Origin of the sequence: Roseateles sp., assembly GCF_039929605.1 — a bacterium.
Lineage (GTDB): Bacteria > Pseudomonadota > Gammaproteobacteria > Burkholderiales > Burkholderiaceae_C > Pelomonas.
On the sequence record NZ_JBDSQX010000073.1, the window covers coordinates 1 to 52,664 of the forward strand.

At 66.5% G+C, this 52,664-nt stretch carries 17 protein-coding genes, 1 pseudogene and 2 riboswitches; of the genes and pseudogenes, 4 read left to right on the forward strand and 14 right to left on the reverse strand.

The window, feature by feature from the left end; genetic code table 11:
- Positions 1-139: 139 nt before the first annotated feature.
- Positions 140-742: pseudogene (locus ABIS05_RS09895) on the forward strand (cellulase family glycosylhydrolase); the annotation flags it as partial.
- A 13-nt stretch (positions 743-755) separates the two neighbouring features.
- On the opposite strand, the gene ABIS05_RS09900 reads toward ABIS05_RS09895, so the two are convergent.
- The 13 genes from ABIS05_RS09900 to ABIS05_RS09960 form a co-directional block, all read right to left on the reverse strand.
- Entirely contained in the window at positions 756-3,830 is a 3,075-nt protein-coding gene (locus ABIS05_RS09900) for a PAS domain-containing protein (RefSeq protein WP_348009138.1), read from the reverse strand.
- Between the two features lie 207 nt (positions 3,831-4,037).
- Complete coding sequence (locus tag ABIS05_RS09905; protein WP_348009139.1) at positions 4,038-4,844, reverse strand: NRDE family protein; 807 nt, start codon at positions 4,842-4,844, stop codon at positions 4,038-4,040.
- A 12-nt stretch (positions 4,845-4,856) separates the two neighbouring features.
- Positions 4,857-6,245, reverse strand: coding sequence for an L-serine ammonia-lyase (locus ABIS05_RS09910; protein WP_348009140.1), 1,389 nt, complete (start codon positions 6,243-6,245; stop codon positions 4,857-4,859).
- A 2-nt stretch (positions 6,246-6,247) separates the two neighbouring features.
- Positions 6,248-6,634 (reverse strand): type II toxin-antitoxin system VapC family toxin, encoded by a 387-nt coding sequence (locus tag ABIS05_RS09915; protein WP_348009141.1) that lies wholly within the window; start codon positions 6,632-6,634, stop codon positions 6,248-6,250.
- 6 nt (positions 6,635-6,640) lie between these two features.
- Positions 6,641-6,886: an AbrB/MazE/SpoVT family DNA-binding domain-containing protein gene (locus ABIS05_RS09920; protein ID WP_348009142.1), complete on the reverse strand. Its 246-nt coding sequence runs from the start codon at positions 6,884-6,886 to the stop codon at positions 6,641-6,643.
- 58 nt (positions 6,887-6,944) lie between these two features.
- Positions 6,945-9,833, reverse strand: coding sequence for an aminomethyl-transferring glycine dehydrogenase (gene gcvP, locus ABIS05_RS09925; protein WP_348009143.1), 2,889 nt, complete (start codon positions 9,831-9,833; stop codon positions 6,945-6,947).
- 21 nt (positions 9,834-9,854) lie between these two features.
- Positions 9,855-10,229 carry a glycine cleavage system protein GcvH gene (gcvH, locus tag ABIS05_RS09930; protein WP_348009144.1) on the reverse strand — a complete coding sequence of 125 codons (375 nt, stop codon included), beginning with the start codon at positions 10,227-10,229 and terminating at the stop codon, positions 9,855-9,857.
- A gap of 5 nt (positions 10,230-10,234) precedes the next feature.
- Entirely contained in the window at positions 10,235-11,359 is a 1,125-nt protein-coding gene (gcvT, locus tag ABIS05_RS09935; RefSeq protein WP_348009145.1) for a glycine cleavage system aminomethyltransferase GcvT, read from the reverse strand.
- Positions 11,360-11,385: 26 nt separating this feature from the next.
- Positions 11,386-11,499, reverse strand: a riboswitch (glycine riboswitch).
- A 20-nt stretch (positions 11,500-11,519) separates the two neighbouring features.
- A riboswitch (glycine riboswitch) is annotated at positions 11,520-11,617 on the reverse strand.
- Positions 11,618-11,632: 15 nt separating this feature from the next.
- Entirely contained in the window at positions 11,633-12,010 is a 378-nt protein-coding gene (locus ABIS05_RS09940; protein ID WP_348009146.1) for a PIN domain-containing protein, read from the reverse strand.
- A complete protein-coding gene (locus tag ABIS05_RS09945; RefSeq protein ID WP_348009147.1) occupies positions 12,007-12,213 on the reverse strand; it encodes a type II toxin-antitoxin system VapB family antitoxin in 207 nt (68 codons plus the stop codon). The genes ABIS05_RS09940 and ABIS05_RS09945 overlap by 4 nt, the downstream gene beginning before the upstream one ends.
- A 64-nt stretch (positions 12,214-12,277) precedes the next feature.
- Positions 12,278-13,744 carry an amidohydrolase family protein gene (locus ABIS05_RS09950; protein ID WP_348009148.1) on the reverse strand — a complete coding sequence of 489 codons (1,467 nt, stop codon included), beginning with the start codon at positions 13,742-13,744 and terminating at the stop codon, positions 12,278-12,280.
- On the reverse strand, positions 13,647-15,545 hold the full coding sequence (locus ABIS05_RS09955; RefSeq protein WP_348009149.1) for a hypothetical protein: 1,899 nt from the start codon (positions 15,543-15,545) through the stop codon (positions 13,647-13,649). The genes ABIS05_RS09950 and ABIS05_RS09955 overlap by 98 nt, the downstream gene beginning before the upstream one ends.
- An 82-nt stretch (positions 15,546-15,627) precedes the next feature.
- Positions 15,628-16,491, reverse strand: coding sequence for a lipid A biosynthesis acyltransferase (locus ABIS05_RS09960; protein ID WP_348009150.1), 864 nt, complete (start codon positions 16,489-16,491; stop codon positions 15,628-15,630).
- Between the two features lie 1,041 nt (positions 16,492-17,532).
- Between ABIS05_RS09960 and ABIS05_RS09970 the strand changes: the two genes are divergently transcribed.
- On the forward strand, positions 17,533-18,897 hold the full coding sequence (locus ABIS05_RS09970; RefSeq protein WP_348009151.1) for a hypothetical protein: 1,365 nt from the start codon (positions 17,533-17,535) through the stop codon (positions 18,895-18,897).
- A gap of 28 nt (positions 18,898-18,925) precedes the next feature.
- Here ABIS05_RS09970 and ABIS05_RS09975 read toward each other — a convergent pair whose 3' ends face one another.
- Positions 18,926-19,264: a hypothetical protein gene (locus ABIS05_RS09975; RefSeq protein ID WP_348063245.1), complete on the reverse strand. Its 339-nt coding sequence runs from the start codon at positions 19,262-19,264 to the stop codon at positions 18,926-18,928.
- Positions 19,265-19,578: 314 nt separating this feature from the next.
- On the opposite strand from ABIS05_RS09975, the gene ABIS05_RS09980 reads away from it, so the two are divergent.
- Both ABIS05_RS09980 and ABIS05_RS09985 read left to right on the forward strand, forming a co-directional pair.
- The gene (locus ABIS05_RS09980; protein WP_348009153.1) at positions 19,579-52,137 is read left to right on the forward strand and encodes a CARDB domain-containing protein; all 32,559 of its coding nucleotides are present in this window, start codon (positions 19,579-19,581) and stop codon (positions 52,135-52,137) included.
- A gap of 91 nt (positions 52,138-52,228) precedes the next feature.
- Positions 52,229-52,664: TolC family protein (locus ABIS05_RS09985; RefSeq protein ID WP_348009154.1), on the forward strand; the 436-nt coding region annotated here is incomplete at its 3' end.

A 52,664-nucleotide genomic window follows, 5' to 3' on the forward strand; every position in this document is an offset into this window, starting at 1 on the left:
TCCGGCACCATGACGGCATGCTTGCTACCTCCCAACCCGCGCCTTATGCGTCGACTGGCGGTTCAATCGGGCGCTTTAGATCCAGTGGGCTTAACGTACAGAATTTTCCGTTTCTTGAGGGCACCCCAAGTACGACCATCGCGTCGTCTTCGAGACGATGAACGAACCGCGCGTGTCGGTAGCCGGCGTGGACGACTGGTGGGGCAAGCCGGAGTACTACGACGTGCTGAACCGCTTGAACGCGGTGGCGCTGAATGCCATCCGTGCGACGGGCGGCAACAACCTGCGCCGCCTGGTGATGCTGCCCGGCTATGCGGCCACGGCCACCGCCGAGCAGACCAACGCCCTCGTGCTGCCCAAGGACAAGCACATCGCCGTCTCGGTGCACGCCTACTCGCCCTACGACTTCGCGCTCAACCAGAAGGGCGGCTCGGTCTTCAGCGGTCAGGCGGAGCTGGACGAGATGTTCACGCGGTTGAATACCAAGTTCATCCAGGCCGGCACACCGGTCGTCATGGGCGAGTGGGCGTCGACCGACAAGAACAACCTCGCCGAGCGCGTCAAGCACGCGGCCTACTTCGCGCGTGGTGCCCGCAAGGCCGGCATCCCGGCGTTCTGGTGGGACAACGGCAACATGACCTGGAGCGCGACGTCCACCGACATCATGGGCGTCATCGACCGGCGCACGCTGGGGGTCGCCAAGCCGGAGATCGTGGACGCCATTCAGTGCGCGACGCGCTGAAGCGGCGGCTAGCTCAGAAGATCGTCTGCGCCAAGGTGTCGCGCCCGGCGGCCTTCGCCCGGTAGAGGGCGCGGTCGGCACGGTCGAGGATGTCCTCCGCGCCTTCGCCGGTGCCGCCCCAGCAGGCCAGGCCGACGCTGGTGGTCACGCTGATCTCCGCGCCGCCGGGCAGGCGCATGGGCGCCCGGATCGCCTCGACGAGCTTGGCGGCGACGTGGCTGGCCTCGGCGTCGCCAGCCAGGCCTTCGAGGATGACGACGAACTCGTCGCCGGCCAGGCGTGCGGCGGTGTCTGTCTTGCGCACGGCTGCGCAAACGCGCACGGCGAACTCCTTCAACACCAGGTCGCCGGCGGCGTGGCCGTAGGTGTCGTTGATGTGCTTGAAGTGGTCCACGTCCATGAAGATCAGGCCAATGCCCTTGCCGTGGCGGCGGCTACGGGCCAGTGCCAGTGCCAGCCGGCTCTCGAACTCGCGGCGGTTGGGCAGGCCGGTCAGGGGGTCGTTGCGGGCCAGCTCCTGCAGGCGGCGCTCGGCGTCCTTCATCGCGGTCACGTCGGTGGACAGCGCGTAGATGCCGACGATGCGGTCGTCGGCCCGGCGGTCGGGGATGTAGACCGTCTGCAGCTCGCGCGTGATGCCCAAGGCCTGCGAGACGATTTCGAATTCGACGCGTTCGCCCGAGAGCGCCTGCTCGATCTGCTGGCGGCGCTGCTCGTACAGCGCCGGTCCCAGCAGGGCCTGGAGGTGATTGCCGACGGCGAGTTCGGGGTCGACGCCCATCCAGGTCTGGAAGGTCTTGTTGGCGAAGGTGAGGCGGTGCTGGCGGTCGATGTAGGAGATCAGGACCGGCAGGTTGTCCGCGATCGCCTTCAGCTTGGCCTGGGCGTCGTTGACGCGTTGTTCGGCCAGCTTGCGCTCGGTGATGTCGAAGGTGACCGCGAACACGCCGATGACCCGGCCATCGGTGTCGAACTCGGGCACATAGGTCTGCTGGTACTTGCGCGGCTCGCCGTTCCGCGGCCCGGTTTCTGATTCGAAGACGACGGTCTGCCCCGCCATGGCCTGCCGCAACCAGGGCTTGATCTGCTCCACATAGGCCCGGTCGCGGACCTCATCGATGCGGTGGCCGAGCAGTTGCTCGGGTTTGACGCCGAGCAGGGTTTCGAACTGGCGGTTGGCGAACAGATAGCGGCCTTCGGCATCGAGGTGCGAGATCAGCGCGGGCAGGTTGTCGGTGATGGACCTGAGCCTTCGTTCGCTGCGCTCCTGCTGCAGCTGGGCGCTGCGCAGCTCGGTGATGTCGAAGGTCATCAGGTAGACGCCGTTGACCGCATCGGTCAGCGGGTCGCGCATGGGCACGAGATGGATCTGGAAGTAGCCGGTGCCGCCGCGCCAGGGCAGGGAGCCTTCGAACGACTGGTGCTTGCCTTGCATCGCTGCGCGCACATGGGGCTGGTGCAGCGCGTAGCTTTTTTCGCCGAGGCCATCGCGCATGCTCATGCCAACGGCCTGGTGACGCCCGATGCCGTGGACCTTGAGCGCCAGGTCGTTGGCGAAGATGCAGCGCTCCTCGGCATCGAAGGCGCCGACGATGGCCGGGATGGCGTTCATGACGTCGCGCATGCGCTGCTCGCTGGCGGCCAGCTGTTTGAGCAGGGGCCGCACATGCTGCCTGAGCAGCCAGGTGCCGGCGAGCACGAGGATGCCCAGCAGCAGCGCGAGCCAGCTCAGGCGCTGGCGGATGGCGCTGAAGACCGCCTCGGTGTCTTCCTTGACGACCATGGCCAGGCCGGTGCGCGCAAGTGGCCCGAACGCGGCGACGACGCGGATGCCGCGCAGGTCGGAGGTCTGCGTGACGCCGGACTCGCCCAGCAGCGCGCGGTTGATGGGCAGGTTGACGCGGCCGTTGGCGTCGAACATCGGGATCGTGACGGTTTGGGGATAGAGCTTGGACGGCAGGCAGGAGGCGGCATCGGCGACGCGGGCGCAGATCAGCACATCCGACGAGCTTTCGGCATCGCGGATTCGTGCGACGAGGCGGTCCATCAGCGCAAGGTGTTGTTCGCTCTGGAAGCGGCCGATGACTTCGCCCTTGTCGGTGATGGGCAGGTCGGTCACCAGCAGGAAGCCACCGGCCCAGGCCAGGCGGCTGTTGGCGGCGTAGTCGCGCGCCAGGGTCAGCCCATGGGCGTTAGGTGATGTGGCGAAGGCACCGGCCTCGGCCAGCGTCGCGCCGGCCGGGTCGACGAAGCGCGCCGCCGTCACGCCGGCCGTCAGCAGGCTCTGGGTGATGGTGCGCAGGCGGTCCAGGTCGTCGGCATCCGTGCGCGCGGCGGCACTCGCGACCTGCGCCACGACGTTGGCCCGGGTTGCGGTGGTGGCTGCCAGCCAGACGCCGGTGTCCAGCGCACTGGTCAGCGCCTCGCCGGTGATGACTGCGGTGGACTGCACCTCCTCCTGGCGCGCGTGCTCCAGCTCCGGTTCGAGCGCCGCGAAGCCGCCGGCACCCGCAGCTATGGCAATGACGGCCAGCACGGCGAGCGAACGCCGCGTGATGCGTTGCTCGTGTTGGTCCATGCGCTGCTGCGCACCGCTCCAGCGCAGGTGCAGCTCCCACAGCGCGACGGCGAGCAGCACCAGGCCGATGGCCGTTGTCAGCGTCAGGCGGTTGAACGAGCCCCACCGGTAGAGCTGCTCCAGCCGCAGCAGATAGCCCAGGATGCCCAGGGAAGCGATCAGCACCGCGGTGGCGATGCAAGCCGCGGCCAGGTGCTGGACGGCGCGGCTGGGCTTGCAGGTGAGCAGGGCCAGGCTGGAGAACAACAGCAACAGCGCGCAGCAGGCATTCGGCGAGATACGGCCCGGGTAGGGGCTCAGCGCCGTCGGCAAGATGCCCGGGTGGGTGATGTCGATGCCCAGCGAATGGCCGCTAACCGCCTCGAAGAGCATCAGCACGGGTATCACCGCCAGCAGCAGCGCAAGGCCGCGCACCGCGCGCCGCGCTGTCTCGCTTGGAGCCTGCCCGTGCGGCCAGCCGGCCATCCACCAGACCATGGCACTGCCGGCAAACAGCAGTGTGGGCGACATGATGCCGGACTCCTGTGCGTCCGGCAGCAAGCTGCTAAGACCTAACTGGAAAGTCCAGCGTACGGCGGCAAGGCTGGCGACCAGCATGCAGGCCAGTGCGGTCCAGCGGACAGCAGACGAACGGCGTAGGTGCGTCAGGGGCATGGCAAAGACGGGGGGAAGCAAAGTTGCGACGGTAACGCAGCTTGTGCGTCGCGCCGCCTCCGGTCAAGGCCAGCAGGCCAAGCGGTGGGTGACCGGCGCGAGCCAGCGGCCCTCGGCCGTGATGCTTCGCTCGATGATCTGGGTGGCGCCGCTGCGGTCCCGGATCAGCACCGTGGCACAGCGTGTGCCGTAGATGGCGACGCCGGGGTTGGCCGGGTCGGGCATATGGACGAAGCGAGGCGACAGCAGGCGCTCGCGCGCCACGCCGATGCCGGTGTCCGGCAAGGCGGCGTCAGGCGCTGGGGTGGCGTCGGCGAGGGCGTCGATGAGCCGTGCGGCCAGTTGCTCGGCGTTGCCGGCATTGCCGGCATCGGCCAGCGCATCGGCCAGAGCCAACTTGATGCCCTGCGCCTTGGGCCAGGGTGTGTCCAGCGCCGCGTTGGACAGTGCATGAATACCCGCCTCGATGGCCACCGGCGTTGGCGCGCGGTTGCTGAGCCAGTGCCAGGTATTGCGGGCCACGTCGGCGGTGATCAGGTTGAAGCCGTTGTAGCCGGGCTCGAGCGCATCGGCGAAGGCAAGGGCGTCGACCCCGCTAGACAGCCAGTCGACGACGAGGTCGCCTCGCGAGGGCGCCTGGGCGTCCTGCCGGCCGGGTTCGCGCACATTGGTCAGCAGCGCGAGCCGCCCGGTGCGCGTGAGGCCGAACCAGGTGCCGCCGGCACTGAGGTCGCGGCCGGCGAGGATGTCGGGCCGGTCTGCCCACCAGGCCATCGGCGCTGCCGAGCGGGCGAAGAACTCATCGCGGTTGGCGGCGATGACGAGCGGGAAGCGCGGGTGGGCGTTCAGCGCGAACGCGGCGAGGCACATGGCTCAACGGCTTCAGCACTCGACGATGTTCACGGCCAGGCCGCCGCGCGCCGTTTCCTTGTACTTGGTCATCATGTCCGCGCCCGTGTCGCGCATCGTCTTGATGACCTTGTCCAGGCTGACGAAGTGCGTGCCGTCGCCGCGCAGCGCCATGCGCGCCGCGTTGATCGCCTTGACCGATGCAATCGCGTTGCGCTCGATGCACGGGATCTGCACCAGGCCGCCGACCGGGTCGCAGGTGAGGCCGAGGTGATGCTCCATGCCGATCTCGGCGGCGTTCTCGACCTGCTCCGGCGTGCCACCCATCACTTGGCAAAGCGCCGCAGCGGCCATCGAGCAGGCCACGCCCACCTCGCCCTGGCAGCCAACCTCGGCGCCGCTGATGGAGGCGTTTTCCTTGTAGAGGATGCCGATGGCAGCGGCGGTCAGCAGGAAGTCGACGACGCCCTTTTGCGTGCTGCCGTGGACGAAGCGTGTGTAGTAGTGCAGCACTGCGGGCACGATGCCCGCCGCGCCGTTGGTGGGCGCCGTGACGACGCGGCCGCCGGCGGCGTTCTCCTCGTTGACGGCCAGCGCGTACAGGTTCACCCAGTCCATCACCATCAACGGGTCACGCAGGGCTGCCTCGGGGTTGGCCGTCAGGTCGCGATGCAGCTGCGCCGCGCGGCGCTTCACCTTGAAGCCGCCGGGCAGCACGCCTTCCGTCTTGCAGCCGCGCACGACGCAGGCCTGCATGACGTCCCAGATTTTCATCAGGCCGGCGTCGATCTCGGCCTCGGTGCGCCAGTGGCATTCGTTGCGGCGCATCAGCTCGGCGATGGAGATGCCGTGGCGCTGCGTCAGCACCAGCAGCTCGTCACCTGACTTGAAGGGGTAGGGCAGCACGGTGGTGTCGGGCGCGATCACTTTCTGCTTGCTGCCATCGGCCGCCACTTCGTCGCTGACGACGAAGCCGCCGCCGACGGAGTAGTAGACGCGGTTGGCGACTTCGCTGCCGTCCGCGTCGAAGGCGATGCAGCGCATGCCGTTGGCGTGGAAGGGCAGCGTCTCGCGGCGCTTGAAGATCAGGTCCTTGGCTTCGTCGAACTTGACGGCATGCTGGCCGACGATATTCAGGTCGCCCGCGCGGATCGTGTCCATCAAGCCCGGGATGGCCTCGATGTCGACGCTGTCCGGCTCATGCCCGGCCAGGCCCAGCAGCACCGCCTTGTCGCTGCCGTGGCCCTTGCCGGTGGCGCCCAGACTGCCGTAGAGGATGACCTGCACACGGGCCGTCTTGTCGAGCAGGCCGTCGTGCTGCAGCCGCAACCCGAACAGCCGCGCCGCGCGCATCGGCCCGACGGTGTGCGAGCTGCTCGGGCCAATGCCGATTTTGAAGAGGTCGAAGACGGAAACGGCCATGGTTAGCGGATGAAACGGAAATTGAACCCGGGCACCTTGGCCCAGGCTTTGTCGGCAGTGACGACGGTAGCGTCTGCAAGGGACGCCGCCAATGCCAGGCAGCACCGGTCGCCGAGAGACAGCCCGAGTGTTCGGGTGGAGGGGCGCAGCAAGCCCGCTTGAAGTGCCAAACCTGCGGTCAGCGACACCACCTCTAGCCCGAATTGCTTCAGCTCGAACTCCACGCGGGCCTTCGGATAGCCCTGGTCGGCCAGCTTGGAAGCACACTCGGCCCAGTTAACTGCGCTCATCAAGCCGCCGTGGCCCACGGCGAGATCCACGACGGCATCGCCACCCGGTTCGCTGAACACCGAAGCCAGCAGCGCCGACGTGTCGTAGACGAACGGCATCGCCCGTTAATCCCGCGCGGCCTCGTCACGGCGCTCGCGTATCAATTCGTCCACGACGCTGGCACCGTCCTTGGGCTTGTACGGCGCCACACGCGCTTGCATCGCCTTGATGGCCTGCCGACGCGCCACGATGCGCAGTTCACCGTCCTCCACATACATGGACAGTGGTTCGTCCGGCCTCAGGTCGAGTGCCTTGCGCAATTCGGCCGGGATCAGGACCCGACCTTCCTTGGACATGCGAATGGCTTCCATACTTTTCTCCGATTGGCAGATTTCTTCGATTCTGACAACGAATCGAAAATCTGTCATTTCAAGCGTCTTCGTATTCGGTCAGGGGCACGCAGCTGCAGAACAGATTCCGATCACCCCACACGTTGTCCACACGCCCCACCGGCGACCAGTACTTCTGGCGGCGCAGCGAGGGCAGCGGGAAGGCGGCGGCTTCGCGGCTGTAGGCATGGGGCCAGTCCGTCGCGCTGACGACCATGGCCGTGTGCGGCGCGTTGACGAGCGGGTTGTCCTCGCGGCTGACCTTGCCGGCTTCGACATCGGCGATCTCCTGGCGGATCTGGATCATCGCGTCGATGAAGCGGTCCAGTTCGGCGCGGCTCTCGCTCTCGGTCGGCTCGACCATCAGCGTGCCGGCGACGGGGAAGCTCAGCGTCGGCGCGTGGAAGCCGTAGTCGATGAGGCGCTTGGCGACGTCTTCGGCGCTGATTCCGGAAGTCTCTTTCAGCGGGCGCAGGTCCAGGATGCACTCGTGGGCCACGCCGCCGCCCTTGACGCCGTCAATGCCGCCGCTGAAGTGGATGTCGTAGTAGTCCGACAGGCGGGCCGCGACGTAGTTGGCCGACAGGATGGCCACTTCGGTGGCCTTCTTCAAACCCTCCGCGCCCATCATGCGGATGTACATCCAAGAGATCGGCAGCACGGCCGCATTGCCCAATGGAGCCGCTGACACGGCGCCGATGTTGCTGGCCTTGCCGAGGCCCGCCGTGCGGTGCGCGGGCAGGAAGGGCACGAGGTCCTCCACCACGCAGACCGGACCGACGCCCGGGCCGCCGCCGCCGTGCGGGATGCAGAAGGTCTTGTGCAGGTTCAGGTGCGACACGTCGCCACCGAACTCGCCCGGTGCGGCGACGCCGACCAGCGCGTTCATGTTGGCGCCGTCCACGTAGACACGGCCGCCGTGGCTCTTCACCATCGCGCAGATCTCCTTCACGTGCGTGTCGAACACGCCGTACGTGGAGGGGTAGGTGATCATGATCGCGGCGAGCTTGGGGGCGTGTTGTTCGCACTTGGCCTTCAGGTCGACGAGGTCGATGTTGCCTTCCTTGTCGCACTTGGTGACGACGACCTGCATGCCGCACATCTGCGCCGAGGCCGGGTTGGTGCCGTGCGCGCTTTCAGGAATCAAGCAGACCGTGCGGCCCGCGTCGCCGCGTGACTCGTGCCAGGCCTTGATGGCCAGCAGGCCGGCGTACTCGCCCTGCGAACCGGCGTTGGGCTGCAGGCTGATGCCGGCGTAGCCGGTGCACTCGGTCAGCCAGTTCTGCAGCAGTTGGTCCAGCTCGGTGTAGCCGGCCAACTGGTCCTGCGGCGCGAACGGGTGGACGTTGGCGAACTCGGGCCAGGTGATGGGGATCATCTCGGCCGTGGCGTTGAGCTTCATCGTGCAGGAGCCCAGCGGGATCATGCTGCGGTCCAGCGCCAGGTCCTTGTCGGACAGGCTGCGGATGTAGCGCAGCATCTCGGTTTCGCTGTGGTGCGTGTTGAAGACCGGGTGGGTCAGGAAGGCGCTGCTGCGGCGCAGGTGCGACGGGATGAGGCTCTCGACGCCGGCTGCGAATTCCTCGACCTTGGGCACCGTGGCTCCGGCGGGCGCGAACCAGCGCCAGATGGCTTCGATGTCGGCACGCGAGGTGGTCTCGTCCAGCGCGACGCTGACGTGCTTGTCGCTGTGCTTGCGCAGGTTGGCTTGAGCGGCCACGGCCTTGGCAGTGACGGCAGCGGCGTCGCACTCGGCGAGCAGCGTGTCGAAGACCTGCGGCGTCAGCACCTTGACGCCCATGCGCGTCAGCCCGGCATGCAGGATGGCCGCGTAGCTGGCCACACGCTCGGCGATGCGCTGCAGGCCTTGCGGGCCGTGATAGACCGCGTACATGCTGGCCACGACGGCGGGCAGCACTTGCGCCGTGCAGATGTTGGACGTGGCCTTCTCGCGGCGGATGTGCTGCTCGCGGGTCTGCAGCGCCAGGCGCATGGCCGGGTGGCCCTGGGCGTCCTTGGACACGCCGACGAGGCGGCCGGGCATCGAGCGCTTGAACTCGTCACGACAAGCCAGGAAGGCCGCGTGCGGGCCACCGGCGCCCATGGGCATGCCGAAGCGCTGGCTGTTGCCGGCCACGATGTCGGCGCCGAACTCGCCGGGCGAGACCAGCATCGTCAGCGCGAGCAGGTCTGTGCAGACGATGAAGGCGGCTTGCTTCGTATGGGCCTGGTCTGCGAAGGCCTTCAGGTCGTGGATGAGGCCGGTGGTGCTCGGGTACTGGCAGACGACGGCGAAATAGTCGTTCTCGGCCATCAGCGTGGGCGCCATGCCGACCTTGACCTCGATGCCGAGCGGCGCGCAGCGCGTCTGGATCACTTCGATGGTCTGCGGGTGCACATCGCCGGCCACGATCAGCGTGTTGCTCTTGCTCTTCACACCGCGTTTGGCCAGCGTCACGGCCTCGGCGGCCGAGGTGGCTTCATCCAGCATCGAGCCGTTGGCGATGTCCATGCCGGTGAGGTCGGTCACCATCGTCTGGAAGTTCAGGATGGCTTCCATGCGGCCCTGCGAGATCTCGGCCTGGTAGGGCGTGTAGGCCGTGTACCAGGCGGGGTTCTCCAGGACGTTGCGCAGGATGACGCCCGGCGTGTGCGTGCCGTAGTAGCCCTGGCCGATGAAGCTCTTGTAGACCTTGTTCTTGGCCGCAATCGCTTTCAACTCGGCCAGCGCGCCGGCCTCGGTGATGGGCGCGGGTAGCTTCATGCCGGCACTTCGGCGGATGGATGCGGGCACGACCGCATCGATCAGCGCGGACCGACTGGCCACGCCGACCGCCGCGCACATCAGGGATTCATCGACGGCATCGGGCCCGATGTGGCGGGCGTGGAATTCGGAAGCGTCTTCGAGATGGGAAAGCGGCGTCGGCATGGCAGGTCTACAGCAGGGAGTTCAGAGGGTCTTGACCAGATCGTCGTAGGCGGTGGCGTCCATCAACGCGTCGAGCTGGGCGGGGTTACTCAGCTTGACCTTGAAGAACCAGCCTGCCTTCAGCGGGTCGGTGTTGGCCAGTGCCGGGTCGTCGCGCAGGGCTTCGTTGACCTCGGTGATTTCGCCGTCAACAGGCATGTAGACGTCGGCCGCAGCCTTGACGGATTCGACGACGCCGGCGACTTCCTTCTCGGCGTAGGTCTTGCCCACTTCGGGCAGGTCCACGAAGACGACGTCGCCCAGCGCGTCCTGTGCGTGGACGGTGATGCCAACGGTGGCCGTGCCATCGCCGTGCACGTCAAGCCATTCGTGGTCGGGGGTGTACTTGATGCTCATCGCGTTCAGCCTCTGTAGTAGCGGTTGGGGGTGAAGGGGGTAGGGGAGACGACCATGGGCGTGCGCTTGTCGCGCACGAGGGCGAAGACTTCGGTGCCGACGGCGGTGTGGGCCTTGTCGAGGTAGGCGAGGGCGACTGGCTGGTTCACCGTCGGGCCGAGCGTGCCGCTGGTGACGATGCCGATCTCGGTGCCATCGCCCGTCACGATCTTGGCGCCTTCGCGCACGGGCATGCGCTCCTTGCCGACGAGGCCGACGCGCTTGCGAGCAGCGCCGTTGGCGAGTTGTTCGTCGATGACCGCCGCGCCGGGATAGCCGCCGGCACGCGCGCCGCCAGCGCGGCGAACCTTCTGAATGGCCCAGATGATCGACGCCTCGACCGGCGTGGTCGTCTCGTTGATGTCGTGGCCGTAAAGGCACAAGCCGGCTTCCAGGCGCAGCGAGTCGCGGGCGCCCAGGTCGATGGGCTTGACCTCGGCGTGGCTCAGCAGCTTGCGGGCCAGCGCCTCGGCGTCGTCCTGATGGACGGAGATTTCGTAGCCGTCCTCGCCGGTGTAGCCCGAGCGGGTCAGGAAGGTGTCGATGCCGTCGAGCGAGAAGAAGCCGCCGGTCATGAAGGTCAGCTTGGCGACCTCGGGGTTCAGGCGGCTCAGCACGTCGACGGCCTGCGGGCCTTGCAGCGCCAGCAGCGCGCGCTCGGGCACGGGGATGACCTCGCAGCGACCCGCCAGATGCTTTTGCATGTGCGCAATGTCCTGGTCCTTGCAACCGGCGTTCACCACGACGAACAGGTCGTCTGGCCGCTTGCAGACCATCAGGTCGTCCAGCAGGCCGCCCTGGTCGTTCGTGAACAGGGCGTAGCGCTGCTTGAACGCACCCAGGTCGACGATGTCGACCGGCACCAGCGTTTCGAGAGCGGCCGCGGCGTCAGCACCGACGATGCGCACCTGGCCCATGTGCGACACGTCGAACAAGCCCGCGGCGGCGCGCGTGTGCTTGTGTTCGGCCATCACGCCGCTCGGGTATTGCACCGGCATGTCGTAGCCGGCGAAGGGCACCATCTTGGCGCCGAGTTCGACGTGGAGGGCGTGAAGAGGCGTGGTTTTGAGGGAAGACGGCAAAGAGGACATCAGAGCTCCGACGGAATTCGGGTGTGGATGTCCTCGCTGTCCGGGGTACCTGAGAGATTGACAAGGCGGTGTGCAGTCCCGCGCAAGCTTGCCCCTTCGGTGGGCTGACCTTGCGTCAGCCTCTCTCCAGTGAGGAACGCGGCAAGTGTCAGCCACTCGTCGCGTTTTGTCAGTCCTTTTGCCTGAGCGTTCGGAGGGTGACCCCCTGCGCCTTCGGCGGCCCCCAACTTCACCGGGGCGCTCTCCTGAACGGCGGCATTCTAGGGGCTGTTTTCAGTGCGAAGCACTGCCGTAGGCGATGCCGAGTTGGCGGGCGGCGGCGTCGAGGCGTTTGTCCAGTGTGTAGAGGGAGGCGCCCGGCGTGATGAGCGCGGAAGCCAGCAGCAGCACGTCGATCAAGCCAAGGCCCCGACCGAACAGTTTTTCGCGGTCCAGCAGGCTGATGGCTTCTGCCACCGTCGCTGCGCCAGCACGAGGCAGCCTGCCCATTTCAACCAGCACTTTGGCGCGGGGTGTTGGCGGTGTGCCGCAGGCCAACTCGCCGATGACCAAGTCATGCGAGAGCACCTGACGCAACTGCAGCAGGGCGACCAGTACGGGATCGGCCTGCTTGAAATGCTCTGACCAGACGCAGGTGTCCACCAGGATCATGTCGACTCAACGACGGGGCGGCGCCTAGGAATTGGCTGCATGCCAGGAACGGAGCCGCCCAGCGCAATCAGGCGCTGCGCGGCGCGTACCTGCACATAGGTACGCACGGCTTCTTCGATCAATCGCGCGCCTTCAAGCTTGTTGTCGGACATCTCAACGGCTTCCTTGTACAGATCGTCGTCCAACGTGACGGTGGTTCGCATGGCTCGCTCCTTTAATGATTTGATGCAAATGTGCATCAAATTAGATGACGCCACAAGTGAGGTATCAATCGCCCAAATGCCCCGATTCCAGCGCCTCGCCGTCGATCGGCATCGTCTGGCCATCTGCGCCTTCGAAGAACAGCGGCTTGCGGACCTTGGCGACGGGTGCGATCTGGTTCATCGTCATCGCGTCGAACAGCCGACCGTTCTGCATGACCTGCACGATGCGGTCGCTCTGCCGAATATCGGTCAGCGGATTGCCGTCGATGACGACCAGGTCGGCCAGCTTGCCCGGCTCGATGGAGCCTAGGTCTTTGTCGAAGCCGAAGTTGCGAGCCGGGTTGATGGAGGCGGTGCGCAGTGCCTCCATCGGCGTCATGCCGCCCAGCACGAACATCCACATCTCCCAGTGCGCGCCCAGACCTTCGCGCTGGCCGTGGGCGCCGATGGAGGTGTTGACACCGGCACGTGACAGTGCCGTCGCCGTGCGGGCCACGCGCAGCACGTTGAAGTCCTCCTCGGGCGCGGTCTCGCGGCGCACGGCGCGGGGCTCAAGCACGGAGCGCGGCACGTAGCGGCTCAGCAAGGGGTGCTTCCAGACCTCCGTGCGGGCGTACCAGTAATGCTCGCCGTCCAGCCCGCCGTAGCCGACGTTCAGCGTCGGCGTGTAGCCCACGGCGGTCTGGCTCCACAGCTGCTTGACGTCATCCCACACCTCGGCGAGCGGCAGTGCGTGCTCCACCGTCGTGTGGCCGTCCACCACCATGCCCATGTTCATCTGGAACAGTGAGCCGCCCTCGGGCACGACCATCATGCCGGTGCGGCGTGCAGCTTCCAGGATCTGCTGGCGCTGGTCGCGGCGCGGCTGCTGGTAGCTCTTCACGCTGATGGCGCCTTCGGCCTTCTGGCGGTTCAGGTGGGTCAGCGCGTCGTCCAGGCTGTTGACGTTGGACGTGTAGGGCGTCTTGGCGCCGTAGAGGATGGTGCCGGTCGAGTAGATGCGCGGGCCCAGCACCAGGCCGGCGCGCTGCATTTCGCTCTGCGTGAAGATGGACGCGCTGTGGTTGGACGGGTCGTGCAGCGTCGTCACGCCGAAGGCCAGCGAGGCGAGGTTGATCCAGCTCTGCTGAGGGATCAGGCCGCCGTCGTTCATCGCGCCATGCCAGTGCGCGTCGATGAAGCCGGGCACGATGGTCTTGCCGCTGGCATCAATGCGCTTGGCATCCAGCGGGATGGCGATGTCCTGGCCCACGGCCACGATGCGGTTGCCGTCCACAACAACGGTGCCGCCCTCGATCACCTCGTCGCCCTTCATCGTGACGATGCGTGCGCCGGTCAGTGCGATCTTGCCGGCAGGCTTGTCACTCGCCTGCTCGAAGCCGATCTTCTGGCTCGTCGCCTTGTCCTTCCCTTCGGCATTGGCCGTGAACAGCTCATCGCCTAGCGTGAAGTGCAGTTTCTTGCTGTCGCCGCTCCAGTGCAGGCCTGAGCCGGCGTTCACGTCGAGCTGGCGCACGGGCAGAGCGTCCATCTTGGCGCCGACGGTGATGACCTTGCCGGATTGCCCCTGCACGTTTGGCAGCGGCGTTACGTAGGCATGAAATCGCTCGACGAAGCCCCAGCCACTGGCCATCGGGCGACACGCTGTATTCGCTGGCCACGTCGCTGCGCGCGACCTCGGTCTCGCTGCGGTCGCGCAGGTTCAGGCGCGTCAGCGCAAAGCGCTGCTCCACCTCGCTGGGGCTGCTCGTCTTCGTGAAGAAGACCTCGTCGCTGCGGGCACCGAATTGCGCGCCGCTGCCTTCCTTGGCGATGCGCTCGGCCTTGCCAGAACCATCGGCGGTGGCGAGGTAGAGACCGGTGTCCAGGCTGTACCAGGGGCTGGTGAGCCCGCCACCCTTGATCTTGCGATAGACGACCTGCTTGCCGTCCGGCGACAGGCGCGGCTCCAGGTACTTGCCGGGCTCCTTGACGAGCACGGAGTCCTTGCCCGAGGCGAGGTCGAGCCGGCGCACCGTGCCCTGCGTGTCGTCGCGCCAGGTGGCGTAGACCAGGCTCTTGCCGTCGCGCGCCCAGCTGGGCGCGAACTCGAAGGACTCGTCCTGCTTCGTCAAGCGGCGCGGCGTGCCATCCGGCAAATCCATGACATAGAGCGAGCCCAGCGCCGAGTAGACGACGCGCCTGCCGTCCGGCGACACCTGGGCGCCGCGCAGCTGGTGCACGGCGAATCTATCCGGCGCCACGGCCTGCGCAAAACGCATCGGCTCGCGCAACTCGCGGGTGTCCTTCACGTGGAAAGGAATGTCGGCCGCCGTGCCCTTGAACGGGTCGACGCGCCAGATCCTGCCTTCGGCCCAGACGACCAGCTCCTTGCTGCCCGGCATCCACGCGAAGCTCGGGTAGACGCCCCACATCGCCCAGATCTCCTGCAAGTCGCGCGACAGGCCGCTCCAGGCCGGGCGCTCGACGCCGGTGCTCAGGTCCTTCAGGAACAGCGTGCTCTGGTTGCGCACGCGGCGCACGAAGGCGAGGTACTTGCCGTCCGGCGACGGCGTCGGCCGCACCGCGCCGCCAGCGCCCTGCACGAAGGGCTCGACCGAGCCGTCGCTCAGGTCCTGGCGGTAGATCTTGTAGATCTCGCCGTTGCTGTTCTTGTTGTACTCAAACACGCGACCGGGCGTGGCGTCCTGCGAGTAGTAGAGGTACTTGCCGTCCGGCGAGATGGCCGGCTCGCCCAGGTCCTTCTGCCAGTTGGGCTTCTCGTTGAGCTGCACGCCCTTGTTCTTGGCCGCTTCGCCGTCGACGTGGAACAGCCAGATCTCGCCCGACCCGGCGCTGCGCGTGCCGGTGTAGTGCTTGCGTGCCAGCAGGTACTTGCCGCTCGGGTGCCAGGCCGGGTTGTTCAGCGTGCGGAAGTCCTCCTGCGTTACCGCGCGGGCGCCGCTGCCATCCACATTCATGACCCAGAGGTTGTCCCCGCCGCCGGCATCGCTCAGGAAGGCAATCTGCTTGCCATCGGGAGAGAAGCGCGCCTGCTGCTCCCAGGCGATGGAGTGCGTCAGCGCCTTGGCCTCGCCGCCGCCGACGGGCAGCGTGTACAGGTCGCCCAGCAGGTCGAACAGGAGGGTCTTGCCGTCGGGGCTGACGTCCACGCTCATCCAAGTGCCGGTCTTCACATCGATGCTGGCCGTCTTGGCCACGCCGGGCGGTGTGTTGACATTCCAGGCTGGCGGCTTGGGTGGCTCCTTGGTTGCCTCTTTGGGCGCTTCTTGCGCGTTGGTGGCGAGAGCTGCGGCCAGCAGCAGGGCAGGGGCGGCGGTGCGACAGAGCATGGAGGGCGCTTGGGAAACCAAAGCCTTCGATGCTAACGAAGGAAGAGTTGCCAGCCTGTTCGTCACGCCCGGCCAGGGCGTTTCACTTCGCGTAGAAGTCGGCCTCGCCGGGCGGGCGCGACTTGAAGCGCTTGTGCAGCCAGAAGTACTGGTGCAATTGCGGGCGCGCCATGCCTTCGATGACGGCGTTCATCCGCGTGGCATCGGCCACGAGGTCGGCGGTCGGGAAGTTCTCCAGCGGCGGCTCGATGACCAGCGTGTAGCCATCGGCATCACGGCGCGGGTAGCACGGCAGCACCGCCGCATTCGCCATGGTCGCCATGCGCGACAGGCCGGTGATGGTGGCTGCCGGCACGCCGAAGAAGGGCACGAAGATCGAATCGCGGTGGCCGAGATCCTGGTCGGGCAGGTAGTAGAGGCGGTAGCCGTCCTTCAACGCGCGCAGCAGCGGCCGCGAGCCGTGATGGCGGGCGAACATGACGCCGGAGTCGAAGCGCGTCCGCTTGGCGTGGAAGAACGCGTCCAGCCAGGGGTCCTTCTGCACGGAGTAGAAACCGGCGACCGGCGTTTCCAGCGAGACGCGCACGCCGGCCAGGTCCAGCCCGGTGAAGTGCGCCGCCAGCAGGATGACGTTGCGGCCCTCCAGCGCGCGCAGGTGTTCCAGCCCTTCGATGCGCATCAGGCGCTTGAGCCGTTCCTTCGACGAGAACCAGCAGTAGCCGTACTCCAACAGCATCTGCACCATGGCCACGAAATGCCGGCGCAGCAGGGTGCGGCGTGCGGCGGGCGTCCAGTCCGGCAGCGCGAGCTTCAGGTTCACCCGGCCGATGTGCCGGCGCGCCGTCGGCATGGCCGCGACCAGGTTGCCGATCAGCCAGCCCAGCGCCGAGACGGCGCGGAACGGCAGCCAGCTCAACAGCCAGAGCAGGCCCACGACCAACTTCATGCCCACGCGCCCACCTCAGAGACTTCCATCCGCGCCATCGCCTGCAACCCTTGTCTAGGGGCGGCATGGTAGTGGTTACTCGGCTACGGCGATCAGCTGCAGTGGTTTATTGTTGACAATGTGCATTATGTAAAATATTGGAAAGCGGAGTCGCCAGCTTCCTCATAGCTAGCAGCTGTCCGACAAGATTTGCCCCTTTCATAGTAAGGTGACAACATATCCCTTACCAAAACCCCCGTTTTGCGACAGCAAATGGCTTACTCGGGGTCGTATTGCGACAGAACACCATTGTCTGGCCCTACGGTAAACAGTTCGCGACAGAACATCCCAGCCCAGCCTTACGGGCGAATCGCGACAGCAAATGGCTTACCAGCCCTACGAACTGCGACACAACACCCCTTATTAGGCTTACGGCTGGGGTCGCAGCTTGTAAAAGTTGCACCGCGACGGTGCAAGGCCCTGTCGCGTTGTCGCCCCGCGGCACCTTACCTCCGCTGGCATCCTGGTGCGCAAAGAGACTTCCCGCCAAGGTGCCGAGCCAAGGGCGTCAGCCACCAGCGCGGTCGATATGCGCGCAGATCACGGCGACGATTGATGCAGTACTGGAACTCCTCCAAGTAGCGCTGCGTGTAGTGGCTCAGCTTGAAGCCCTTGAACGTCGAGGCAAGCCGAGTCAACGCGGCCTTGCCCTTGGCGGTGGTTTGCACAGCAGCCACGACCAGCACCGTGTTCGGCGCCACGCGACCCACACCCGTGGGACGGACATTCCTTTGTCAAAGTGACGCTGAAGTCCTTACTAACCATACACACAAGCACTTCCCTTCCTCGTGCTTTGGACGCTTATGTACTTCCGTCCCTCGGTCGTCCCGAGGACGACAAAGACTTATCCGTCAAAAAACCGAGGGACGACAAGCGACCTCGTGTCAAAACCGAGGGACGACAAAGTCACGGTCTTTGCTGACGGCCTCAACTGGAACTGTTGGATCGATCGCCAGATGCGTTGACGGCATCGCACTCCCTCGGAGCCCGGATACTTGGCTAATGGGTTCAATCATCTACGGCCACCTCAACGACAGCCTGCTTCTCGATCCCAGCGCGGTCGCCACCGAATACGACGGCGTCTCGGACAACGAACTCCAGGATGCGCTTGCTCAGTACCGCGCGTTCTGCGTGACCAACATGGACGAGTTGCTGGACGAGGTGTCCCCTCAGCAGGGGCGGCTGCGGCTGTACGTCGGAGACGTTTCTGATGAGAAGCTCCTCAAACAGGGGGCGTTCTACCTGGACACGGTGATCATCAGCGACCCGATGTTTGCTCTGACCACGCCGGAGCACGAGCTGACCTCGGCTTGGTCCAAGGCCTTCGACATGAGGGCTCCTGAACGTCTGAACCGCAAGGATGTCGCCCGTGCTACAAAGACGCTGTTGTACTGCCGACCGCTTGTCACAGAGGGCTACGTTCGATTCTTCCCGACCAGCCTAGCCGACGAAGCCCCTGAAGACCTACCGATGTACGCGCCGGAAGACGGATTTGAGGGCCTCTTGCCCCCTCACCTGCTTTCTATGTGCAAGGATGCCGCCAGGGTCCGGTCCGTCGTGTCGAGCCCCGAGGGGTTGGTTGTCATGTCCGATCTGGATCTAGGTCGCAGGATCCATATCGACTTCGGCGGCGTCGCCAACGGCAGAGGTTTCGGCTTCAACCTGATTCAACAGGAGGTCGTCTCATGGGATCCCAAGACGCGGTTAGCGCAGGTTGCCATGAAGCTGCCAAAGGAGCCGCCGACGCAAGAGATGTTCGACGCATGGGTCGCGCAGTCGGTGAATAGTTCGGCCCGCCAGCATTTCGATTCACTGTGTCGCGACGTGCGTTGGTCAACGCGATTTGGCGCACAGCTGATGACGCGGTCGACTTTTGCTGCCTCGGTGCTCGAGAGCAGCGAACAGGTCACCAATGCCACCATACCTACAGCTACGGCAAGCGGCTGGCTCAACCTGGACCTCAACGTCTTTGACGACCTGCCCATGAGCAAGTTGATGGAGGCGAGGTCCGACGAAGAGGCGTTCCGTCGGTTCCGCCGACATCTGGAGAAGCAGTTTCGCGAGCTTCGGTTAGAGACCGACCCGGAGAAGCGCCGCCAGAAGACCGAAAACGCGATGCACGAGCTTTTGGACATCCAACTGACGGAGGTCGACAGCGCGATACAACGGCTGAAGCGTAAGGGGCTACTCAGCGGCCTCGGTGTCGTGGCCAGCCTCGGCGCAGCGTTGGCCACGTCGCCTGCGACCTTGATCGCGACGCTGGGTGCCGCTTATGCCGGCCTGCGGACCATTGAGGAGTACCGCATAGCAGCGAAGGAGAGCCCGGCCTATTTCCTCTGGCGGACGCTTGGGCCGAAGAGGCCGTAGCCTGCATCGGGCATGTTCGCGCCTTTTTCTACCGGCAGTCCGGATCGTCAGGCGGTTGGTAGTTGAGTTCGAGCGTGTACGGCAAGTCGTACAAGGAGTGGTACTCAACAACGAACACCAAATCCTTAAAGAAGGCCTGCCGCTCGAGCCGCGGATTGCAAAGTCCGGACGCCGCCTTCGTTCCTTCAAAGAGGTCGATCTGCTGGTCGACCCCAACCACCTGCTTCGCCGTCAAACTCGTCGTTGCCAATGTATTTCGCAATTTGGCAGGGAGCAACGCGTTCAACTGCGGAACGGTGGCGTCACAAGATGGGGCCCCTCGGCCAAGCGTGTGAGCGGCGACGGTGGTCTCGCGTCGCAAGCTCAAGACTAGGCGCGGTAATCGCTGATGCCGACAGCCAGCAGGAGAAGGTGCTGTACGCCGGCCACGCACGAGCAGTTCACGCGACTCCAGATGACCGGACCTCACGAGACTGCCCCTCGGGCAAGGTCGACACCAACGCACGCCTTCGTGGCCGAGCGGCGCGAACCCAGTCTTCTCGAATGAAGAAGTTTAAGCGCCGTTAAGTCGTCGCATCAGTAGCCACACAATTTCTCCCGCCATCTTCAAGCGAGCGCTTTGCCTGTTCGCAATAAATTGAAAACACGGGATGGCGAAACAGAGATTCAGGGAGTCCCAAAATGTCGATCAAATCCTTGCGCGCCCGTGCAGCGGCCGCTTTGCGTCGTGCCTCCAAGAGTGCGTCTATCCCCGGCGAGGCCGGCCAACCGCGAGCTTGGAAGATCGAGACATTGGAGCCCAAGCTCCTGCTGTCGGCCGACGCGCTACCCGGTGTGCATCTGATTGCTGGCGCCATCGACCAGCCCGGCGAACAGGACCGCTATCAGTTCACGCTGACCGAGCAGACGCGTTTCCTGTTCGACGGTGTGCAAGGCACGCAAATCCAGTGGCAGCTGCAGGGCCCCAATGCCACCGACCAGTTCAGTTTCCGCAGCCTTGAAAGCACCGGTGACCGCTTCCTCGACCTGAGCCCGGGGACGTACAGCCTGACCGTGGATGGTGTGGGGGACCGCACCAGCGATTACACCTTTCAGCTGCTGGGCATCGAAGCGTCCAAGGCGTTGCAAAGCGGCGTTCCGACGACTGGCCGTCTTGAGGCTGGCACGCAGGCGGCGTTGTACAGCGTCAACCTGACAGCCGGTGATCGCCTGCTCATGCAAGCCGCAGCCGGCAATGTTGGTGGAAGTTTCACTCTGTTCGACCCTCAGGCCAAGACGGTGTGGGGCCCGATCTCTTTGACCAGTGACAGCAGCGTGTTCACGGCCGCCAGTACCGGCACCTACTGGCTGTCCGTGGAAGGTAGCAGCGGCGCCACCAATGCGCTGGACTATGGCTTCACGCTGTGGCGCAACCCGCTGCGCCAGTTCGACCTGACGCTGGGCCAGGCCGTGACGGTCGCGCTGGCTCAGCCCGGCGACGGCGTGGAATACCGTTTCAACCTGGACCGGGGCACGCTGCTGCAGTGGGACCAGCTGTCATTGCCGCGCAGTGACCAGAGCTGGGAGCTGCGCCGCGTGGACACCGACACGCAAGTGCGCACCGGCAGTTTCGGCAGCCAGGACGGGCTAGGTGACCCGATGCGGCTGGCTGCCGGCGCTTACGTGCTGCGGCTGCAGAGTTCAACCCGTGCCACGGGCACCGTGGGTTTTCGCCTACTGTCGGCGGCCAATGCCCCGGCAGTGCTCAGCGGTGCCAACCTCCCGGTGCCATCGGACGTCTCGATGGGTGGCCAGGTCGTGCGCGTCGAGGCCAACGGTGCGCAGCAGCTGTCGCTGGGCTACGAGGGGCTGCCCGATGCCGTCAACACGGCCAACAGCCTCGCCACGGCGGGCGAGCTGCTGGTGCAGGCCGGCACGGCCAGGAACCTGTTGGTATCGCTGGGCGGCGGCCTGGCCGGCGAGCTGGACGTCTCGATGACGCGGCTGCTGGCGGTGGCCGGCGATCAACTGGACATCGCCTTGCCCGACGGGGTGACGGCCTGGGGCTTGCGTCTGTTCGACGAAGCCGGCCATGAACTGGCCAATGCCGCCGCCGGGCACCTGCTCTGGACGGCGAACACCACGGGACTGGTCTACCTCGGCGTGAGCCGTGCAGCCAACACCATCTATGACCCGACGGCCGCACCGGCTGCGGGCGCCGCGATGTCGGCGACCCAGATCAGCCTGACCGTCGGGCGCACGCCAGCGGTAGGCGCAGGCGTGTCGACGGAGCCACCCGACAATCTGGCGCAAGCGGTCGACGCACTCGTAGCGCAAGGCAGCAGTACCGTGCTGGACATGCGCATCGGCGACGGCAGCTATCCGGCGCGTGACGTCGATTTCTATCGCATCGTGCTGACTGCGGGCGACGTGCTCAAGGTCTCGACACCCAACGGCCCCAGCTTAGACGGCTATCTGCGCGTCTTTGACATGGCCGGCAATCAGGTCAGCAGCACCGACGACAGCCCGCTGAGCTTTACCGCGCCCCGCACGGGCGTGTATGCGCTGGGCTTCAGTGCGTATGGCAACCGCAGCTTCAACCCTCTCGTGGCGGGCAGCGGCGTCGACGCGCCCACCGGCACGCTGAGTGTGACGGTGGAGCGAGCCCGCAGCCAGGCGCCCAACACGGCGAACTGGCTCGTCACGGACGCAAACGGTCTGCGCATCGGCGGCGGCAGCGTGGTGGTCGGCCAGATTGCCACCGTCAGTCTGCCGCAAAGCGGCAGCTACTTCATCTGGGCCGACGCCAACCTGACGAACAGTGTGCAACGGGGGCAGTTGCGCCTGTCCACCTGGACGTCCACCGCACCCGGCACCCAGACGGTCACGCCCGACAGCCCGCTGCAGTTCAGTCTCGATGTCGCCAACAGCGGCCAGGTCGTCTCGTCCGACCTCGTCGTGAGCAGCGGCGGAGCGTTCGTGCTGGAGCCATCGGCCGCTTTCGACGGAGGTCAATGGCGCTTGACCGGGCCACGCGGTACCGAATTCGACTGGACGGCGCTGAGCAGCCAGCGTGGCAACGCCGCCCCGGTGCGCTACCTTGCACCGGGTACTTATCGGCTGGAAATGCGTGCCACGGGATTGGCCATTGGCGGTGTGGGCGTCACGATGACGCCGGTTGCCGCCGCCAGCACCGCAGCCGTTGGCGGCGATAACAGCCTGCCGGACCTGGCCGTCGGCCAGTCGCTGCTATGGCGCCTGGACGCCAACCCGGGCGACGGCTTCACGTTGACGCTGTCGGCGCAAGCCGCCGACTTCACCGTGTTGGCCTATGACGCCTTCGGCCGCGCGCTGACGGTGACGGGCGGCACGAGCATCACCCAAGGCACAGCCAGCGGTCCTGTGTTCGTGCGCCTTGTGCGCCAGGCCCGCAGCGGTGATGCCATGGTGGCCTTGCGCGTCGCGCGTGATGCCGTAGTGCCGGCGCAGCCCCCGGCCGCCGTGGCTGTGACGCTGGGTACCGATGTCAGCACCTCCAACGATGGCGTCACGACGCCCACCTACCGCTTCACGCAGGCCGCCGACGGCTGGGTCGCATTGGAATGGCAGGCGGGCAATTGGACGCAATGGTCTTTGAGTGGCCCGCGCGGCACCGAGGCCAACGGCGTCTGGCGCGAGTCCTTCTACAACGGTCGCGACCGCAGCTGGCAGGCGCCGGTGCGCTGGCTGCCGGCAGGCGAGTACACACTGATCCTGTCGGGTGGTAGCGGCCTGGCGCGCTTCACCCTACGTGACGCTGCGCACAGCAGCCCCATCGCGACGGACACGGCGGTGTCTGTGGACCTGGCCGCGAACGACGCCTACGAACTGTTCGACGTCGTGCTGGATGCTGACGTCAAGACTTACCTGCGCGGCATCTCCGGAGCCGGCGCCGACAACTGGTTCCGCCTCTACGACCAAGGCGGTACGTTACTGTCCGAGGGCGACCTGTCTTCCCTGACGCCGCTTGCGCTCAGCGTGCCGCGCGATGGTCACTACCTGCTGGCCGTGGCGCGCAACACCTTCTCTGCGGGTACCACGGCGCTGCGCTTCGAGCTACCGACGGCCCCGCTGGGGACGACCAGCGTGTCGCTCGGCGACACGATCAGCGGGCGTTTCCTGCAGTCCTACGACACGCGGGACTTCAGCCTCAATCTGAGCAGTGCGAGCCAGTTGCAGATCAACACGCTCAGCTCCACCGGCTCTGCAAAGACCTACACGGTGCTGGATGCCAGTGGCAACACGGTGGATGTGCTGTCCTCCGGTGGAACGCGCGTCTGGGGCCTGGCCACCGGCCGCTACACGCTGCGCGTGCAGCGCAGCGACTACTACACCGTGCCTGGCGCCGATGACCGCTTCAGCGCGACGCTGGTGGCTGGCGCCGTGCGGGACGTCAACCCGGGCACCGGCTTCGACATCACGTGGACCAACGGCGTCGCCGACGGCTTGGTGCGTTTCAATGCTGAAGCGGGCCGGACCTACACCTTCTCCACCGCCGCCGTGCCCGCCTATGAGCGCGGCTACCGCGTGCGCGTCTTTGATGGCAGTGGCGCAGAGGTGCTGTACAGCGGCTTCGGTGGTGACTGGTGGTACACGAACAAAGCCATCAGCTTCACGGCCACGCAAAGCGGTACCTACACGCTGGCGCTGGGCGCCAACAGCTATTCCTCCGGCCTGACCGCGACCGACAGCTTCAGGCTGCAGCAGGCCGAACGCAACGTATCCAACCTGGTGCTGGGCTCCGCCGCCAGCGGCACGATGCAACATGCCGCCGACGAGCAGCGGCTGCGTTTCACGCTCACCGACCCGACTCGTCTGTGGCTGGACGCCTCGGGCGACTACTACGACGCTACGCTGGTGCGCACCGACGCGGCCGGCACGCCGCTGGCCAAGACCAACCTGTACTACAGCGACGTTCACCAGCTGCTCAACCTGCCGGCCGGCAGCTACGAGCTGCGCCTGACCGCGTCGCGCGAGAACCCCGGCATCTGGCGCGTGCTGGCGGACACTGAAACCCACCTGCCCACGCTCATCGTCGGCACGCCGGCCGTCATCGGCTTGACCCAGGGCCAGCAAGGCCAGGCTTGGCAGCTCGACGGCACGCAGGGCCAAGCGCTTTTACTCGACCCGCGCCTGGCGGGCTCCAGCAGCATCTCCTACTCCTTGATCGGTCCGAACGGCAGCACCGTCGTCAGCGGCGACGGCTACGGCAGCAGCGACTACTCGCAGCGTGTGACGCTGGGCGAGACCGGCCGCTACGTGCTCTACGTCTACGGCAGCAGCACGGACACCTCTGCTATCAACGGCACGTTCACGCTGCGCAGCTACAGCGAGCCGCGCGCTGCACTGACGCTGGGCAGCAGCGTATCCGGCAGCATCGCCAACCCGGGCGATATCAACCACTACAGCTTCACGCTGACCGAAGACCGCACGGTTCTCATCGACCCGCAGTCCGGCTCGGCCAACCTGCGCCTGACCGGGCCACGAGGCGACGAAACCAGCCTGTCGCTGTCCAGCCCCGAAAGCTACTACGTGCGCCGCCTGCCGGCCGGCACCTACAGCGTCGACATCACGGCCCAGGCGACTGCCGCCACGCCCGGTTACGCGTTCCGGCTGCTGGACCTGCAAGCCGGCGCAGTCGCGCACGGCGACGCCACCCAGATCAGCGGCGACCTGCCTGCCGGCCGCACGCTGGTGTCGCACAGCTTCGACGTCGTTGCGGGCCAGGCCTACAACCTGGACTTCACCACCCCGACGGTCTACCCCGACTACTTCCGCTACATGCTGGTGGATGCGTCGGGCCGCACCATGACCGGCACGGACTGGACCTACACCAGCTCCGTCGGCTTCACGGCCAATCAGACCGGGCCGGTCTACCTGCTTGCCAAGCAGTACTACGCCTCGTCCAGCCCCGTCCATTTCGAGGCCACGCTGCGCCAGCCGTCCACCAGCTCGGACGCCCTCGCCTGGGACGCGACCGTGGCAATCACCTTGGCCACGAGGCTGGACCAGCGCGACCTGAGCTTGCGCCTGAGCGCAGGCGGTTGGGTCGAGCTGCAAGACATGACCGTGGACGTGGGCCAGGGCCGTGTGCAACTGCTGTCGCCCAACGGCACGCTGCTCAGCGACGGCTACGTCTACGCCGGGCAGGCGGCCGGCGTGCGCCGTGTCTTCCTCGGCGCCGGCGACTACATCGTGCGCGTCAACGGTGCGAACGACGCCGTCACGAGTACGGTGCGCTTCACGGCGCGCCAAGTTCCAGCTGCCAACCAGCTGAACCGCCAACCCGGGGTCAGCCGCGCGCTGACCGCGCCCACCGGCACCGATGCGGTAACGCTGTGGAGCCTGCCGGTCGCCACTGGTGACCACCTGCGCCTCGCCGCCAGCCAATGGCCCAGCGGCGGATCGGTGCAACTGATCGATCCCAACGGCAGCCTCGCCGCCACCTGGAACCCGGCCGGCGGCGCCGCGCTTGAGATGGACCTGAGCGTCGCCGGCACCTGGCTGCTGCGGGCGACGCGCCCGGCCAGCGACGGCAGCACAGCCAACGCCTGGGTGCTGGACGCCAACTGGGGCACCGCTGTGGCGTCGACGCCAGTCGTCTCGACTATGTCGGCCAGTGGCAACCTCGCGACCGACGCCAAGACCACCTACCAGTTCGAGGTCACCGAGGCTGGCACCTGGTACCTGGACCGCAACAGCATCCCCGACTACTACAGCTTCTACTACAACACCGCGCGTGTGCTGGACGCCAATGGCGCCGTCGTCGGCGCCGGCTGGGATCGCCCTCACCTGCTGACGGCTGGCGTCTACACGCTTGAGATCAACGCCCAGTACAGCAGCTCCAGCTACGACTTCACGTGGCGCCGCATGGACGACGCCGCCGTGCCCCGCCTGGACTTCGGCCAGTCGGTCAGCGCGCCGGCCGCCTCGGACTACCAGGCCCGCATCTGGCGTATCGACGCCCAGGCGGGTGACCTGATGCGCTTCAATGCGCTGTCATCCGGCACCGGCAGCACCCCTCGCTGGGCCTTCTTCAACGGCTACGGCCAACAACTCAGCGGCTGGAACAACGCCAGTACCGACGCCGCGGCCGTGCCCGCGTCCGGTGACGGCCCGGTCTACCTGGTCTTCGACTGGGCCGGCTACACCTACGGCAGCAGCGCCAGTGGTGGCATGTCCTTTCAGGTCGACAAGGTCAGCGCCGGCAGCGCGCCAACCACGTTGACGCTGGGCCAGACGGTCTCGGGCACGCTGGACGCCGTCACGCAGTCGCGCGCCTACAGCTTCACGCTGACCGAGCCACGCACGCTGATCATGGACCGCCTCAACGGCGGCACGTCGGCCAACTACTACGCGATCAGCTGGTCGCTGACGGGCCCCTACGGCGCCGACGGTCAGAGTGGCCAGATCTACGCCGGCAACCAGACGCCCGAAGTGAAGGTGCTGACGCTCGCGCCCGGTAGCTACACGCTGAACGTCAACAGCAGCGACTTCAACACCAACACCTACGCCTTCCGGCTGCTGGACACGACCGCCGCCACGCCGCTGGCCAATGCCCAGGTCGTCGACGGTCGCATCGAGCCCACTGGCGAGATGGTCAGCTACGCCATCGACGCTCTGGCCGGCGACCGGCTGTTCGTCGACTTCCGAGACCTGACCGCCCGCACCTACAACTCCAGCCTGGGCCGCTACAACTACACGGCCAACGTGCGCCTCATCGACCCCTACGGTCGCGAAGTGAACAGCCAGCAACTGGCCGATGCCGAGGTCGTGGCCACCGTGTCCGGCCGCTACACGCTGCTGCTTGACGCAGGCTACGGGGCTGACGTGCCTGTGGCCTATCGCCTGGCGGCCTTCGTCAACCGCGCAGGCCAGCCGCGCGAGATCGATTTGTCCACGCGCCCCTCGGCCATGGACCTCGTCGTGCGCGACGTCGCCGTGACTCCGGCTGCAACCGGCGCCGACATCAAGTCCGGCTCCATGGTCCAGGTCAGCTGGACCACGCTCAACCAGGGCGTGTCACCGACGCTGGGCGACTTCAACGAACGCGTCGTGGTGCGCCGCGCGGGCACGGGCGAGGTGGTGGCCCAGGTGCAACTGCCCTACGTCGAGGCGCAGTCGGGCTCGCTGGCCGCCAACCAGTCGGCATCGCGCATCGTCACGTTGCGCCTGCCCGATGGCCCTGCCGGCGCGGGGGACCTGACGGTCACTGTCGAGACCGACACCGACAACACCCAGCCGGAGAACGGCCGCGCCGAAGAGAACAATCGCGGCACGGCTGCCTTCAGCAGCACGTTGGCCGACTACGCCAACCTGCAGATCCACGACCTGAGCATCGATCCGGCTGCGGACTGGACCAGTGGCGCACCCGTGACCGTGAGCTGGACCACCGTCAACACCGGCAACGCCACGGCCCAGAACGGCTGGACGGAGCGCGTGGAGCTGCTCAACACGACCACCGGCGTCGTCGTGGCCAACATCAGCCAGGCCTTCACAGCCCAGGCGTTGGACGGCGGCGACACCGTCGCGCGCCATGCCAGCTTCAACTGGCCCACCGGCCTGAACGCCATCGGGCGCTACCAGCTGCGTGTCATCGTCGACACGCTATCGCAAGTCCCCGAGTACGACGCCAGCGGCTCGCTGGAGAACGACAACGCAACCCTGCAGACGCTGGAGGTCGGCCCCGATCTTGCCGTTCGCGGCGTGCATCTGCAGCAGGCCGCCGGCCTGCAGTCGGGCGACCGCCTGACGCTGCTGTGGGAGGACATCAACCAGGGCCGGGTCCCGACGCCGGTGGCCTACCAGGATCGCGTCGTCATCCGACAGCGCAGTGCCGACGGCAGCGCCGGTGCCATCGTGCTGAACACGCTGGTCGCCTTCGCCGGCAGTGCCGGCCTGCCGCTGGCACCGGGCGAGGCTCGTGCGCGCAGCCTGCAGTTCGATCTGCCTGACGGCACGCTGGGCGCCGGCACGTTCGACATCAGCATCACCACGGACAGCGCCGCCAGTGGCGCGGGCATCCTGTTCGAGACCAATGCTGCGGGCGATGCCGAAAGCAACAACGTCGCGACCGGCAGCTTCGACGCGACACTGCGCCTGTATGCCGACCTGTCGGTCAGCAGCTTGATCGTGCCCGTCACGGCGCCTTCGGGCGACTCCGTGGACGTCAGTTGGACCGTCGCCAACCGGGGCGCGGCCACTGCCACCGCGCCCTGGGTAGACCGCATCATCCTGAGCAGCGATGGCGTCATCGGCAATGCCGACGACGTGCTGCTGGGTGCGCTCACGCACGCCAGCGCATTGGCCGAGGGCGACAGCTACACGGCACGCCTCAACGTGCGCATCCCCGCGCGCATCCAGGGCAACTACCGCATCGCCGTCATCGCCGATGCAAACGCCAGCGTGCGTGAACCCGACACGCGCGCCGACAACCGCCGCGTCTCCGACCCGATCACGATCGTGCAGACCTATGCCGATCTCGTGCCCACGCTGACCAGCGTGCCGGCCGACGTCTTCGCCGGCCGAGGCGCGCGCGTGGAGTGGTCCGTCCGCAACGACGGCACCGTCACCACGGACGTGAACCGCTGGGTCGACCAGGTCTACCTGAGCAGCACCCCTGCCCTGACAGCCCAGTCCACGCTGCTGGGCTCGGTGACGCACGTCGGCACGCTGGCCGTGGGCGACAGCTACGCGGCGGCGCTGGACTTCACCGTGCCGCGTGACGCCACCGGCGCGCGTTACTTCATCGTCAAGACCGACGCCTTCACGGCGGTCTATGAATTGGATCGCACCGGCAACAACGTCATCGTCGCGGCCCAGCCGACAACGGTACAGGCCGAGCCGAAACCTAACCTCCAGATCGAAGGCCTCAGCGCGCCCGCCGACTGGCGCGTCGGCCAGCCCGTGCAGCTCAGCTACACGGTGCGCAACAGCGGCAACGACCCCGTCAACGGCTTCTTCGGCGAAGAACTCCGCCTGGTCGACACGTTGGGCCTCGCACCGACGCAGGTGCTGTCGTCCACCTGGGCCTCGCGCACGCTGGCCGCAGGCGGCACGTTGGCGCAGACGCTGGAGCTGACCGTGCCGGCCCTGCCGCCCGGCAACTGGCGCCTGGAGGTGGTGGCCGACCGCAACAACTACGTCATCGAGTCCAACGAGGCCGACAACATCGCGACGGCCAACGTCGCGGTCATCGCACCTGACCTGGCGTTGCGCAACCTGAGCACCGTCGGTCTGCTGCAGGGCGGCGAAGCCATCACGCTGAACTGGCAGACGCGCAACCTGGGCAGCGCGCCCGCAGCCAACGTCCGCGAGAAGGTCTACCTGTCCCGCGATGGCGATGTCGACGGCAGCGACACGCTGCTGGGCGAGCGCGTCATCGACAACCTGGCCGCAGGTGCGTCCAGTGATGGCACGCTGGGCTTCACGCTGCCGGTCGACCTGTCTGGCGCCTGGCGCCTCATCGTCGTCACCGACACGGCCAACGCCAACAACGAGTCGACCTTTGAGGCCAACAACCAGGACAGCCTGGCCATCAATGTGGCACAGGACGCCTATGCCGACCTTGCCGTCGTCAGCGTCAGTGCGCCCACCCAGGTCATCGACGATCCGGCCAGCATCGCCGTGGAGTGGACCGTGCAGAACCAGGGCTCAGGCGCCGGCCGCACGACCGGCTGGACCGACCGCATCATCTACAGCAGCAACGACGTGCTGGGAGACAGCGACGACATCGTGCTGGGCAACGTGGTGCACAGCCAGGCTCTGGCCGCCGGCGCGAGCTACAGCGGCAACCTGAGCTACAGCTTCGGGCCGACCTTCAGCCGACGGGGCACGATCTTCGTGAAGTCGGACGCCACGGCCGCCGTCTGGGAAAACGGCAGCGAGAGCAACAACATCAAGAGCGCCGGCCACACGACTGACGTGATGCCCATCGCCTACGCGGACATGCGCGTCGAGGCGGTCAGCACGCCCAGCGTGGCCTACAGCGGCCGCGACCTGACCGTGCAGTGGACCGTTGCCAATCGAGGCATCGGCATCACCAACACGACCAACTGGACCGACAGCGTCTGGCTGAGCCGCAATGCCGACGGCAGCGGCCAGCGCTTCGACCTGGGTCAAGCGGGTCATCTGGGTCAGATGGCCGTGGGCGACAGCTACAACCGCAGCATCAACGTGCGCCTGCCCGAGGGCATCTCGGGCGACTGGTATCTCAACGTCACGGCAGCGGTCAACAACGGCGTCTACGAATTCGTCTACGGCGACAACAACGCCGGCCATTCGCTGGCCGTGCCCGTCACGTTGAGCGAATCGCCCGACCTGGTCGTCGAGAGCCTGGACGCACCCGCGACCGCGCAGGAAGGCGCCCTCGTCGACGTGACGTGGACCGTGCTGAACCAGGGCCTGGCCCGCGCCGCCGGCCAATGGCAGGACACCGTGCTGCTGCTCGCTCCCAACGGCACGACCGTCGTGCTGGGCACCTACACCTACGACCGCAGCCTGGACGCCGGCCTGCGCTACTCGCGCACCGAGCAGGTCCGCCTGCCAAGCAAGATCGAGGGCGGCTACCGCCTGCGCGTCACCACCAACAGCCTGCTCGGCAGCAACGGCCAGCCACAGGTCTACGAATACGGCACGGCGCGCGACAACAACACGACGACCGACACCGATGCGATCACCCTCCAGCTGAACAACCGGCCGGACCTGCGTGTCACCGACATCCAGGCACCCACCGACGTGACGGCCGGCACCACCGCCGGCCTGAAGTTCACCGTCGCCAACACCGGCACCGAGGCCACCTCGGGCCAGTGGCAGGACTACGTCTACCTGTCGCTGGACGGCACCGTCAGCAGCGACGACCTCCTGCTGGCCCGCGTCGACAGCGCCTCGGCCCTCAGCCCCGGCGGCGACCCGTACACGACGACGGTTGGCGGCATCGACATCCCCATCCGCTACCGCGGCGACGTCTACCTCATCGTCGTGGCCGACGGTGCCAACCGCATCGACGAGTACCCCAGCGAGGGCAACAACGCACGCGCCCAGCGCATTCACGTCAACGCGATCCCGTTCGCCGACCTCGTCGCCAGCGACGTCGTCGCCCCGGACCAGGCCGTGCATGGCGCCGGCATCCAGGTCGACTACAAGGTCACCAACAAGGGCTCGGCCACCACGCGCGGCGATGCGGCGACAACCAACAGCTGGACCGACACCATCTGGCTGAGCGTCGACAAGAGCCGCCCCAACCCCGGCAAGGGCGACATCAGGCTCGGCCAGGTCACGCACACGGGTCACCTCGCTGTTGGCGAGAACTACCTGGGCTCGCTCAATGTGCAGATCCCCGAGGGCATGAAGACGGGGCAGTACTACGTCACCGTCTGGAGCGACACCTACGACGCCATCCTGGAGGACACGCTCTCCAGCAACATCAACCTCGACGACCCGACCCAGGCGGACAACAACAACTACAAGGCTCGCCCGATCTCGGTGCTGGGCATCACCCCGCCCGACCTCGTCGTCACCAGCGTCAGCGCACCCGCCACGGCCCAGGCCGCTGGCGACTACAGCTTCAGCTACACCGTCAAGAACCGCGGCGATGCCTTCGGCGGCAGCTGGACCGACAAGGTCTGGCTGATGGACAACCCGGACCCGACGCTTGCCAAGGTCTATTGGCTGCTGGGCGAGTTCAAGCAGCAGCGCGGCCTGGGCAATGGCGAGACCTACAGCGTCAGCCAGACTGTCGCCCTGGCACCATCGATCAGCGGCGGCTACCTGGTTGTGCAGACGGACGCCGGCTACAGCTACACGGGCCGCAACGATGTGACAGAGGTGGACGAAGCCAATAACGTCAACCGCGTCGCATCCACGGTCACGAACACGCCGGCCGACCTGCGCGTCACCAACGTCACGACACTGCCCACCAACTACTCCGGCGAGGAGACCACCGTCACCTGGACCGTGCAGAACTCCGGTGCCGCCGTGTGGACGGGCACCAAGGGCTGGCTGGACAACGTCTGGATCAGCCCTGACCCGACCTTCATCCCGTCGCGGGCGACGCCGCTGGCCTCGGTCGTGCACAGCAACACCACGCCGCTGGGCGCCGGCGAAAGCTACACGGCCAGCGCCCTCGTCAAGCTGCCGCCTGGCACCGAGGGCACCTACTACATCTACGTCATTGCCGATGCGCTGCACAACGCCGGCAACCTGAATCCCTACATCCCCCCGCTCGACCAGCCCTGGACCTACACCGGCCAGCCGGAGCGGCACCGGCCCGACTCGCAGTACAGCAACGAGAACGCCTACACGCGGGACACCTACTACGTCACCTCGGCCTTCGAGTCGGACGCCGGCAACAACCGCGGCCAGGCGTCGCTGGACGTCATCTATCGCGAGCCCGACCTGCAGATCGACCAGATCACGGTCAACAACCCCAACCCTGGCTCCGGCGACACCCTCACCGCGACATGGACGGTCACCAACCGCGGCACGCGCGAGACCCGCGTGGCGGGCTGGATGGACGGCGTTTACCTGTCACGCGACGGCACGCTGGACCCGAGCGACTACGCCCTCGTGGACCGAGGCAGCGACCTGGAGCGCCTGCTGCACGTCAGCCAGGTCGACCTGACCCAGGACCCCATCGAGCCGCGCCGCACGCTCAAGCCCGGCGAGAGCTACACGCAGACGGCCACCTTCGCGCTGCCGACCTCCATCAGCGGTGACTTCAAGCTGATCGTCAAGGCAGACACCGGCGTCTTCGCCGGCTACAACAGCAGCGGCGTGCAAAGCACCATCCGCGCGGGCCTGACTCCCATTGGCGAGAGCGGCACCAACGGCGTACCGGAGTTCAAGGACGAGGCCAACAACATCGCGCAGATCGCGCTGCCGATCACGCTGGCCGCGCCGCCCGACCTGCAGGTCACCAGCGTCACCGCGCCCGACGCCGTCATCGCCGGCCAGAACTTCACGGTTGCCTACAAGGTCGACAACCTCGGCGGCAAGACGCCGACCGACCAGGGCAGCTGGTACGACATGGTCTACCTGTCCAAGGACCGTTTCCTGGACCTGAACAAGGACCGCTACCTCGGCTATGTGCAGCACAGCGGCGGCCTGGCCGCCAATGGCAGCTACACCGGCAGCCTGACCTACACCGCGCCGCGCGACCTGGAAGGGCCTTACTACGTCTTCGTCGTCACCGACCCCGCGCGCATCTGGGGCAGCGGTGACACGGGCCAAGTGCTGGAGTTCGGCAAGGACGACAACAACAACGCGGCCGCTGTGCAGCCCATGCGCATCGAGACGCCGCCGCCGGCCGACCTCGTCGTCACCAACGTCGTTGTTCCGAGCGGCGCCAAGGTCGGTGATGAAGTCGAGATCACTTTCACCGTCCAGAACTCGTCCATCAACCCCGCCTATGGCCGCTGGACGGACGCGCTCTACCTGTCCGCCGACAACGCCTGGGACCTGAACGACACCGCCATCGGCAAGGTTGCCCATGTCGGCGACCTCGATGCCAACGGCAGCTATACCGCCACGCTGAAGGCCAAGCTGCCGGCGCTCAAGGACGGTGCCTGGCGCGTCATCGTGCGGCCGGACCTCTACAACGAGGTTTTCGAAGGCCGGATCACCTACACCGAGACCGGCCTCACCCTGCCGCCGGGCGAGGCCAACAACCGCAGCGCCTCGGGCGCGGCGCTGCACGTCGAGGTGCCGGCGCTTGTCGTCGGGCAGTCCCTGGCCACGACCCTTTCCGCTGATCAGACCCAGCTCTACAAGGTCAGCGTCGCCGCCGGTGAGACGCTGCGCGTGCTGCTCGATTCCACCGCCGCAGACGGTGCCAACGAGGTCTACATCCGCTGGAACGACGTGCCCACCGGCAGCGCCTTCGATGTGGCCTACAGCAACCCCGTGTCGCCCGACCAGACGCTGCTGGTGCCCACCACCCAGGCCGGCGACTACTACATCCTCGTGCGCGCCCGCCAGGGCACGTCATCCGCTCAGGCCACGCCGGTCACGCTGCGCGCCGACCTGCTGCCGCTGTCCATCACCAAGGTCACGCCCGACCAGGGCGGCGTCGGTGACGACGACCACCGCTGGGTCAGCGTGGACATTGAAGGAGCCCGCTTCGCGGCGGGCGCGCTGGTCAAGCTGGCCCGCCCGGGAGAGTTCGAGATCGAACCCGAGCGCTGGCAAGTCCTGGACGCCACCCACATCCGCGCCATCTTCGACCTGCGCCACGTCCCCATGGGCTTGTTCGACGTCGTCGTCACCAATCCCGACGGCCAGCGTGTCGTCGAGCCCTATCGTTACCTCGTCGAACGCATGATCGAGGTCGATGCCGCCATCGGCATCGGCGGCCCGCGCAACATCGAGCCGGGCGAAGCAGCGACCTACAGCGTCAGCCTGCAAAGCCTCACCAACGTCGACACGCCCTACCTGCGTTTCGATCTGGGTGCCACCGACTTGGGGCAAAGCAAGGATGTGCTGGAAGGCTTGAACCTGCCCTACGTCGTGTTCGGCACCAGCGTCGGCGGCAAGCCCGATGGCGCCGTCGCGGCCGGCAGCGGCAACAGCCAGCAGTACGGCACCACGCCCACGACGGGCGTGCGTGCCGACGTGCCCTGGGCCGCGCTGGACGGCGTGACCAACACCAACGGCTGGAACCTGGCGCCGGGCTACGCCTTTGACCTGGCCGCAAACGGCTTTGCCGGCGCCACCTTCAAAGTCCAGACCTACCCGGGCCTGCAGGAGTGGCTCAACTACGACTTCGAAGGCCTGCGCGACAAGCTCTACGCCATCCGCCCGGACTGGAAGGCCGCCGGCCTCCTCGACGAAGGCGTCACCGGCCTGGACAAGATCTCCCAGGGCCTCACCAAGAAGTTCCTCGCCAAGGAAGGCCATGTGACGGAAGAGGAGGCTGCAGCAATGCCCTTCCGCTTCGACACGCTGGCCAGCGTGACGACGCTGACGCGCGACGAGTTCATCGCCGACCAGACCGCCCACGCCAAAGCCCTGCGCACCGCCATCCTGGCCGACACCACAGCGCCGAGCACGCTGGCCGTGCTGGCCGCCGACGAGGCGCAATGGGTCAAGGGCTGGCTGGGCGCGCTCGAAGCCGCCGGCCTGCTGCATGCAGAGGGCACCGCCCCGGCCATCCGCAGTGACGCCCTGGTGCTCAGCCTGAACGCCACGCTGGCCACCGGCATCCTGCTGGCCAAGGGCGGCGAGAGCTACCGCACGCAAGCCGACCTGCTCGGCTTCTTCGCCCAGGTGCAGCAGTGGTACGGCGATACGGCCCGCTACGCGGGTGACGCAAATGCCGCGCATGCGCCCGTCGACTACAACGAAAGTCGCGAACTTGCCGATGGCAGCTCGGTCGAAGTGCCGGTGCCCGTTGCCCCCAACCCGGCGGACTACGACCAGCACGCCTCGCAATCGACCCACTTCATCAGCTTCGACGTCTTCGCCGGCAACCGCGCCGAGTTGGAGTACCTGCGCCGCATCGGCGTGCTGGACGAAAAGTTCCGCCCCGTCGGCCCACAGGCGCTGAACCTGACCAACTACCTGCAGCAGGCCGCGCAAGCCCAGGCCAACGTCGGTAGCGCGATCAGCGTGCGCGGCCCTCAAGTCCTGCCCGCCGCCAATGGGTCCACCTACGTCCCGACCGACTACGCCCTGCCCTACACGCTGACCTTCAACAACCCGACGAATGCACCCGTGGGAGAAGTCCGTCTGGTGACGGCCATCGACCCCGACCTTGATGCGCGCAGCCTGCGCCTGGGTGACCTGAAGATCGGCGACATCAACATCCATGTGCCGGACGGCCAGGCCGTCTTCCAGGGTGATTTCAACTTCACCGGTGCGGCCGGCAAGGGCTATGTGCTGCGCGTCAGCGCCGGTATCGACGCCGAAGCCCGCGTGGCGACCTGGTTGCTGCAGGCCATCGACCCCGACACCGGCGAAGTGCTGCACGACCCCGTCCGGGGCCTGCTCGCGCCCGACGCCAGCGGCAAGACACCCAGTGCCGCAGGCGCCGGTTCAAGTGCAGGCGGGTTCGTCTCCTACACCATCCGCGCCAGCGACACCGCCAAGACCGGCGCCAGCATCTCGGCGTCGGCGCGCGTGTTCTTCGACGCGACACCGCCCATCGCCAGCACAACCATCAGCCACACGCTGGACGCCGATGCGCCGCTGACCACACTGACTGCGACGAGCAACGGCAACAACGCCAACGGCGAACCCACGTTCAAGCTGAACTGGAAGGCCGCCGACGACGCCTCAAGCGTCAAGCACGTCACCGTCTACGTCGCTGAGGACGGCGGCGATTTCAAGATCTGGCAGAAGCAGATCGCGGGGGCCGAGAGCACCGCCCTCTTCACCGGCGAGGCCGGCAAGCACTACGAGTTCCTGGCCGTCGCCACCGACAACGCCGGCAACCGCGAAGCCGCCAGCGTCGCCAACGCCGTGCTGCCCGACGACGGCAGCCGCAGCGCAGCGCAGCAAGGCCTGGGCGTGACCGACACGCTCGACCAGACCGGCGAGCTTCCTGCCGCCGCGCCCGACCGCAGCTACACCGCCAGCGAGCTGTTCGCCCAGGCGGCGCAGAGGTTGCCCGGCTTCGTCATCACCCCGGCCTTGGGTGGCCTTGGGGCAGACCTGCAATCCGTGCTGGCGCCGCTGCAACTGCGCGGCTTCGCCAGCGGTTTCAACGCCAGCGAAGGCGACATCGGCGCGCTCGCCATGGTCGAACTGGCCGACGGCTCGGTGCTGGCCAGCGCCGGCAGTGCGCGCAACGAAGTCTTCCACTTCGGCAAGGACGGCGGGCGCTCCGTGCAGCCGCTGTTCACCGCCGGCAGCGCCATCCTCGACATGGCGGTCGACCCGGTCGGCAACCTCTGGGTCATGACCGGCTCCGAGCTGATGCTGATCGATGCCGGCAGCGGCGCGGTCATCAGCCGCACCCGCGCCCCGGCCGGTGAACCGCTGACGCATGCGCTGGCCATCCAGCCTGGCACCGGCCTCATCTTTGTGGCCAGCGGCAACGGCGTCGAGATCTTCGACCCCAAGGCCGAAGCCAACCGCGCCTGGACCCACTTCAGCAACACCCGCGTCGGCGACCTCGCCTTCGGGCCCGACAACCGACTCTGGGCCGTGCGCTGGACCGGCAGTGACGTCAAGGGCGCCCTGCCCGAAGCAACGACCGACATCATCAGCTTCCCGATGGGCGGCGCCACCAAGGGCCGCGCCGAGCTGGAGTACCGCCTCTCCGGCCTTGTCGACAGCATCACCTTCGGCCAAGCCGGCACCGGCCTCGCCGGTCTGCTGCTGGCCAGCAGCAACACGCCGCAGCGCCCGACGGCGACCGACGGCAGCAGCACGGTGGCCCACAGCAGCGCTGTCTGGGCGGTGGAACTGTCAAGCCGCCGCGCGCTCAAGCTCGCCCAAGGGGGCACGCGCGGCGAGGGCATCGTTGCCACCGCCGATGGCCGCATCCTCGTTGCGCAGACCAACCGCATCGACGAGCTCGCGCCCGTCAAGGCGCCCAAGGTCGTGGCCGCCAGCGTGGCTGACGGCGCCCTCGTGCCGCTGCCCCTCACGCAGATCGCCATCAGCTTCGACCAAGCCATGTGGACCGGCGCCGATGGTGCCGACGCCACCAGTCCGTCCTCGGTGCTGAACCCGGCGAACTACCGGCTCGTCGCGACCGGCGCCAATAGCGACCTGGCCCTGGCGCCGCAGAGCCTGCGCTGGGACGCCGCCGCCAAGAGCGTCATCCTGACCCTGCCCAACCTGCCCGCAGGCGGCTGGCGCCTGGAGGTGGCCGACAGCCTGCGCAGCGCGCAACAGGTCCAGTTGGGCACCGCCTGGGACCTCGTCTTCACCGCGGTCACCGACATCTCCAACCTCGTTCGCATCGACTTTGTCGACACGCGCGCCAACCGGCTGACGGGCACGATCAGCTACGACGTGGCCATCACCAACCTTGGCGTCGACGACCTGCGCGGCCCACTGATGCTGCTGCTCGACCCGGGCCGCTACTTCGGCGACGACATCCTCGGCGCCGCCCAGGGCGACGGCGCGCAGTCCGACCTCTGGGTGCTGGACCTGACGCCGGCCCTGCAAGGCCAGCCGCTGAAGGCCGGCGAGACGCTGGCGCGCCAGACCGTCACGGTCCGCTCGGCGGCCAGCTTCGGCACGTCGCCGGGCTCGGGCCAGCTCGTCAAGTTCAACCTGGGCCATGGCGTCTACGCCGTGCCCTACGACAACACGCCGCCCGAACTGGGCCTGCTCGACGACGATGGCAAGCTGGACCTCGACAGCGCAGCGCTGCCACCGGCCCGCGCCGGTGAAGCCTGGTCTGCGGAACTAGGCGCCCTGGATGCCGACGGCAGCCTCTTCTACTGGGAGATCGTCAGCGGCCCCGCAGGCCTGACGATCACGCAGGACCCGTTCGTCGAAAGCGCCGCCACCGGCTACGGCAACCGCGCCACGCTGCACTGGACGCCCACCGCCACCGACCGCGCCGACAGCGAGGTGCTGCTGCGCGTCACCGACAGCCGCGGCGGCATCGCGCTTCGTCGCTTCACGGTGGACGTGGCGGGCGCCAACCATGCGCCCGTCATCAATGGGATCTCCGACCTGGAACTGGCCGAGGGCGACAGCCTGAAGCTGCCGTTGCTGGCCAGCGACCCGGACGGCGACAACGTCACCCTCCTCGTGCGCAACCTGCCGGCCGGCGCCTTCTTCGACGCCGCCACCGGCCTGCTGAGCTGGACGCCCGGCTACGACCAGGCCGGCGAGTACAAGGACATCACCCTCGTCGCCAGTGACGGCAAGCACGAGGTGAGCTACCGCTTCAACCTGACGGTGACGCAAGGCTGGCCGGCACCGGTCCTGCCCGCGCTGGCCACGCAAGTGCTCCGCGAGGGTGACCGCTTCGCCCTGCAACTGCCCGGCAGCGTGCCCGGCGGCCTGCAACAGGCCGACGGCAGCAGCGTCAAGCTGCAGTGGGACGCACCGCTGCTGCCCGGCGGCGCCACGCTGGACAGCGACACCGGCTGGTTCGCCTGGACGCCGGGTTATGCCCAGGCCGGCCAGCTGACCCTGCCCATCACGCTGACGGCCATCTTCACGGCGCCGGACGGCACCGTCACCACCACCTCGGTCAAGCGGGACCTGAAGCTCGACGTGGCCAACGCCAACGGTGCGCCCGTCTTCGACCCCGTGCAGACCTGGGGCGTGCTGGAAGGCCAGCCGCTGCGCATCAGCGTCTTCGCCTTCGACCCGGACAACCCCGGCTTCGAGCCCAAGCTCCGCCTGAACCCGGGCAGCCTGGCCCTGGATGGCAGCGGCACGGCCAGCGTCAGCTACAGCGTCACCGGCCTGCCGGCGGGCGCGACCTTCGACGCCGACACGCTGGAGATCCTGTGGACGCCCGGCTACGCCCAGGCCGGCATCTACGCCGTGACCGTCACGGCGACCGACAACGGGGATGGCACCGGCACGCCGCTGAGCAGCCAGATCGTGCTGCCCATCGTCGTCAGCAACGCCAACCGCTCGCCCTCATTCGGCGACATCACCAACGCCTTCGTCGACCGTGGCGCGGTGCTGGAGATCCCGGTGGAGGCGACCGACCCCGACGGCAACCCGCTGCTGCTGACCCTCCAGGGCCTGCCACCGTTTGCGACCTACACGCAGACGCTGAGCGAAGCCGGCAAGCTGACCGGTGTGATCCGCTTCGCGCCCGGTGCCAACCAGCGCGGCGACTACACCATCACGGTCGTCGTGCAGGACGACGGTGACGGTGACGAGAACCAGGCGCTGGCCGCTGGCAAGAGCTTCGTGCTCACCGTGCGCAGCCCCAGCGAGGCGCCGGTCATCACGCTGCCCAGCCGAGTCGTCGCCGTGGCCGGCACCGAGCTGCGCCTGCCCATCCTCGTGTCCGACCTGGACCAGGACGCACTGAGCTACGCCGCCACCAACCTGCCCGCCGGCGCCCGCATCGAAAGCGACCCGCGCTACGGCCACGCCACGCTGGTGTGGACACCGCCGGTCGGCACCAGCGGCAGCTTCGACATCAGCCTGGCCGTGACCGACTCGGGCCTGCCGCCTGCCGATTCCGGCTACGTGCTCGACCCCGACCACCCGCCGACTCCTAACGTCTCGGTCAAGGACCTGCGAATCGTCGTGCGCGCCAGCAACGCGGCGCCCACGCTGTTCGCCATCGCCGCCACCGGCGGTACGGTCCAGGGCGACCCGCTGGCCGGCAACCGCACCGTCGTCATGGTCGACGAAGGCGCCCCGTTGACGCTCGACCTGGCCGGCATCGACACCGACCTCGACGGACTGGCCTGGACCGTGGAAGGCTTGCCCGCAGGCATGCAGCTGGTGCCCACCCAAGGCAGCGGCGGCCAGACGCGCCTGCAGCTGCGCTGGACGCCCGGCCTCTTCGCCGCGCAGACTGACAACCAGAACGGCACGGCCCCTGGCCACTACCTGCTCAAGCTCACCGCCAGCGACGGCAGCGCCAGCTTCACGCGCGAGCTGGAGATCGTCGTTGCCAACGTCAACCAGGCACCGCTGCTGCTGCCCCTGCCGCTGCAACTGGTGCCCGAGGGCCAGACGCTGAGCTTCAACGTCCGCGCCTACGACGCCGACAACGACGCCACGCGCTTCGCTCTGATCTACGACGCCAGCACGCCCAGCGGCGTGAGCTTCGACGCCGCCAGCGGCTACTTCGAGTGGACGCCCGACGCCGACGTGGTCAACAACGCCACGACCGACAACCGCAGCTTCACGTTCAACTTCAGCGCCAGCGACGGCCAGGCCACGGTGACCCGCTCGGTGCAGGTGCGCGTGTTCGACGCCAACCGCCCGCCCGAGATCACCACTGCCAGCCACGCGCTGCTCGTGGGCCAGTCGTTCTCGCTGCCCGTCATCAAGGGCACGGCCGCCCCGGCCGGCTCCTTGCGTGTGTTCGATGCCGATGGCGCGGCACAGACAGCCGCGTTGGGCATCAGCTTCCAGGGCTTGCCTGAAGGCGCCGTGTACGACGCGGCCAACGGCCGCCTGAACTGGACGCCTGGCCCCGGCCAGATCGGCGACTTCACCGTGCTGGCCACGGTCAGCGACGGCAAGAACACGGCCACCCGCAGCTTTGTGCTGCGCGTCGTTGCCGAGGCCGACGCGAACGCGCCCCGACTGCTTGTCAACCTGACACCCAGCACGCCCGTGCTGCCCGGCCAGGTCATGCTTGCCACCGTGCGCGCCGACGCCTTCAGCCCCATCGCCAGCATCACCGTGTTGGCGCGCGGCGCGGGCATTGGTCAGGCGGACTGGACACCCGTCACGCTCGACGGCCTGGGCCGTGTGCGCATCACACCGAGCGCGCCCGGCCTCATCGAGCTGCGCGTCACGGCCACCGACGCCGACGGCTTCTCCGCCACCACGACGCAGACCGTGCGCGTGCGCGACCCGCGCGACACCGCCGCACCGATCCTGACCTTCACCGGCGCACTGGATACCGGCAGCCTCGCCCCCGTCGTCATCGGCAGCGCAACCGCCTTGACGGCCCGCGTTGCCGAGTTGCAGCTGATGGGCTACGTGCTCGAAGCCGCGCCCTCCAACGGCGACCACGTGGACGAGTCCGCCTGGCGCACGCTGACTCGCGTCGATGTGGCGGGCACCCTCGTCAATGCGGACATCGCGCTGGCGACGCTCGACCCGTCGAAGTGGGCCAACGGTGTCTACCAACTGCGCCTGCGCGGCTGGGACCTGGCCGGCCGCACGACGGAGATCACCACCCGCATCCTTGTCGACTCGACGGCCAAGCAGCTCACGCAGTCGCAAGCCACCGATGCCGTCTTCCACCTCGGCAACCACGATCTCGCGCTGACGCGCAGCCTTGACGTGAATGGTGTCGGCGACCTCGGCAACTGGACGCTGCCGCTGCTGGACACCCGCCTGACCCACGACCAGGCCGGCAGCGACAGCCTGGGCGCCTCCGCCGCATGGCTGCTGGGCGCGCGTGTCTGGCTGCAAGTGCCGGCCAGCTTGTCGACGCCTAACTCAACAACTCAGTACCTGAGCTTCAGCCTGGGCACCAGCAGCCAGCCGCTGTCCACCGACCCGACGGCGCCCCAGATGCTGCGCCCCGTCTTCACCAGCAGCACAGCGGGCTGGACGCTCACGGCGCTGGACACCGACCCGACCGTGCCGGTCGCGCTGCAAGCCCAAGGCCAACGCCTGCTTGATCGCAGCACCGGCCTGCCCTGGCAGCCCAGCGGCTACGAGCTGACCGGCCCGGACGGCACGCGCTACCGCCTGGACGCCCAAGGCCAGGTGCAAAGCGCGCGCTTCGCCGACGGCCAGCAGTGGCTGGTGTCGGACGCAGGCGTCGCCCTCGTCGGCAGCAGCGACCCGACCGACCGAGTGAGCTTCGAGCGCGACACGCAAGGTCGCATTGAGCGCGTGTTCGGCCGACAGGCGGGCGGCAGCGATGCAGCACTCGTCTACCGCTATGACGCGCAAGGCCGTCTGGCCCTGGCGCGCAGCCTGTTTGGTGCCACGGACTTGAACCAGGCCATCGGCTACCACGCCGATGGCTCCGTCATCACCGACGCCATCACCGCCCAGCTGGGCACCGCCGCCGGCTGGTTGGCCAGCGCCGCTGCGCCCACCAACGTCTGGACTGGCAGCCTGACGGCAGGCACCCCCGCTCGCTTCAGCTTCGTCGTGCGCGACAGCGAACTGGCCAGCACGGTCAAGACGCCGGGTGCGGCCGGTGCGGTCATCGTTGCCATCGAGACCACGGCAGGCACCAGCCTGGCCGTCGAAGGCGCGACCGTGCTCGGCCACGCCAGCCAGGGCGACAAGACCGTCACGCTGATCCGCGTGACCGAGTCCGGCCTCAAGCTGCTGAGCCTCAGCGGCAGCGGCGCGGCTGGCATCAAGGTCACCCTCGCCGGCGACCTGAACCGCGACGGCAAGGTCGACGGTGCTGACTCCGCCGCCTTCGCCGCAGCTGCGGTCGACCTGAACGGCGACGGCGCCGCCAACGACAGCGACCGCCAGGTCCTGTACGCCAACTACGGCTGGCGCGCCAACCTCGCACCCGTCAACGTGGCCAGCGGCACGCCCGTGCTCACGCACGTGGACCTCGGCAAGACACTGAGCCTGGACGCCGCCGCGCTGGACATGGAGGGCGACCGCCTGTTCTGGCGCGTTCTCGGCAGCCAGCACGGCCAGGCGCGCCTGAGTGCCGACGGGCACAGCGTGGAGTTCCAGCCCGATGCCGGCTATGCCGGGATGGGCTCTGTGACGCTGCAGGCCGACGACGGCTACGGCGCGAGCGCTCCCGTCACGTTGAACTTCAATGTCAGCGGTGCCAAGTTGGTGGTTTTGCATCTGCAGCCCATCGTGTCGATGCTCACCGGCCAGGGCGTGGCGGTGCAGGTCAGCGCGGACTTCGAGGATGAGAAGGGCGTGGCCATCACCGATGCGCGCTACCTCAAGCTCAGCGCGCTCGACCTGGCACCGCAAGGCCTGGTCATGGGCAGCGCCGTCGACATCGACGACGTGCACGACCGCGTGATGGCGCGGCAAGCCGGGCCGGCATTGGTGCAGGTGGAGCGTAGGGATATTGACGGGCGGGTGGTGCGCGCGGTGTCGATACTTAACGTCGAACAAGCCTTCAATCCGGTCTTCGATGAGAACGGCGAAGACATGGAGGAAGGCGCTGAGCCCCTGATCGTCGAGCCAGACGTCTACCCCGGGACCATCAGCCTCGCGCCTGGCGGCACGCGCCAGCTCAAGGTCAAGGTGTCGGACCTGGACACGGGGGAAGCCCAGGACGTTCATGCGTCAACCGGCACGCGCTATGTGTCCAGCGACGACAGCGTCGCCACGGTCAGCGCCGATGGCCTGATCACTGCGCGGAGCAACGGCCGCGTCACCATCAGCATCATCCATCTGGCCAGCAGCCATGACCTGGATGGCTACGTGATCTGGCAAGTCGTTGGCCAGCAGGACATGTGGGTCAGCGTGCAGGCGGCCCAGATCGCCACATCGGCAGGTATCGCCGTGCAGGCTGCCCAAGGCGGCATCGTGGCGGCGCCCACGGGAGAAACGGTGCTCATCGGCGCTGGTGCATTCACGGAGGACGCCGCCGTCAAGATCGAGCGCATCGATGTGGCGACCATCGAACAGAGCCTCGGTCTACCTCTGCCGGCGCCAGACACGCTGCAAGCCATCGCCGCTTTCCGGCTCGACATCGGCAGCCAGCTCACCAACGCGGCGTTGCAGATGGCGTTGCCCATGCAGGGCAATCCCGCCTTCACGGCTGGCGAAGAGGTGCTCATCTTCCGCAAGGGCCAAGTCGAGACCCCCAACGGCATGGTCGACACCTGGTGGGTGGTGGACAACGGCTACATCGGCGCCGACGGCGTCATCCGCACGGCCAGCCCGCCGTACCCCACCCTGGACAGCTCCGGCGAATACCTCGTCTGCAAGAAGCTGCCGGGCATTCCAGCCAGCGCTTTCGAGGCCGTGCCCGACATCGGCAACATCCTGATGAGCATGGCCGGCATGACCTTCGGCTACGGCCTGCTGAAGGAAGCAGCCACCATCGACATGATCATGATCGTCGCAGCGCGGGCGAGGCAGGCCTCGGCCCTGCAGTACAGCTTTGGCGTACCGCAGTTCCGCGATGTGCATTTCGAGCAGGTCACCGTCGACGGGCGCTCTAAGACCGTGCTGAACATTGCGCCAGCGCTCGAAGTTCAGTCACCCTACGGCAAGGTAGTTACGCCCACCATTCGCACGCTTGTTCAGGACGGCAATGGCACCGTCAAGCTCACCGTAGCCGGCAAGGGAAGTGAGCTTCAAAGCCCGACCAAGCTAATCGTGCGCGCGACCCTCCCGAACGGCGATACCGTCGATTTCGACGCCGAGGACACGACGGATCCCATCAGCGTCAACTACCTTGCCAAATCGGCGTTGGCTCACGTCGCGCTGGGAAAGATCGACTGGAGCGTCGCCCGTGTCGTGCTCAGCAAGTCAACGGATGTACATGGCCGTACGGTGGAGAGCGAGCTGATGAGAACGTTTGGCGCTGGCGAGAAGCTCACGCCCAAGCCATTCATGGCGGCAGTCGTGACCCGCACCGGGATCGAATTCGTGCGCGAGACGGATGGCATTCGCTTGAGTTTGGGCACCACCACACTGCTTGACGATATCGAGTCCTTATCGTTAGGCAGCTACCTTAGCGGCGCCAAAGTCCAGCCCGTGATCTACAGCGGTGACATCAGCACCGTGTTCGTAGGCGGCAATGGGGTGGTTTGGGCCATCGACACCCAAACCTACAAAGTCCTGAACGTCTTCCGGGTTCCAAGCGGTACCAACATCACCAGCCTGGCGATGGCAGATGACTTACTGCTCGTTGGGGAAGGCACGCGCTGGGCGAATGGAGAGGGCGCTGGCGGTTTTCGGCTGCTGGCGATCTCCACTGGCCCGGGCAAGAACTACGGACGCATCGTTGCGTTGCAGGGCACGGGCATCGAGGCCAGCCCCCTGGGGATTTCCGGCATGGCGCTCGGCCCCGACCAACGCACCCTGGTCGTGGCCACGCCCCTGCAAGCCAACACAACGGGCGCAGGAGACCGCAACAAACGCGGCAACGTTCTCGTCCTGGACCTCGACACGCTGGACTCGGACACCGGCAAGATCAACGCGCCCGTCAAGGCCACGCTGCCTAGCGACGGCTTGTCCGGCAAGAGCCCTCAAGTCGTTACTGCCACCCATGACAGCAACCGCTTCCTGGTTGGCGACGTGATGGACTACACGCGCGGCCTGGGCACCTTGACCATCACGCGCGACGACAAAGGTGGGCTCAAGAGCACCCAGCTCGAAGCCATCCGCATGGCGCAGTACGACCCGGACGTGGTCATAGATCGGCTGGACATCCAGCGTGCCCAAAGTGCCGTCTTGGTCACCTATGACGGTGACGAATACGCCATCGTTGCTGATGACAACTACAACTTCCGAGACCCCCTCTACAACGCCCAGTTCGCGGTGCCGAACTTTGTCTACACGCCCAGGGGCTTCCCGCTCGCCGTGGGCGGCAGCGTAGACGCCAAGAAGGTGGCCGTGGGCGGCAAGCTCGGCATCGTCAAGGATCCGTTCGGCCTCAAAGGCGAGCCGAAGTTCATGGGCGCCACGCTGCCCCTGGACGGCTACGGCATCCAGAACCTGAGCTTGTCACCGGACGGCAAGGTGCTGTTGGGGCAGCTCTCGGGAGGCTTCAGCGCTCGAGACACGTGGAGCCGCCAGCTGGAGCACATGAGCGGTGTATGGAATGTTGAGCAACTCATCCAGGCGGCGATTGACCATCCTGATCAGGACAGACTGAAAAAGCACATCAAGTTACCCCAGCAAGCAGAGCAGTTGATTCCACAGTTGAGTGGCAAGGCGCCTGCAGGGACGGCGTTTGACGATGATGATGGCTGGGCACACGTCACTGGCAATATGGGAGATGTCATTGAAGTCGATCTTCAATGGGCTGCTATAGATGTATTGGCCCGGTTCATCGGTTGGGCAGAAATCGGCAGTGGTCAGTTTGACCAACTGCCCAACGTCGATCCTGAATTGATGACGGCCGAAGAAAAAGCGCAGTACGAAAAAAACAGAAAGGCGCTTGTTGCGGAGTTTGATGCCTTTGGAGATGTCGGACTTACGCGGCAAACAATTGAGTCCCTGCGCGACAACGGTTCGCTAAAGCTGATCACGACTACCACCACTTCTGTAGTGCCAATATCGACTGATGGTAAGGGAAGAACAAAAGACGGCACTAACGATGTCGACTATGCAAAGACGGGGAAGGTCTATCTGGTTCCAAACCTGACGGAAGCAGACTTGACTGCGCTGCGCAACGGCGGCACTTTGCCAAACAAAAACAGGGATTTCAGCTTCAAATTCAAGTGGGCTGGCGAGGAATTTACCGGACTCATTCGAGTCACGGCGAAGGATTCATCTCATGGAATATTCTTTGGCGATCGCCCTCTAGATAATCCTGGATATTCTCCGGTGCGCCTTAGCGGTGCGGTAGGTATTGGACAAACAAATAATCGCTTGGATGTTTTTCGGGTTGAGCAACGCTTAGCGTATTTAGGATTCCCTGCCTTTGGCCGACCATATCAATCTGGCAGCAGCACGTCTGAGCCAACGCTACTCGAAGCACAAACACGACCGAATGATTTCAAGGTAGACGGTGCCTTTGGTGTACTTGAAGCTGGCGCTACGACTCTTTTCGAGTCTGTCGTAAATTATGATGCAGACACAAATGCTAGATTTGGTGGCGCCGGGATTGGTCGCGATGGTGTGATTGCTGCATCAAATGCAGACGGAACCACACAGTGGCTGAATTCTTACAACGCACCGCACTGGATGAATATCTATCAAGCTCTGCAAGGAGCGGGTGGTGTTGGGGTGACAAATGGCTCCACTCAAAGTGCAGCAGCCGGGATCGGGGTATCCTACCAAGAAAACTACGGCACAAGCTGGGTTCGCGACTTACTTAGAGCGTATTCAGCCGCCGACCCAAGACTTCGGAATGACGAGATTCTTTTCAATGGAGTCACTGACGCAACGCTGTACGCGACAAGCAATCTGAATGCATTTGGCGGGCAACCAAATCTTCATACAAGGGCGCCAACGCCAACCGACCCCAATCCGCCGCTATCGCGGTTTGGGCAAACCCCACATGCCACGCATGACGTTGGGATGGCGTTCGACATAGGGCTGCGTCAGCACATCAACAGAGCGAATCAGAGAAATGCGGCCGAAGCGCTCAACAACAGTATCAACACCCTTACCCTAGGCGATCCTGTCAATCGATGGAGCAAGGACAACGCGGTGGCGCTCATTGAATTGTTGAATAGCGATGCTGGGGATAACGACCAACGTTCGGCCATCAAAGACATCTTGGCGCTGCTAGATGTTTTACATGTTGATGTTGGTGGAGATACGGGCTCACTGGAGGCACTTGATGGGTTGATCGTTAATGCCTCAACAGATAATCAAATTCGAACAGCATTGTTCGGAAATGGCACTGATGCCAAGATGCTTATTTCCGTTGTTTTAAACGGCGGCACATTGGCAAATCAGAATCGTTATCGAAGCATGTCGGCAGTATTTGATAGACTTGGGGTCAATCACCGAAGCGCATCCTTCCATCACAATCATTTCCATGTGAATATTCGACCGCCTGACTTGGTAAATATTGGCGGCAATTCACGCCAGTTGACTGTTGACGTGAATGATGCCGAGAATGTATTGGTTGCCGGCACTGCTGCCGCAAATGTAGAAAGCATCTTCGACGAGGAAGCGATGAAAGCAGAATTGTTCAGTCTGATCGCCGGTTTAACCATTTCTTCGGGTGCCGCTGCCGCAGCATCTGCGCTGCAAGTTGGCGCTCCCGTAAGGCTCCAGTATTGCGAGGATGTTGGGGCCGCTACGAGGTCTGGTCCTGGGCTTTATGGTTCACTCACTCCAGAGCTCACGGTACGTGAATACATATCCGCCGGCCCTAAAGGGACACCCGGTCTGCCAAGCGAGCCTGCTGCAGTTAGGGTCGTATCGCCTCCCAAGCATGGGACAATTACCGAACTGAGGGATTCCTCAGAAGGGCGCCGGAATCTGCGCTACGTTCCGGAAATAGGCTTCAGAGGTTCCGACTATTTTGACATTGAGGTTGCTTTTGGGCAAAGAATTTTCTTGATTCGCCAAGAGATGCGAGTCGTCGATCAGCCGGATGGAAAGTCTGAATATCCTTGTGGATCGGATACTGGTCCGCAGCGGGCTGCTGAAGCCGGGGAGCTTGCCAAACTTATCGCGACTGCAGCAGAGGCGGTCGCCTTTGGGAACAGTTCTGCTCTCAGTCCGCCGCTGACAGCATCTGTGCAAGCGGCCGGTGGATCGAGTTTCCGCGAGTTGCACAACGTGATCGCGCTCGCTTCACAGTCGATGGATGACAAAGCCATCAGTTTGAGCCCCACCGCCGCCGGCCACGGCTGGTACTTCGACCCCACCCCACTGGACAACACCGACGACTTCCTGCCCACCGCCGACAAGACCATCTGGCGCGCCAGGGCCGGCAGTGCCGCCGACGGCAAGATGGACCTGCTCTCGGTGCTGCTGCACGAGTACGGCCACGTGCTCGGCCTGGACCACAGCGGCGATTCGTCCGACTTCATGGCGGCGACGCTGCAGCCGGGCGAGCGCCGCCTGCCGACCGAAGCCGAACTGGCGTGGATGGCTGAACGCATTGCCGAGCTAAAGGCGCAGGGTGATGGCGACACGAACGGGCCGTTCGTGCCCTCTTCACCGACCCTGCCTGCCTTGCCCGGCGGCACCCGCACCTCGTCAGGCACCCGCCTGGCACGCCGCAGCGCCAGCAACGTGCCGCCCGCGCCACAGTTCGCCACAGCCGTGAACGCCGCGCTGGTCAACGGCAGCTTCAACCAATCCGGCACGCCCAACGGCGCCGGCTGGACAACGCAGGGCGACGTTGCCTTCTCGTCCGACGGCGCCACGCTCGGCGAGAACGGCGGCCGCCAGGCGCGCCTGCTGCAAGCCTTCGCGCTGAGCGCCAACGACAAGCTGCTGAGCTTCACCCTCGCCGGCCCCGGTCTGCAAGCCAACGCCGGCGGCCCGGGTGACGCCTTCGAGGTGGCACTGCTGGACGCCGACACCGGCCTGCCGCTGCTGGGCGACGCCGGCACCGTCGACCTCGCCGACTCCGACGCGCTGCTGAACCGCCAGACCGCCCGCAATGGTCTGCCGGCGGTCGAACGGCTTGCGGGCAACGTGCGCAAGCAGCTCAACGCCGACGGCAGCATGACCTACCTCGTCACGTTGCCGTCCGGGCTGGCCGGCAAGTCCGTGCTACTGAGCTTCGACCTGCTCGGATTCGCCGCAGCCGACAGCCACATCACCGTGCGCGATGTGCACGTGGGCCAGTCCTTGAGCGCCGTGGACGACGGCACCGCACAGGGCATGGAAGACACGCCCGTCACGCTGGACCTGCTGGCCAACGACCAAGTCGGCAGCCCTGCTACCACCGTCGCGCAGTTGGTGCAGGCCCCGCTCCATGGTCAGGCCACGGTGGACGCCAACGGCGTGCTCACCTACACCCCCGACGCCAACTACTTCGGTGCCGACAGCCTGACCTACCAACTGGTGGACAGCGCCACCGGCCAGGCCTCCAACGTCGCCACGGTCAGCCTGCAGATCGCGCCGGTGAACGATGCCCCCGTGGCCCCTGCCACCGTCACCGGCAGCCTTGCCGAAGACAGCGCCCTCACCGTTGACCCGCTGGCCGGTGCCACCGACGTGGACGGCAACCCGTTGACTGCGGCCGTCGTCACCGCCCCAGCCCACGGCAGCCTGCTGGTGCATGCGGACGGGCGCTTCAGCTACGTGCCCGATCCCGACTTCAACGGCAGCGACAGCTTCACCTACCGCGTCAGCGACGGCCTCTCGGCCAGCGGCCTGGTCTCCGTGGCACTCACCATCACCGCCGTCAACGACGCCCCGGTGGCGCAGGATCTGGCTTTCAGCATGACCGGCAACGGCATGGCCGTCGTGCCGCTGGCGGCCACGGACATCGACAGCGCCACCGCCGAGCTGGGCTACGTCATCGCCACGGCGCCGCAGCACGGCAGCGTCACTCGTCAGTCCGATGGGCGCTGGGTCTACACCCCCGCAGCAGGCTACGTGGGCAGCGACAGCTTCACCTACCAAGCCAACGACGGCCAGCTCAATTCCAGTGTCGCCACGGTGCATCTCACGGTCACGGCGCCGCCCGCCAACGCCCTGGCCATCGAACTGGGCGTCGCCGGCCTCTTCAACGTCTTTGCGCTGCACGACTTCACGAGCACCGGCAGCGACACCGAAGGCGCGATTGCGGCGGGCAACGACCTGACGCTGACCAACTACAGCGTCAACGCCAACGGGCTGGCCTATCACGGGCTGTCGGCGGTGGTCGGCGGCAATTTCTCGTTCTACGGTGGCAGCCTGCATGGCACGGCCACCTACGGCGGGAGCCAGCAGAGCGGCCAGCTCTCCGGCGGCGACGTCGTGCGGCAAGCCGCCCCTGACTTCTCATTCGCCAGCGAAGCGGCCCGCCTGACGGCCTTGTCCGACCAGATCGCCACGCTGCCCGCCACCGGCACCGTCACGGCGCAGTGGGGCGGGCTGTTCTTCACCGGCGACGGCACCTCCGCCGTGCAGGTGTTCACCCTCAGCGGCGCCGACTTGATGAGCGCCAACTGGAGCAGCTTTGCCAGCCTCAGCGCCGGCCAGACGGTCATCGTCAACGTGACCGGCAGCACGGCGGGCTTCACGGGCGGCGTGCCCAACGGGTTCGCGGCCTACAACACGCTGTTCAATTTCAGTAACGCGCAGACGCTGAACTTCAACAACGTCGGCGTCTACGGCACCATCCTCGCGCCGAGGGCGCTGGTCAACGGCGGCGGCGGGCAGATCAACGGCAACGTGATCGTCAAGGACTGGAACAGCGGCATTCAGATCAACGCCAACCACTACTTCCAGCCCTCCAGCGTGATGCTGGGCAGTGGCGCCGCCACGCAGGCCACCGCCGCGCAGACACCGGCCAATGCGGCGCCTGCCTCGCAGGCACAAAGCCCCGCAGCGGCACTGGTTGTGACCGGCCTGCCGGTGGGCAGCGTGCTCGAGGACGGCAGCCACCGCTTCGTCATCACCGAGCAGGCGCGCGTGGCCAATCTCACAGGGTGGAACATCGACCAGCTCCACGTGGTGCTGCCGCAGGGGGCCACGGCAACGGCGAGGCCCCAGGTGATGGCCATCCATGGGGGCGACGCTCAGGCCAATGAAGGCCTCGACGCCAACCCCTATATCCGCTTCACGCAGGGCGATGGTGCGGGCACACCAGCGGCAGCCGCCGTCGGCCTGATCGGCGGCGAGGTCGGCCTTCTTGAACGCGCGGCTGGAACCCAGGAGCAGCAGGCCGCTGCGCAACGGTTCGTGATTCGCGTGCTGGAATCCTCCGCGTCGCAGTACAGCTTCCAGGTGCCACTGCCGGGCGAGCTGACCGCCCCTGGGGTACCCAGGAGTGACGATGAGGACTGGCTGCATGAGCTGGAGCAGGCGGCGGGCAAGCTCTGGAAGGAAATCATGGACTCGCCGACCTGATTGTGGATCGCCCTCAGGTAGCCGCCTGAGGGCATGCCCACCGAGCCGGAAACGAAACGCTTGCGAGCTAGCCCCCTTTCTTGAACTTCCCTTGATCCGACTCCTTCCCCTGCTCCTCGCCCTCCCCGCTGCGGCCCAGACCCTGCCCGAGCTCGCCGCCCGCACGCTGGCCGCCGACCCCGCCGTGCGCGCCACCGCCGCCTCGCTGCGGGCGGCCGACGAGCGGCTCTTTCAGGCCAAGGCTGCCTACGGCCCGACCGCCAACGTCACGGTGACGAGCAACAAGAGCCGTTACAGCGAGCCGCCGACCTACGACTCGCGCGGCCTTCGCTCGGACCAGTACGTGCTGCAGGTCTCGCAGCCGCTGTGGCGCGGCGCGCTCTATCCGGCGATGCAGGCCGCGCGCAGCCAGTTCGAGCAGGCCGAGAACGCGCTGATGCAGTCGCGCCTGGAGGCGCAGCAACGCCTGGCCGAGGCGGTGCTGGAGGTCTTCAAGGCGCGCGACGTGCTGGCCCATGCATCGGCGC

Bases quoted from the DNA above. Each gene is read 5' to 3' on its own strand.
- ABIS05_RS09900 (WP_348009138.1), bottom strand. From the start codon at position 3,830: ATGTCGCCCACACTGCTGTTTGCCGGCAGTGCCATGGTCTGGTGGATG.
- ABIS05_RS09905 (WP_348009139.1), bottom strand. From the start codon at position 4,844: ATGTGCCTCGCCGCGTTCGCGCTGAACGCCCACCCGCGCTTCCCGCTC.
- ABIS05_RS09910 (WP_348009140.1), bottom strand. From the start codon at position 6,245: ATGGCCGTTTCCGTCTTCGACCTCTTCAAAATCGGCATTGGCCCGAGC.
- ABIS05_RS09915 (WP_348009141.1), bottom strand. From the start codon at position 6,634: ATGCCGTTCGTCTACGACACGTCGGCGCTGCTGGCTTCGGTGTTCAGC.
- ABIS05_RS09920 (WP_348009142.1), bottom strand. From the start codon at position 6,886: ATGGAAGCCATTCGCATGTCCAAGGAAGGTCGGGTCCTGATCCCGGCC.
- gcvP (WP_348009143.1), bottom strand. From the start codon at position 9,833: ATGCCGACGCCGCTTTCCCATCTCGAAGACGCTTCCGAATTCCACGCC.
- gcvH (WP_348009144.1), bottom strand. From the start codon at position 10,229: ATGAGCATCAAGTACACCCCCGACCACGAATGGCTTGACGTGCACGGC.
- gcvT (WP_348009145.1), bottom strand. From the start codon at position 11,359: ATGTCCTCTTTGCCGTCTTCCCTCAAAACCACGCCTCTTCACGCCCTC.
- ABIS05_RS09940 (WP_348009146.1), bottom strand. From the start codon at position 12,010: ATGATCCTGGTGGACACCTGCGTCTGGTCAGAGCATTTCAAGCAGGCC.
- ABIS05_RS09945 (WP_348009147.1), bottom strand. From the start codon at position 12,213: ATGCGAACCACCGTCACGTTGGACGACGATCTGTACAAGGAAGCCGTT.
- ABIS05_RS09950 (WP_348009148.1), bottom strand. From the start codon at position 13,744: ATGGACGCTCTGCCCGTGCGCCAGCTCGACGTGAACGCCGGCTCAGGC.
- ABIS05_RS09955 (WP_348009149.1), bottom strand. From the start codon at position 15,545: ATGCTCTGTCGCACCGCCGCCCCTGCCCTGCTGCTGGCCGCAGCTCTC.
- ABIS05_RS09960 (WP_348009150.1), bottom strand. From the start codon at position 16,491: ATGAAGTTGGTCGTGGGCCTGCTCTGGCTGTTGAGCTGGCTGCCGTTC.
- ABIS05_RS09970 (WP_348009151.1), top strand. From the start codon at position 17,533: ATGGGTTCAATCATCTACGGCCACCTCAACGACAGCCTGCTTCTCGAT.
- ABIS05_RS09980 (WP_348009153.1), top strand. From the start codon at position 19,579: ATGTCGATCAAATCCTTGCGCGCCCGTGCAGCGGCCGCTTTGCGTCGT.